General features: G+C 72.4%; 48 protein-coding genes and 1 pseudogene (1 of these 49 only partly in view). 22 read left to right on the plus strand and 27 right to left on the minus strand.

Going from position 1 to position 43602, the window contains the following annotated elements:
• Positions 1-768, plus strand: partial view of a 2-succinyl-5-enolpyruvyl-6-hydroxy-3-cyclohexene-1-carboxylic-acid synthase gene (menD, locus tag AB0M95_RS12735; protein WP_363762825.1) — the final stretch only. 888 nt of this gene lie to the left of the window's left edge; the window shows 768 of its 1656 coding nt (coding positions 889-1656); its start codon lies off the left edge, out of view; it ends in the stop codon at positions 766-768.
• Positions 769-789: 21 nt separating this feature from the next.
• Here menD and AB0M95_RS12740 read toward each other — a convergent pair whose 3' ends face one another.
• Positions 790-1434 (minus strand): class I SAM-dependent methyltransferase, encoded by a 645-nt coding sequence (locus tag AB0M95_RS12740; RefSeq protein ID WP_363762828.1) that lies wholly within the window; start codon positions 1432-1434, stop codon positions 790-792.
• Positions 1435-1555: 121 nt separating this feature from the next.
• Here AB0M95_RS12740 and AB0M95_RS12745 point away from each other — a divergent pair, with 121 nt between their 5' ends.
• On the plus strand, positions 1556-2212 hold the full coding sequence (locus AB0M95_RS12745; RefSeq protein WP_363762830.1) for a DedA family protein: 657 nt from the start codon (positions 1556-1558) through the stop codon (positions 2210-2212).
• On the opposite strand, the gene AB0M95_RS12750 is transcribed toward AB0M95_RS12745, so the two are convergent.
• Positions 2179-2916 carry a GntR family transcriptional regulator gene (locus AB0M95_RS12750; RefSeq protein ID WP_363762833.1) on the minus strand — a complete coding sequence of 246 codons (738 nt, stop codon included), beginning with the start codon at positions 2914-2916 and terminating at the stop codon, positions 2179-2181. The genes AB0M95_RS12745 and AB0M95_RS12750 overlap by 34 nt on opposite strands.
• A gap of 268 nt (positions 2917-3184) precedes the next feature.
• Here AB0M95_RS12750 and AB0M95_RS12755 point away from each other — a divergent pair, with 268 nt between their 5' ends.
• From AB0M95_RS12755 to AB0M95_RS12770, 4 genes are all read left to right on the plus strand, one after another.
• Positions 3185-3571: a hypothetical protein gene (locus AB0M95_RS12755; RefSeq protein ID WP_363762836.1), complete on the plus strand. Its 387-nt coding sequence runs from the start codon at positions 3185-3187 to the stop codon at positions 3569-3571.
• Between the two features lie 233 nt (positions 3572-3804).
• Positions 3805-4794 (plus strand): sugar ABC transporter substrate-binding protein, encoded by a 990-nt coding sequence (locus tag AB0M95_RS12760; RefSeq protein ID WP_363762839.1) that lies wholly within the window; start codon positions 3805-3807, stop codon positions 4792-4794.
• Positions 4791-5825, plus strand: a complete 1035-nt coding sequence (locus AB0M95_RS12765) for an ABC transporter permease (protein ID WP_363762842.1) — start codon at positions 4791-4793, stop codon at positions 5823-5825. Before AB0M95_RS12760 ends, AB0M95_RS12765 begins: the two co-directional genes overlap by 4 nt.
• Entirely contained in the window at positions 5822-6661 is an 840-nt protein-coding gene (locus AB0M95_RS12770) for an ATP-binding cassette domain-containing protein (RefSeq protein WP_363762845.1), read from the plus strand. The genes AB0M95_RS12765 and AB0M95_RS12770 overlap by 4 nt, the downstream gene beginning before the upstream one ends.
• A gap of 37 nt (positions 6662-6698) precedes the next feature.
• Here AB0M95_RS12770 and AB0M95_RS12775 read toward each other — a convergent pair whose 3' ends face one another.
• The gene (locus AB0M95_RS12775; protein ID WP_363762848.1) at positions 6699-7928 is read right to left on the minus strand and encodes an isochorismate synthase; all 1230 of its coding nucleotides are present in this window, start codon (positions 7926-7928) and stop codon (positions 6699-6701) included.
• Positions 7929-8172: 244 nt separating this feature from the next.
• On the opposite strand from AB0M95_RS12775, the gene AB0M95_RS12780 reads away from it, so the two are divergent.
• Entirely contained in the window at positions 8173-9075 is a 903-nt protein-coding gene (locus AB0M95_RS12780) for a GDSL-type esterase/lipase family protein (protein ID WP_363762851.1), read from the plus strand.
• A gap of 110 nt (positions 9076-9185) precedes the next feature.
• Positions 9186-9344 carry a hypothetical protein gene (locus tag AB0M95_RS12785; protein ID WP_363762854.1) on the plus strand — a complete coding sequence of 53 codons (159 nt, stop codon included), beginning with the start codon at positions 9186-9188 and terminating at the stop codon, positions 9342-9344.
• Positions 9345-9467: 123 nt separating this feature from the next.
• Here the strand turns inward: AB0M95_RS12785 and AB0M95_RS12790 are convergent, their stop codons facing one another.
• The 3 genes from AB0M95_RS12790 to AB0M95_RS12800 form a co-directional block, all read right to left on the minus strand.
• Positions 9468-12767 (minus strand): PDZ domain-containing protein, encoded by a 3300-nt coding sequence (locus AB0M95_RS12790; protein ID WP_363762857.1) that lies wholly within the window; start codon positions 12765-12767, stop codon positions 9468-9470.
• 253 nt (positions 12768-13020) lie between these two features.
• Complete coding sequence (locus tag AB0M95_RS12795; RefSeq protein WP_358523402.1) at positions 13021-13158, minus strand: hypothetical protein; 138 nt, start codon at positions 13156-13158, stop codon at positions 13021-13023.
• Between the two features lie 106 nt (positions 13159-13264).
• A complete protein-coding gene (locus AB0M95_RS12800; protein WP_363762860.1) occupies positions 13265-13534 on the minus strand; it encodes a hypothetical protein in 270 nt (89 codons plus the stop codon).
• 116 nt (positions 13535-13650) lie between these two features.
• On the opposite strand from AB0M95_RS12800, the gene AB0M95_RS12805 reads away from it, so the two are divergent.
• Complete coding sequence (locus tag AB0M95_RS12805; protein WP_363762863.1) at positions 13651-13929, plus strand: DUF3040 domain-containing protein; 279 nt, start codon at positions 13651-13653, stop codon at positions 13927-13929.
• A gap of 45 nt (positions 13930-13974) precedes the next feature.
• Here the strand turns inward: AB0M95_RS12805 and AB0M95_RS12810 are convergent, their stop codons facing one another.
• The 5 genes and pseudogenes from AB0M95_RS12810 to AB0M95_RS12830 form a co-directional block, all read right to left on the minus strand.
• The gene (locus tag AB0M95_RS12810; protein WP_363762866.1) at positions 13975-15609 is read right to left on the minus strand and encodes a penicillin-binding transpeptidase domain-containing protein; all 1635 of its coding nucleotides are present in this window, start codon (positions 15607-15609) and stop codon (positions 13975-13977) included.
• A gap of 183 nt (positions 15610-15792) precedes the next feature.
• Positions 15793-16455, minus strand: a complete 663-nt coding sequence (locus AB0M95_RS12815) for a lysophospholipid acyltransferase family protein (RefSeq protein WP_358523393.1) — start codon at positions 16453-16455, stop codon at positions 15793-15795.
• Positions 16456-17002: 547 nt separating this feature from the next.
• The gene (locus tag AB0M95_RS12820) at positions 17003-17347 is read right to left on the minus strand and encodes a sulfurtransferase TusA family protein (RefSeq protein ID WP_358523391.1); all 345 of its coding nucleotides are present in this window, start codon (positions 17345-17347) and stop codon (positions 17003-17005) included.
• Between the two features lie 101 nt (positions 17348-17448).
• On the minus strand, positions 17449-18021 hold the full coding sequence (locus tag AB0M95_RS12825; RefSeq protein ID WP_363762948.1) for a zinc-binding dehydrogenase: 573 nt from the start codon (positions 18019-18021) through the stop codon (positions 17449-17451).
• A gap of 51 nt (positions 18022-18072) precedes the next feature.
• Positions 18073-18288: pseudogene (locus AB0M95_RS12830) on the minus strand (alcohol dehydrogenase catalytic domain-containing protein); the annotation flags it as partial.
• Positions 18289-18583: 295 nt separating this feature from the next.
• On the opposite strand from AB0M95_RS12830, the gene AB0M95_RS12835 reads away from it, so the two are divergent.
• The 5 genes from AB0M95_RS12835 (at position 18584) to AB0M95_RS12855 (ending at position 21002) form a co-directional block, all read left to right on the plus strand.
• Entirely contained in the window at positions 18584-19093 is a 510-nt protein-coding gene (locus tag AB0M95_RS12835) for a LysR family transcriptional regulator (protein WP_363762870.1), read from the plus strand.
• Positions 19059-19199 (plus strand): hypothetical protein, encoded by a 141-nt coding sequence (locus AB0M95_RS12840; RefSeq protein ID WP_363762873.1) that lies wholly within the window; start codon positions 19059-19061, stop codon positions 19197-19199. The genes AB0M95_RS12835 and AB0M95_RS12840 overlap by 35 nt, the downstream gene beginning before the upstream one ends.
• Positions 19200-19285: 86 nt before the next feature.
• Positions 19286-19981 (plus strand): FAD-dependent oxidoreductase, encoded by a 696-nt coding sequence (locus tag AB0M95_RS12845; protein WP_363762876.1) that lies wholly within the window; start codon positions 19286-19288, stop codon positions 19979-19981.
• A gap of 126 nt (positions 19982-20107) precedes the next feature.
• Positions 20108-20644, plus strand: coding sequence for a DinB family protein (locus tag AB0M95_RS12850; RefSeq protein ID WP_363762951.1), 537 nt, complete (start codon positions 20108-20110; stop codon positions 20642-20644).
• Positions 20645-20819: 175 nt separating this feature from the next.
• A complete protein-coding gene (locus AB0M95_RS12855; protein ID WP_358523379.1) occupies positions 20820-21002 on the plus strand; it encodes a hypothetical protein in 183 nt (60 codons plus the stop codon).
• Here the strand turns inward: AB0M95_RS12855 and AB0M95_RS12860 are convergent.
• Entirely contained in the window at positions 20995-21201 is a 207-nt protein-coding gene (locus tag AB0M95_RS12860; RefSeq protein ID WP_363762954.1) for a hypothetical protein, read from the minus strand. The genes AB0M95_RS12855 and AB0M95_RS12860 overlap by 8 nt on opposite strands.
• Here AB0M95_RS12860 and AB0M95_RS12865 point away from each other — a divergent pair.
• Positions 21108-22079, plus strand: coding sequence for a GNAT family N-acetyltransferase (locus tag AB0M95_RS12865; protein ID WP_363762879.1), 972 nt, complete (start codon positions 21108-21110; stop codon positions 22077-22079). The genes AB0M95_RS12860 and AB0M95_RS12865 overlap by 94 nt on opposite strands.
• A 16-nt stretch (positions 22080-22095) precedes the next feature.
• On the opposite strand, the gene AB0M95_RS12870 is transcribed toward AB0M95_RS12865, so the two are convergent.
• From AB0M95_RS12870 to AB0M95_RS12920, 11 genes are all read right to left on the minus strand, one after another.
• On the minus strand, positions 22096-23082 hold the full coding sequence (locus tag AB0M95_RS12870) for a tyrosine-type recombinase/integrase (RefSeq protein ID WP_363762882.1): 987 nt from the start codon (positions 23080-23082) through the stop codon (positions 22096-22098).
• A 56-nt stretch (positions 23083-23138) separates the two neighbouring features.
• On the minus strand, positions 23139-23777 hold the full coding sequence (locus AB0M95_RS12875) for a MarR family winged helix-turn-helix transcriptional regulator (protein WP_363762885.1): 639 nt from the start codon (positions 23775-23777) through the stop codon (positions 23139-23141).
• Between the two features lie 147 nt (positions 23778-23924).
• Complete coding sequence (locus AB0M95_RS12880; RefSeq protein ID WP_363762888.1) at positions 23925-24305, minus strand: SchA/CurD-like domain-containing protein; 381 nt, start codon at positions 24303-24305, stop codon at positions 23925-23927.
• 215 nt (positions 24306-24520) lie between these two features.
• Complete coding sequence (locus tag AB0M95_RS12885) at positions 24521-25327, minus strand: antibiotic biosynthesis monooxygenase (protein WP_363762891.1); 807 nt, start codon at positions 25325-25327, stop codon at positions 24521-24523.
• Between the two features lie 124 nt (positions 25328-25451).
• The gene (locus tag AB0M95_RS12890) at positions 25452-25919 is read right to left on the minus strand and encodes an SRPBCC family protein (RefSeq protein WP_358523359.1); all 468 of its coding nucleotides are present in this window, start codon (positions 25917-25919) and stop codon (positions 25452-25454) included.
• Between the two features lie 13 nt (positions 25920-25932).
• Positions 25933-26184, minus strand: coding sequence for an acyl carrier protein (locus tag AB0M95_RS12895; protein WP_358523358.1), 252 nt, complete (start codon positions 26182-26184; stop codon positions 25933-25935).
• Positions 26185-26293: 109 nt separating this feature from the next.
• On the minus strand, positions 26294-27568 hold the full coding sequence (locus AB0M95_RS12900) for a ketosynthase chain-length factor (RefSeq protein ID WP_363762894.1): 1275 nt from the start codon (positions 27566-27568) through the stop codon (positions 26294-26296).
• Positions 27565-28836 (minus strand): beta-ketoacyl-[acyl-carrier-protein] synthase family protein, encoded by a 1272-nt coding sequence (locus tag AB0M95_RS12905; RefSeq protein WP_358523690.1) that lies wholly within the window; start codon positions 28834-28836, stop codon positions 27565-27567. The genes AB0M95_RS12900 and AB0M95_RS12905 overlap by 4 nt, the downstream gene beginning before the upstream one ends.
• 197 nt (positions 28837-29033) lie before the next feature.
• Positions 29034-29504, minus strand: coding sequence for a cupin domain-containing protein (locus AB0M95_RS12910; protein WP_358523353.1), 471 nt, complete (start codon positions 29502-29504; stop codon positions 29034-29036).
• On the minus strand, positions 29497-29826 hold the full coding sequence (locus AB0M95_RS12915; protein ID WP_358523351.1) for a TcmI family type II polyketide cyclase: 330 nt from the start codon (positions 29824-29826) through the stop codon (positions 29497-29499). The genes AB0M95_RS12910 and AB0M95_RS12915 overlap by 8 nt, the downstream gene beginning before the upstream one ends.
• A 319-nt stretch (positions 29827-30145) precedes the next feature.
• Positions 30146-32221, minus strand: coding sequence for a BTAD domain-containing putative transcriptional regulator (locus tag AB0M95_RS12920; protein ID WP_363762897.1), 2076 nt, complete (start codon positions 32219-32221; stop codon positions 30146-30148).
• A 592-nt stretch (positions 32222-32813) separates the two neighbouring features.
• Here AB0M95_RS12920 and accA point away from each other — a divergent pair.
• The 3 genes from accA to AB0M95_RS12935 all read left to right on the plus strand — a co-directional run bounded on the left by accA (position 32814) and on the right by AB0M95_RS12935 (position 36660).
• Positions 32814-34541, plus strand: a complete 1728-nt coding sequence (accA, locus tag AB0M95_RS12925; protein ID WP_363762900.1) for an acetyl-CoA carboxylase carboxyl transferase subunit alpha — start codon at positions 32814-32816, stop codon at positions 34539-34541.
• Positions 34542-34643: 102 nt separating this feature from the next.
• The gene (locus AB0M95_RS12930) at positions 34644-35177 is read left to right on the plus strand and encodes a biotin/lipoyl-containing protein (RefSeq protein WP_363762902.1); all 534 of its coding nucleotides are present in this window, start codon (positions 34644-34646) and stop codon (positions 35175-35177) included.
• Between the two features lie 124 nt (positions 35178-35301).
• On the plus strand, positions 35302-36660 hold the full coding sequence (locus AB0M95_RS12935; protein WP_363762905.1) for a biotin carboxylase N-terminal domain-containing protein: 1359 nt from the start codon (positions 35302-35304) through the stop codon (positions 36658-36660).
• A 159-nt stretch (positions 36661-36819) separates the two neighbouring features.
• Here the strand turns inward: AB0M95_RS12935 and AB0M95_RS12940 are convergent, their stop codons facing one another.
• Complete coding sequence (locus AB0M95_RS12940) at positions 36820-37071, minus strand: hypothetical protein (RefSeq protein WP_363762909.1); 252 nt, start codon at positions 37069-37071, stop codon at positions 36820-36822.
• Between the two features lie 315 nt (positions 37072-37386).
• Here AB0M95_RS12940 and AB0M95_RS12945 point away from each other — a divergent pair, with 315 nt between their 5' ends.
• Positions 37387-37611: a hypothetical protein gene (locus AB0M95_RS12945; RefSeq protein WP_363762912.1), complete on the plus strand. Its 225-nt coding sequence runs from the start codon at positions 37387-37389 to the stop codon at positions 37609-37611.
• A 385-nt stretch (positions 37612-37996) separates the two neighbouring features.
• On the opposite strand, the gene AB0M95_RS12950 is transcribed toward AB0M95_RS12945, so the two are convergent.
• Complete coding sequence (locus tag AB0M95_RS12950) at positions 37997-38854, minus strand: helix-turn-helix transcriptional regulator (protein WP_363762915.1); 858 nt, start codon at positions 38852-38854, stop codon at positions 37997-37999.
• A gap of 86 nt (positions 38855-38940) precedes the next feature.
• On the opposite strand from AB0M95_RS12950, the gene AB0M95_RS12955 reads away from it, so the two are divergent.
• Positions 38941-39723: an SDR family oxidoreductase gene (locus tag AB0M95_RS12955; protein WP_363762918.1), complete on the plus strand. Its 783-nt coding sequence runs from the start codon at positions 38941-38943 to the stop codon at positions 39721-39723.
• Positions 39724-40047: 324 nt separating this feature from the next.
• Here AB0M95_RS12955 and AB0M95_RS12960 read toward each other — a convergent pair whose 3' ends face one another.
• The gene (locus tag AB0M95_RS12960; RefSeq protein WP_363762921.1) at positions 40048-40392 is read right to left on the minus strand and encodes a hypothetical protein; all 345 of its coding nucleotides are present in this window, start codon (positions 40390-40392) and stop codon (positions 40048-40050) included.
• On the opposite strand from AB0M95_RS12960, the gene AB0M95_RS12965 reads away from it, so the two are divergent.
• A complete protein-coding gene (locus tag AB0M95_RS12965; protein ID WP_363762924.1) occupies positions 40382-41734 on the plus strand; it encodes a ricin-type beta-trefoil lectin domain protein in 1353 nt (450 codons plus the stop codon). The two genes, AB0M95_RS12960 and AB0M95_RS12965, sit on opposite strands and share 11 nt — an antisense overlap.
• Positions 41735-42059: 325 nt before the next feature.
• On the plus strand, positions 42060-42638 hold the full coding sequence (locus AB0M95_RS12970) for an NUDIX domain-containing protein (RefSeq protein WP_363762927.1): 579 nt from the start codon (positions 42060-42062) through the stop codon (positions 42636-42638).
• A 91-nt stretch (positions 42639-42729) separates the two neighbouring features.
• Here AB0M95_RS12970 and AB0M95_RS12975 read toward each other — a convergent pair.
• A partial coding sequence (locus tag AB0M95_RS12975) for a chitinase (protein ID WP_363762930.1) occupies positions 42730-43602 on the minus strand: 873 nt, incomplete at its 5' end.

Genomic DNA, 43602 nt, shown 5'->3' on the forward strand with positions numbered 1-43602 from the left:
CCCGAGCACGTCGTGGTCGCCCGCGACATGTCGCGCTGGCCCGACCCGACCCGCTCGGCCACCCAGGTCGCCGAGGCCGTCGAGATCGCCGCGGCCGCCGGCGACGACGGCTGGCTGCAGTCCTGGCGCGCCGCCGACGCGGCCGCGCGGCGCGCGGTGGACGGAGTGCTGGACGACACCGGCATCAGCGAGCCCCGCCTGGCCCGGGACCTCGTCGAGCTGCTGCCCAACAACTCCCTGCTGTTCTGCGGCTCCTCCATGCCGATCCGCGACCTGGACCAGGCCATGCGGCCCCGGCGCGGCCTGCGCCTGCTCGCCAACCGCGGCGCCTCCGGCATCGACGGGCTGGTGTCCACCGCGGTCGGCGCGGCGCTCGCCCACAACGGCCCGTCCTACGCCCTGCTGGGCGACCTGACGCTGCTGCACGACCAGAACGGCCTCATCCTCGGCCCCCGCGAGCCCCGCCCCGACCTGTGCCTGGTCGTCGTCAACAACGACGGCGGCGGCATCTTCTCCCTGCTGCCCCAGGCCGGCCTGCCGGAGTCCTTCGAACGCGTCTTCGGCACCCCCCACGGCGTCGACCTGGCCTACGTCGCCGCCGCCACGGGTACGCCGCACACCCTGGTGTCCTCGATCGGCGACCTGCCCAAGGCGATCCGGGGCGAGGGCCTGCGCCTGGTGGAGGCCCGCACCGACCGCGAGGAGAACGCCCGGATCCACGCGCTGCTGCGCGACGCCGCCCACGAGGCCGTCCGCGCCGGGGGCTAGAGCGGGCGCCCGGGCGGTGGGTCACGGGGCCCGGCGGGCGGAGAAGTAGGCGACCGCGCCGTCGCGGTCGACCTCGACGCGGTCGAAGCCCGCCGCCTCCAGCCAGCGGGGCAGGTCCCGGGCCGTGCCCACGGCGGCGAAGGTCCCGATCCGCTGGAAAAGCCGGATCAGCGCGTCCTGCCGCGGCCCGCCCCCGCGCACGACGGCCGTCCCGCGCAACCGGCCCCCCGGGCGCAGGACGCGGGCCATCTCGGCGAGGGCCGCCGCCGGGTCGGGGAAGCAGTGCAGGCCGAAATAGCTCAGGCACCGGTCGAACTCGCCGTCGCGCAACGGCAGGCCGGCCACGTCGCCCTGGAGGAACCGGATGCCGTGCAGGCCGCCACGGCGTGCCCGGTCGCGGGCCCGGCGCAGCATGAGCGGCGACAGGTCCAGGGCCACGTACCCGCTCACCCCGGGTTCGAGCTTCCTGAAGGCGGTGCCCCCGCCGCACGGGACGTCCAGCACGCGGTCCCCGTCCGCCGGTTTGCGGGGGCGGTCCAGGTCACGGTAGAAACGCCGCATGTCCGCGCCCCACAGCAGCCTGCCGCCGAGCCTGCCGAGCCGTTCGTGCGCGATGCCGAAGTCGTAGATCACCGCGGTGAGCCGGGCCCGACGCCAGCCGTCCATGAGCAACCTCCACGCCACGCCCTGCCTATGCCCCGGAGACCGGCGATTCTTACGTCACGCGTAGGTCAGATCTCCTTGAGTATGTAAAACCCGTTTCATCCCACGACATAGGGTGTGAGTCATGCATGTCGAGGAGTGGCTCCAGGCGATCCCCGCGATCTGGGTCTACGTGATCGTAGGCGGCGTCATCGGCCTGGAGAGCCTGGGCATCCCGCTGCCCGGGGAGGTCGTCCTGGTCAGCGCCGCCCTGATGGCAGCCCACCACGCCGTCAGCCCGGTGTGGGTGGCGGTGTGCGCGAGCGCGGGCGCGATCATCGGCGACTCCATCGGCTACGCCATCGGCCGCAAGGGCGGGCAGCCGCTGTTCGACCGCCTGTCCCGGCGCTTCCCCAAGCACTTCGGCCCCGCCCACGTCGCCAAGGCCCGGCAGGCGTTCGACCGGTGGGGCATGTGGGCCGTCTTCATCGGCCGCTTCATCGCCCTGCTGCGCATCCTGGCCGGTCCGCTGGCGGGCGCGCTGCACATGCCGTACTGGCGCTTCCTGGTCGCCAACGTGCTGGGCGGCATCACCTGGGCCGCCGGCACGACGGGCGTCATCTACTACCTCGGCATGGCGGCCGACCGCTGGCTGAAGGGCTTCTCCTGGGTGGCGCTCGTCGTCGCCCTCCTGTTCGGCATCGGCACCACGCTGTTCCTCAGGCGCCGCGCGGCCCGGCTGGCGGAACCCGCGGCGGGGGACGCCGATCAGCGCTCGATGAGCGTGACCTCCAGCGAGTAGTGCGAGGCCCGGTAGACGTGCGAGCCGTGCTCCACGGCCCTGCCCTGGTCGTCGTAGGTCGTGCGCACCATCGTGAGCAGTGGCGCGCCCCGGCGCTCGTCCAGCAGCCGGGCCTCGGCCGGGGTGGCGGCCCGCGCGCCGATGCGCTGGTTGGCCACCCGCATCCGCACCCCCGCCGCCCGCAGCAGCTCGTACAGCCCCCGCTCGGCCAGGGCCTCGGACGTCAGGCCCGCCACGGCCGGCAGCCAGTTGTGCAGCAGGGCCAGGGGCTCGCCGGCCGCGTAGCGCACCCGCTCCAGGCGCAGCACCTCGGTGCCCGCCGGGACGCCGAGGACGCCCGCGATCTCCTCGTCCGCGCCCACCGGCCGCAGCGACAGCACGCGGGTGGTCGGCTCCTGGCCGGCGCGGCGCAGGTCGTCGTACAGGCTGGTGAGCTCGACCGAGCGCTTGACCTGGCCGTGCACCACCTGGGTGCCGACGCCGCGCTTGCGGACGAGCAGCCCCTTGTCCACCAGGTACTGGATCGCCTGGCGGATCGTCGGACGCGAGAGCCCGAGCCGGTCGGCCAGCAGGATCTCGTTGTCGAGCCGGGCGCCGGGCGCGAGGTCGCCGCGCCGGATCGCCTCGGCGATCTGCTCGGCCACCTGGAAGTACAGCGGAACGGGACTTGAGCGATCGAGATCGATGTCGAGTCGAGTGCCCATGCCTTCTCCCGGCTCCGTTCCAGATCGCTGAGGGACCAGGGTAGCGGACATCAAGATGTCCGGACAAAAACGCCGCCGTGCGGGCGGACCGACCGTGATGCCGGCGAGTCATGCCACACCCCGCACAGTGAGATGTTTTCACGTACAGTCGCCAATCGCGTGCGCTCCGTCACGTGGTGGCGCTAGTCTTCGGGTGTGGAGGGAATGAAGATGTCATCGACTGAGCTTGAACTGCGCATTGCCGAGGTCGACGTCCATGCTCGGCTCCGTGCGTGATCAGGCCGTGGCCGCGTCCTACGTGGCCGGTCAGGCGTCGGGCAGGGCCGAGGCCGCGAGCGGCCTCTACATGGCCGTGGTCGACGATCTGAAGGGAATCCGTGTGCAGCAGAACCTGCACACGGTGACCCTCGCCCAGCACTCGAAGATCCTGGACGGCCTCGCCACGACCGTCCACGAGCACACGAGAACTCTGGAGGAGCACACGAAGAAGCTGGACGGGCTCACGACCAGGGTGGACGGGCTTACGGCAACGGTGGGCGGGCTCACGACCACGGTAGACGGGCTCGCGACCACCGTGGGCGGGCACACGAAGAAACTGGATGAGCAGGGCACGAAGCTCGACGAGATCCTCGACATCGTGCGCACGTTGAAGTAGACCCGGCAATGCTCCCGGCCCGGCGAGATGGTTCGCCGGGCTTTCTTCGTGCCCGGGGTGGTCCGCCGGGGTACCGGGGGATCGATTTGTCAGTATGTCCTGACAAATCTTAAGGCGGCATACCCAATACATCCGAATGTCACGACAAATAATTGACAGCGAGGTTACACGAGGTTACAAACGCTGACATGCGGCCGATCACCGTCCCCCCAGGACGGAGCGGGAGGTAACCAATGACGCGTGTCACACGACTGATCACGGCGGCGGTGCTGGGAGCGCTGGTGCTGGGCGGATGCTCCGGCGAGAACGGCGGCGGGCAGGCGAGCGCCTCCGCGTCGTCCACCGGCGGGCAGGCGGGGACGGGCGGCGGAACTTACGCCGTCATCACGCACGGCGCGCCCGGCGACCCCTTCTGGGACGTCGTCAAGAACGGCGCCGAGGCGGCGGGCAAGCGGTACGGCGCCGCGGTCACCTACCAGGGCGACGGCGACCCCGCCAAGCAGGCCCAGCTCATCGACCAGGCGGTCAGCCAGAAGGCCGACGGCCTGGTCGTCTCGATGGCCAACCCCGACGCGCTGCGCGAGTCCGTCACCAAGGCCGTCGCCGCCAAGATCCCCGTCATCACCATCAACTCCGGCGGCGACAGCTCCAAGGAGTTCGGCGCGATCACCCACGTCGGCCAGTCCGAGGAGGTCGCGGGGCGCGGCGCGGGCGAGAAGCTCAAGGCCGAGGGCGTGACCAAGCTGCTGTGCGTCATCCACGAGGCCGGCAACGTCGGCCTTGACCAGCGGTGCAACGGCGCCACGGCCACGCTGGGCGGCACCGTCGAGCGCCTGCAGGTGGACGTGAGCAACCTCGCCGACGCCACCTCCAAGATCAAGGCCAGGTTGCAGGCCGACACCTCCGTCAACGGCGTGCTGACGCTGAACCCCGCGATCGCCGTCGCCGCCCGCGAGGCCATCGCCGACGGCAGGTCGAAAGCGAAGCTCGCCACCTTCGACCTGTCGGCGGATGTCGTCGACTCCATCCAGACCGGGCAGATCCTCTTCGCGGTCGACCAGCAGCAGTACCTGCAGGGCTGGCTGCCGATCACCTTCCTCTACCTGTACAAGAACAACCTCAACACCGTCGGCGGCGGCCTGCCGGTGAACACCGGGCCGGGCTTCGTCACCAAGGACAACGCCGCCCAGGTCGCCGAGCTGGCCCTGGAGGGCACCCGGTGACCAGCGTCCCCGCCGACGAGCGGCTCGCGGGCGCCGGCGTGCTCCGGCGCCTGCTGGTCCGCCCCGAGCTCGGCTCGGTGGTCGGGGCCCTGGCCGTGTTCGCGTTCTTCTCCTCCCGGTCGGCGGTCTTCCGTTCGGCCGACGGCGTCGCCAACTGGCTCGACCCGGCCTCCACCCTCGGCATCATGGCGGTCGCCATCGCCCTGCTGATGATCGGCGGCGAGTTCGACCTGTCGGCGGGCGTGCTGACCGGCACGACCGGACTGGTCATGGTGACGCTGGCCACCCGGTTCGGCTGGAACGTGTGGCTCGCCATGCTCGCCGGCCTGGTCCCGGCGCTGGCGATCGGCTTTCTCAACGGGCTGCTGGTCGTGCGCACCAGGCTGCCGAGCTTCATCGTCACGCTCGGCACGTTCCTGATGCTGCAAGGGCTCAACCTCGGCCTCACCAAGGCGATCACCGGCACCGTGCAGGTGAGCGGGCTGCGCCGGGCCGAGGGGTACGAGGGGGCCCGCGCGGTGCTGGCCGGGTCGGTCACGGCCGGTGGGGTCGACTTCCGCGTCGCGATCTTCTGGTGGCTGGCGGTCACGGCCCTGGCCACCTGGGTGCTGATGCGCACCAGGGCCGGGAACTGGATCTTCGCGATCGGCGGCGACGAGCGGGCGGCGCGGGCCGTCGGCGTCCCGGCCGCCCGCGTGAAGATCGGCCTGTTCATGACCACGGCCACCGCCGCCTGGCTGGTCGGCTCGATCACGGCCCTGCGCTTCGGCTCGGTGCAGGCCGGCACGGGCATCGGCCAGGAGTTCATCTACATCATCGCCGCGGTGATCGGCGGATGCCTGCTGACCGGCGGGTACGGCTCGGCGGTCGGCGCATCGATCGGCGCGCTGATCTTCGGGATGGCCGACAAGGGCATCGTGTTCGCCGGTTGGGACGCCGACTGGTTCAAGTTCTTCCTGGGCGCCATGCTCCTGCTGGCCACGCTCGCCAACAGCCTGGTGCGCCGCTACGCCGAGGAGGCGCGACGATGACCGTTCCCTCCCCGGCGCCCCCCGCCCCGCCCCTGCTGGAGGCGCGCGAGGTCGGCAAGGTGTTCGGCAACGTGATCGCCCTGCGCGGCGTGTCGATGGTGCTGCGCGCGGGCGAGGTGACCTGCGTGCTCGGCGACAACGGCGCCGGCAAGTCGACCCTCATCAAGATCCTCGCCGGGGTGCACGCCCACGACAGCGGGGAGTACCTGGTGGACGGCTCGCCGGTGCGCCTGGGCGGGCCGCGCGAGGCGCTGGACCGCGGCATCGCCACCGTGTATCAGGACCTGGCGATGATCCCGCTGATGTCGGTGTGGCGGAACTTCTTCCTCGGTTCGGAGCCGGTCACCGGCCCGCTGCGCCGCTTCGACGTGGCGCGGGCCAAGCGGGTCGCCCGCGAGGAACTGCGCGGCATGGGCATCGACATCCGCGACGTGGACCAGCCGGTGGGCACGCTGTCCGGCGGCGAGCGCCAGTCGGTCGCCATCGCCCGGGCGGTCCATTTCGGGGCGAGGGCGCTGATCCTGGACGAGCCGACCTCGGCGCTCGGCGTCAAGCAGGCCGGCGTGGTGCTGCGCCACATCGCCCGCGCGCGGGACCGCGGCCTCGGCGTGGTGTTCATCACCCACAACCCCCACCACGCCTACCCCGTCGGTGACCGCTTCCTGGTCCTCAACCGCGGGACGAGCCTCGGCCGGTTCGCCAAGGCGGACATCACCAGAGAGGAGCTGACGTCCCTGATGGCCGGCGGCGCCGAACTCGACCACCTCACCCACGAACTCGCCCACGAACCAGGCCGCGACGGCCCGGCGACGGCCCCCGCCCCCGGGACGTCCTGACACCTCGGCCGGCGGGCCGCGGACGGCCGCCCGCCGGTCAGCCCTCCAGGGCGAAGCGCATCACGCGGAACTTGGCCTGGGCCTCGGCGAGTTCGGCCTCGGGGTCGGAGCCGCCCATGATGCCGCAGCCGGCGAACAGCCGCGCCCGGCGGCCCTCGACGTAGGCGCAGCGCAGCGCGATGCCCCACTCGCCGTCGCCGCGGGCGTCGATCCAGCCGACCGGCCCGGCGTACCCGGCGCGGTCCATGCCCTCCAGTTCGCGGATCACCTCCAGCGCCACCGGCGTCGGCGTGCCGCCGACGGCCGCCGTGGGGTGCATGGCCGCGACCACGTCCAGCACCGACGCCCCGGCCGCGAGCCGCCCCCGCACGCGGGTGGCCAGGTGCTGCACGTTGGGCAGCACCAGCAGCTCCGGCTCCTCGGGCACCGACAGCGACGCGCACAGCGGCGTCAGCGCGTCGCGCACCGAGGCGACGGCGCAGGCGTGCTCGTGGCGGTCCTTGGCGGAGGCGAACAGCGCCTCGGCCTGGGCGCGGTCCCCGGCCGGGGTGGCGCCCCGGTAGGTCGTGCCGGCCAGCACCAGCGACTCGATCGACTCGCCGGTGTGCCGGACCAGCAGCTCAGGCGTGGCGCCGACCAGCCCGGCGCACGAGAAGGTGTAGCAGTCGGGGTAGGCGCGGGCCAGGCGCTCCAGCAGGACGCGCGGGTCGATCTCGCGCTCGGCCGTGGCGAGAAGGTCGCGGGCCAGCACGACCTTCTCCAGCCTGCCCGCCCGGATGTCCTTCACCGCCCGCGCCACGGCGTGCTGCCAGCCGGGCGCCGACAGCGACCCGTCTCCGTACACCACCCGGCCGGGCGGCACGGCGGGCGTCATGAGGTCGATGGGCGGCTCGCCGACCGTGGTCAGCCAGGCGCGGCCGTCCCTGCGGCCGAGCACCACGCGCGGCACCACCAGCACCGACCCGGCGGCGTCGGGGTCGAAGGTGAAGGACCCGAAGGCGACCGGCCCCGACCCGGGCACGTGCACGTCGTCGTCGATGTGGGCCTCGCCGAACACCTCGGCCAGCCAGCGCCGCGCCCACTCGAAGCGGCCCGCGCCGGGCGGGACGGAGACCCGGGCGGCCTCGCCCCAGGCCACCAGCCCTTCGCCCTGGTGCACCCAGGCGTAGGGCGGGGCCTGCGGCAGTCGCGCGATCAGATCTTCCGCGTGATGGACGGGGACGCTGCGAACCAGCGGGGGGCGGGTTATCCCGAGCGCGACACTCACTCTGCCCACCTTATTCGGAATCTGAACGTGTTCGACATCGGGTGCCGGTCTCACCGCCCCCGCGGGGACGGCGTGATCGGACGTCATCCGCGTCTACACACGTGGCGGGCCCTGTCAAGCCACGATAGGAACTCGGTCAACGGTAGCAACGCCTCGCCCACAGGTCATAGAGCGGGCCGCCCGTGATCTCTACCTTGGTAGCCGATCTTTTGCTCAGGATCGATCGTCCCAGATAGAGGTGACCATGGTCGGAAAGATCGCGTTGGTCCTGGCCGCCGCGGTGGTGTGCGCCCCCCTGACGGCCGTCGCGGCGGCGGCCGATCCGGTGCCCCCGGTGATGGCGGCGCTCGGCGATTCGATCAGCGCGGGCTTCAACGCCTGCGGCTGGTACGTCCCCTGCGCCTCGCGGTCGTGGTCGTCCGGGGACGACGCCGGCGTCAACAGCCACTACCTGCGCATGCTCGCGATCGACCAGGCCGTCAAGGGGCACAACCTGAACTTCGCCGTGCCCGGGTCCACCAGCGCCGAGCTGGCCGCCCAGGCCGAGAAGGCCGTGGCGGCCAAGGCGGCCTACGTCACGATCCTGATCGGCGCGCAGGACGCCTGCGCGGGCGAGGAGTCCAGGATGACGCCCGTCCCGACGTACCGGGCCCGCGTCGAGCGGGCCCTGGCCGTGCTGGCCCCCACGGGCGCGAAGGTCTTCGCCGCGAGCATCCCCGACATCAAGCGGCTGTGGCGCCTGGGCAAGGACAACGTCGTGGCCCGCTCGTTCTGGGCGATCGGCCACATCTGCCCGGCGATGCTGGCCCGCGCGTCCTCCGCCGCCAAGAAGGACCGGGCCCGCCGCGACCGCGTCCGCGAGCGGGTGCGCGACTACAACGAGGCGCTGGCCGAGGCGTGCGCCGCGTACGGGCCCGGGTGCAGGACCGACGGCGGCGCCGTGTTCGCCTACCCCTTCACGCTGGACGAGGTCAGCAAGTGGGACTTCTTCCACCCCAACGCCGACGGCCAGCAGGCGCTCGCCCGGGCGACGTTCAAGGCCGGTTTCCCGTGGGACCCCGGAACGCTCACCCGCGAGCCGCTCGCCTCCGGCGCCAGGGCCGGTAGCCGGCATCCGGCGGGGGCAAGGAACCGGTCGCGATCGTGAGCGGATACGAGCGAACGCATGTTTTGATGACGGCGTGAGGCCAGGCTGAGTGGGGGCGGTCGCAGGGAATTCACCCGCAGACCGCCTACCGGTGGTTCCGGGAGGGCAAGATGCCCGTCCCGGCTCGCCGCCTGCCCACCGGCACGATCGTCGTGGACGCCCCCGCCATCCCGATCGCCACGGGGCCGCACTCGTCCAGCACGATCGGGATGTCGGGTGAAGCCCCCGTCCAGGTCGGAAGTGGGAAGGCGGGGGAGGCGCGTATGTGATCTACATTGTAAAGGGCGTGGCCCGGGTTCACCCCTCCCTGGAGAATCCGCGCCACGCCAACTCTCACAACGAACCGAGCGCCCGCGCGGTGTCCGAAAGGCGCGGGAACATCGGCGGGACGGTCAGGTGCGTGGGGGCAGTGGTGGGACGGCCAGGTGGGGGCGGCTCGCCGGGCGGGGGGCGTGGGCGGGTTGTTCGGCCAGCCGCTCCAGCGCGACGTCGATCGCGCGCTCCAGCTGGGTGTCCACCCCGCGCGCGTAGTCCTGCGGGGTGATATCGACCTCGATGTCGGGGTCGGTGCCATAGTTCTCCACGCGCCAGCCGACGTCGTCGAAGGCGAAGGAGAACTCCGGCTGGGTGGTGACCGTGCCGTCCGCGAGCCGGTGGCGCGGCCAGATGCCGATCACGCCGCCCCAGGTGCGCTTGCCGATGAGCGGGCCGAGGCCGAGCAGTTTGAAGGTGTGGCTGAAGATGTCGCCGTCGGAGCCGGCGAACTCGTTGGTGATCGCCACCATCGGGCCGCGCGGGGACTCTGAGGGGTAGGCCTCGGGCACGCCCCAGCGCGGGAAGTCGTACCCCAGCCGCCGCCGGGCGAGCTTCTGCATCAGCAGGCTGGAGACGTTGCCGCCGCCGTTGAACCGGACGTCCACCACCAGGCCCTCGTGGTCGTACTCGGCCAGGAAGCCCCGGTGGAACTCGGCGTAGCCGTCGACGCCCATGTCGGGGATGTGGATGTAGCCGACCCGGCCGCCGGTGCGCTCGTGGGTGCGCCGCCGGTTGGCCTCCACCCAGTCGCGGTAGCGGGCGGGCTGCTCGTCGGCGATCGCCTTGACGGTGACGCGCCGCGGCGGGGCGTCACCGCGGCGGATGGTCAGCTCGACCTCCTGGCCGGCCTGGTTGACCAGTAGCCGCGCCGGGCCGTCGGGGCCCTCGACGGGCCGCCCGTTGATCGCCACGACGGTGTCGCCGGGCCGCACGTCCAGGCCGGGGCGGTTGAGCGGGGAGGTGGCGTCCGGGTCCCACGGGTCGCCGCGGACGATGGCGGCGATGGTGTGCGCGCCGTCGGCGTAGGACCAGTCGACGCCGAGCTTGCCCTGGGAGTAGTGCGGCCGGGGGCGGTACTCGCCGCCGCTCTCGTAGGCGTGGGAGGTGCCGAGCTCGCCCTGCACCTCCCACAGCAGGTCGGAGAACTCGCCGCGGGTGCCCACCCGGTCGACCAGGGGCAGGTAGCGGTCGTAGACGGCGTCCCAGTCGATGCCGGACATGTCGTCGGCCCAGAAGTGCTCGCGCTGGAGCCGCCAGGCCTCGCGGAACATCTGCCGCCATTCGGCGTCGGGGCTGACCGACACCTTGACGCGGTCCAGGTCGATCCAGCCGCCGGCCCTGCTCGGGGAGTCGTCGTCGGAGGGGGACTCGCCGGCCTTGATCACCCGCAGGCGGTGTCGCGCGCGGTACAGCAGGGTGGTGCCGTCCCGGCCGAGCTGGAACTCGGTGACGCCCGAGACCAGGGTCTCCAGCTTCTGCCGGGTCAGGTCGTAGGCCTGCAGGGTGCCGGTGACCGGGTCGGCGTAGTCGTCGCCGCGGCTGCCCTCGACGGGGGAGGAGGTGAACAGCACCTTGTCCTTCATGGCGGCCACGCTGTCGTAGCGGCCCTCGGCGACCGGGAAGGCGACGACGCGGCGGTCGATGCCGTCGAAGTCGATGCGCAGGCGCGGGCCGTCCGGATCGTCCTGCGCGGCGGATCCGGCGGCGTCCTGCGCCCCGTCCGGGCCTGCGGGGGCCTGCTTGTCGGAGTCGTCGCCCTTGCCCCCGACCGTCCCCTTGTCCGTGCCTTTGCCGTCGCCGTCCTTGCCGCCGTCGCCGGACAGGGGTTTCGGCTCGGGGACGAAGGGCGAGCCGACGTCGGCGCGCAGCGCCACCGCGTACGGGCGGGTGCCGAGCGGGAAGCCGAGGTCGAACTGCAGCTCGTCGCGGACCGGGTTGAAGACGCGTTCCCCGATGAAGTACAGGTAGCGGCCCTCGGGGTCGAAGGCGGGCGCGCGGTCGCGCAGCACCGGCCGGGTGGCGAGGCGGGACTCGCCGGTGGCGAGCTCGTACACGCGGATCGCGGTGGTCTGCGCGGACTCGGGGCGGGTGTAGGCGAGCCAGTCGCCGGCCGGGGACCACGCGGGGTCCTCGATGCGGCCGAAGCCGCTGCGGTCGGCGACGGTCAGCGTGGCCTCCCCGCCGGCGGGCAGGTCGACGACCAGCAGCTCGTTGCGGTGGTTGGTCAGCGCGACGCGGTCGGCCGCGGGTGAGACGGTCAGGGAGATCGCGCGCCCGGTGTCCAGGTGGTCCAGGCGCAGGGGGGTGGCGCTGCCGTCGGCGGTGAGCACGATCAGCACCTCGCGGTCGCCCTCGTCGCTGGCGGCGGCCACCAGGCGTTCGGCGTCCTTCAGCCAGGTCAGCAGGCGGTAGCGGACGCCGTCGGGCTCGCCGTGCTGGCGGACCGGGCCCTCCCAGCCGGCGAAGGAGTAGGCCTTGCCGCGGGTGGTGATGGCCAGGCCGCTGCCGTCGGGGGACAGGGTGGCGCTGTCGAGGTAGTGGGCGGCGGGGACGAACCTGCGGTTGCGCTGGGTGCGCGGGCTGCCCAGCCGCATGTGCACGCGGCGGGCCTCGCCGTCGTCGGGGTCCAGGACGTACAGCTCGGCGCCTGCGTGGTAGACCAGGCGCCGGCCGTCGCCGGAGAGGTTGCGGGCGTAGTAGTCGGCGTGGTCGGTGTGGCGGCGCAGGTCCTGGCCCTCGGGGGTGCAGGAATAGACGTTGCCGACGCCCTCGTGGTCGGACAGGAAGTAGACGCGCTCGCCGGCCCAGCAGGGGGAGGCGAGGTTGCCGGCCAGGGTGATCAGGCGGGTGAACTCGCCGCCGCCGTCGCTGTCCACCCACAGGTCGCCGACGGTGCCGCCGCGGTAGCGCTTCCAGCGGGCGGGGTCGGCGGTGTTGCGGCCGAGGACGACCGCCCCGCCCGGGCCGTAGGAGACGGTGTTGGCGGGGCCGTAGGGCAGGCGCTCGCGGACGCCGGTCGCCGGGTCGACGCGGTGCAGCCAGCGGCGGCGGCCGATGGGCTGGGCCTCGTCGCTGGCGTAGACGATCGCGCCGCCGGGGTCCCAGCCGGTGACGGTGCACATGGCGTCGTCGTAGGTCATCCGGCGCCCGGCGCCGCCCTCGGCGGGCATGACGTAGACCTCTTCGGGGCCTTCCTCCCGCCCGACGTAGGCGATCTGGGTGCCGCCGGGGGAGAAGCGGGGATATCCGGCCTCGGCGACCCCGGCGGTCAGGCGAAAGGCGCGGCCGCCGGCGGCGGGCACCATCCAGAGATCGTCTTCGGAGGCGAAGACGATCTCGTCACCGAAGATCGTGGGGAAGCGGGCGTATGCGGACATCGATCCTCGCGTTCGGGGGGACGGGGGTTTCCATGATCAGGCACCCGGGCCGTTCACGTCGAGACGTGAACGGCTCTCTTCGCCGCGAAGGGAAACCACGTACCCGGCGAATACGGTCATATAGCACGAAAAGCTAACACGGCCGTACGCCGGTCCGGCGGCGGGTGCCTGAACAGGGACCTGCCCGTGAACCGGGGATCACCGGGTCCGCCCTGAGGGGCGGGCGGACGGCCAGGGGCGATGCCCGGTCAGGTCATCGGGCCTCGTCGGGCCGCGCCTCGCGCTTGTCCTCGTCCTCGCGTTTATTCTGCTTGGTCTCGCGTGTGGCCTTGATGGCCGCTTTCTTGGCCTTTCCGGTGGCCTTGGCGGACTTCTTTCGTGTTCCGGCCATGTTTCCCCCCGAACGCATGGGTCTGCTATTGCATGACAATGCACCATAAAGCGTGCATCACGGGCATTAAATACCCATCACCGCAGCCAATCACCCATATGTCTATTTAAGGGGGGTTGATCGTCCACTCGAACGGGACGCGGCCGGCCGCCGGCACCCGGTTGATGATCGAGCGGGCCTGGATCTCGTAGAAGGTCATGCCCCGGAACTCCGGGGTGTCGAATCGTTTGGCGACCACGCCGCGGGCGATCGGCGGCACGGCCGGGGCGCCCGGGGCCGGGCCCGCAGGCCCGCAGGCCGGTGAGGGCTCTGAGGACTCCGGCGGGCCGGTCAGGCGCAGGTTGTCCCAGCGCATGAGCTTGATTAGAACAGGCATTCGACTGAGATCGCAACTCCCGGAACCGCCGGGCAAAAGGGGTTCAACAAATGGCTAAAGATCTTCATGATGGGGAGAAACGTCGTCACACCGCTTGCGTTGCCGGGAGGTTAGGCATGGCCTGGTCGCAGGACGAGGAGCGAATGCTTGCCCAGATCGAGAGTTATCTCACCGATGACGACCCCAGGCTCGCCGCCCGGCTGGAGTCGTTCAACGAGCGCGTGGTGCGCAAAGAGGCCGGCGACCGCAAGCGCGCCGCCCGCGCCCGCCGCCGCCGCAGACGTCCGAGCAGGTCGACCATCATCATCCTGGTGAGCTGGCTGCTGATCGCCACGCTCATCGCGACGCTGCTGATCATGGTGTTCCGCGGCGACGCGGCGGCCCTGCCCATGTGACACCCGGGCCCGTGCGAGCCGGTCCGCGCCCGTGGGCCGCGGGGGTCAGCCGGGAAGGCCCCGTAGGAAGCGGGCGGCGACCGGGGCGGCCACCGCGCCGCCCATGCCTCCGGCCTCGACCACCACGGCGAAGGCGACCTCGCCGCGGAAGCCGATGAACCAGGCGTGGGAGTCGAGCTTGGGCCCCGTGCCGAACTCCGCGGTGCCCGTCTTGCCCGCGGTGCCGGCCGGGAGCCCGGCGCCCTTGGCCGTCCCCTCGTTCACCACCGCCGCCATCATGGCGCGCAGCTTCTCGGCGACCCCGGCCGGCAGTTCCTGCGGCTGGGCCTTCTGCGCCAGCGAGGGCACCAGCGTCGGCGGGCGCCAGGTGCCGTCGGCCACGGCCGCGGCGACGCCCGCCATCACCAGCGGGCTGGCGGTGATGCGGCCCTGCCCGAACGACTCGGCCGCCAGGTCGGCGAGCCCGGTGGGCCTGGGCATGCTGCCCTTGGTGGCCGGGACGCCGATGGCGAGCGGCTGGTTGAAGCCCATCATGGTGGCGAACCGCTGGAGCCCGCCGCCGTTCAGGTGCTCGGCGGCCAGGGGGGCGAAGGTGGTGTTGCAGGAGTGGGCGTAGGAGTCCTGGAAGGTCAGCGAGCCGAAGGACTCGTGGTCGGAGTTGCGGATGGGCAGCCCGCCGACGTTGACCTGCTTGGGGCAGGTGACCTTCTGCGCGGGGGTGAGCCCCTCGGCGAGCAGGCCGGCCGCGGTGACGGTCTTGAACGTCGACCCGGGCGGGTAGCGGCCGTCCAGCGCCCGGTTGAAGCCGCCCTGGTTGTTGACCACGGCGAGGATCTCGCCGGTGACCGGGCGGATCGCCACCAGGGAGGTGGGCTTGTCCAGGTCACGGACGGCGGCGGCCGCGGCGCGCTGCACCCCCGGATCCAGGCTCGTGCGCACCGGCTTACCGGGGGAGCCCTCGATCGTCTTCAGCGTGTGCAGGGTCTTCTTGGAGCCGTCGGTCACCACGATGCGGGTGGTCGGCACCCCGGCCAAATCCTTCTGGAAGGTCTCCTGGAGCCCTCCCCTGCCGACCGGGTCGCCCGCCTTGTAGGCGGAGCCGAGCTTGGCGACGTCCTTGGCGGTGGCCTTGTCCAGGTAGCCGGCGAGCTGCTGCACCGAGCCGCCGGCGCCGGTGCCGTCGATGCGGGCCCCGGAGGCGTCCTCGATCGCGGCGCGCTGCGGCCAGGTGGTCTTCAGGGCCAGGTGGGTGGAGCCGGTCAGCGCCGGGTGCACGGCGGCGGGCGTCCAGGCGACCTTCCAGTGGCGGTCGGTCACCACCAGGTCCAGGGAGCCGGTGTAGGTCCACCGGCCGATGTTCTTCAGCGTGAGCGTGGCGGTGTAGGCGGCCTTGGCGCGGTCGTCCCCGGTCTCGGTGACCGGGCCCAGCCGCACGGCGGTGCGGGTGGCGCCGAGGTTCTTGACCGGCTCGGCGTAGGCGGCCTCGAACCCGCTCGCCGGGGCTGCCAGTTCGGCGCGCATGGCCGTCAGGTCGCCGCGGGACCAGGCGGCGCTGAAGCGGGCCGCCGTCTCGGCCGCGCTGCCCCGCGTGTGCAGCACGTAGTAGGCGCCACCGGCCGAGGCGCCGGCGACCAGCACGGTCGCGACGGACGTGATCGCGATGATACGGCCGCGCCGCACGAAGCCCCCCGGTGTCTCGACGTCGGCACGAGCTTAGCGCGGCCGGTGCGCCGGCCGCGGGGGACGCCGGAAACGGTGCTGGTCACCGCCTCGCCGGGCGGCGATCCAGACCGCGGGTCCAGAGCGCGGGGTCCAGAGCCCGGTCCGCGGGGCACGCGGCGGTACAGGCCGCCGGGCGCGGCCTCAGGCCGCGCGCCGCGGCGCCTCCTTGAGGCTCTGGGCGTAGGCCGGGACGTACTGCTGGCCCGACAGGCGCTGGATGGCCTTCATGACCTCGTCGGTCACCGCCCGCCGGTCCTGGGCGCGGCCCGGGTCGCCGGTGAAGGTGAGGGGCTCGCCGATGCGGACGCCGATCTTGCCGATGCGCGGCACCGTCGCCCCCGGCGGCAGCACGCGGTCGGTGTTGACCATCGCCACCGGGACCACCGGGACCCCGGCCGTCAGCGCCAGCCACGCCACGCCGATCTTGCCGCGGTACAGCCGCCCGTCGGGGGAGCGGGTGCCCTCGGGGTAGATGCCGAACAGCTCGCCGCCCTTGAGCACCCGCAGGGCGGTGTCGAGCATGACCTGGGCCGCGGCGGCGCTCTCGCGGTCGATGGCCACCTGGCCGGTGCCGCGCATGAACATGGCCATCAGCCGGTTGCCGGTGAAGTACTCCGACTTGGCGACGAAGGTGACCTGCCGGGGCAGCATCAGCGGCAGGAACACCGAGTCGAGGATCGACAGGTGGTTGGAGGCCAGGAGCGCCGCGCCCGAGGTGGGGACGTTGTGGGCCCCGGTCACCTCGGGCCGCCACAGCAGCCGCAGGAACGGACTGCTGACCATCTTGGTGATGCGATACAGCACGGACTCTCCCGGTGTGCGAACGGCCAATGACCACCATACGGCCCCGGGGGGAAACGATGTGTTACGGGAGCGCACAAACTGTTACATCCGCCGACAACGAAAGCGCCCCGCGAGACGGGCTCGCGGGGCGCTTTCGTTGTGGCCGATGTGGCGGTCGCCTCCTCGGCGAGAGGCACAACACGGCTCCAGCCGAACGGTATTCCGTGAAGGCGGTAATTGCGGCCCGGGGGACACAAACCACATCGGCTACCACCGACTTTAGCCCACTTCCGGGGGTCGTCCCTCCAGACCTGCCGCCGACAGGGGTATCCCGTGATGTCGATGTGGTGGACACCGGGGGCGGCACCGGGGGCGGCACCGGGAAACGCGGACGTCAGGGCGCCCGGCCGGGAAAATCGCGGGCGCGCGGGCGGGGCGCGGCGCGAAGAGGCTTCCGGGGAGGATCGGACCGGATTTTGGCGCTAGAGAGTCGATCTTGACGGCGATTCGGTGACGAGGGCCGTTTGCCCTGGTTGAGCGCTAGCGGGCGCCGGTTGAGGGAAGTGGGTCAGGCTGTGGTTGACCGCCACGGGGCATGGGGCTCGGTACGGCGGGCGTCGGCGCGGACGGTGAGGGCGTAGATGGGACGACCGTTGCTGCTGAGAGGGCCGAGGTAGTGGTGGCCGGTCAGGTGGCACCAGGCGGGCAGATCGATCGGTGCGGCCGGATCGGTGGCGATGAGGTGTACGACACGGCCCGAGGGCAGGCCGGCCACCAGGCGGCTCAGCTCGATCAGCAGCTGGACGCAGCGGCGGTCACCGCCGTCCAGTACCACCGGCACGGCCCGGCCGCTGGCACCGCCATCGGCAGGGCGGCCATCCGCGGGGGCGGCGTGCGCCCGCTCGTCATTCATGGCGTTGCCTGTCCTGTAGTGCCGGGAAGGCCGGTCAGCGGGTGGGAGACGGGAGGGCTGCGTTGATGAGGGCAGCACAGCTGCCGTCTCGATGTCGGAGGTCAGGGCACCAGCACGAACCGGTAGCGGGCTTGTCCGTCGCGCAGCCGGCGCATCGCGAGGTCGGCTTGTTCGAGCGGCAGGCGTTCGAGGCGTGGCCGGACGTCGTTGGCGGCGGCGAAGTGCATGGCGTCCTCGATATCGGCGGGGGTGCCGGTGAGGTGGCCGGTGACGATCTGCGCGCTCGTCACCAGTTGCGCGACGGGTACCTGGACGGCTCCGCCGTCGACACCGATCAGGGTGAGCCGTCCGCGCAGGCGCAGACCGTTGAGCAACGCGCTGATCGGCCCGGAGGTGGGCGCTGTGCACAGGATCAGGTCGGCGCCGCCGAGTTCCGCCAGCGTCTGGCCCGCGTTTTGTGTTGTGGCGTCGATGTAGTGGTGGGCCCCCAATTCGGCGGCGTCGTGCTTGCGGCCGGTGCCGCGGGCGATCGCGACGAGCTCGTGTCCCATGCGGGCGGCGAACTGCACGGCGAGATGACCGAGACCGCCGAGGCCGTACACGGCGATCCGGGAGCCGGGCGGCAGGTCGGCCTCGCGGATCGCGGTGAACGTGGTCACGCCGGCACAGCCCATCGGCGCCGCGTCCGCCTCGCTCAATCCGTCGGGGATGCGGGCGAGCGCTTCGATGGGAACCGTCACCGTGTCGGCCCAGCCTCCCGGGTAGGACAGGCCCGGGATGCGGCGTTGCCAGCAGTGCACCTGGTCGCCGGTGCGGCACGCGTGGCAGTGCCCGCAGCTGCCGCCGGACCAGCCGATCGCGACACGGTCGCCCGTTTTCCAGCCGGCGGCGGGTGCGCCGGTCGCGTCGATCAAGCCGGCGATCTCGTGTCCCGGTTGATCGGGAAGCCGCCGGCGGGTTCAGGGGCGTTCACGGTGCCGAGGTCGGCGCCGCACACTCCGCTGGCGCTCACCCGCACCCGGAACGCAGCCGGGTTCCGGATCGGTGATCGCTACCTCGACGGGGCGAAGGGGCGCGCCGGGTTCGGTGACCGCCATGCGGCGGAACGTGTTTGACAACGCGCTCTCCCTCTTCATCGAAACGCATGCGCACGCGCTCCGGGCATTCATGAACGATATGGGCGGCCTGGTGGGTGCAGGTAGGTGTCCAGTGTGAATCGGGCGGTAGCCTCCGGTTATGGCTGAGCGGTTGAACCTGGAGGCGTTGCGGTATGCGCGGTCGGTGGCGCACGCCCGGTCGTTCTCGGCGGCCGCGCGCGCTCACGGGATCACGCAGCCTGCGTTGTCGAACGCGGTCGCCCGGCTGGAGGAGCGCCTCGGGGTGCGGTTGTTCGAGCGGTCCACCCGGGGCGTGACCTTGACCGCCGAGGCGGTGCGGCTGATCCCGCTGGTCGACACCGCTCTGTCGGCGCTGGATGCGATCACTGCCGAGGCGCGGCGGATCGCCGACCCGGAGGCGCCCCGCATTCACCTGGGCGTGTCCCCGCTGATCAGCCCCGATTTGGTCGCCCGGGCCTTCAGCGCCGTCCGCCAGCTACCGGTTCCGGGGGATCTGGTGCTGCGGGAGGCGAACATGGCCGACCTGCACGACGCGCTCACCGAGGGGGATCTCGACATCATCGAGCAAGGAGCTGCTGGTTCGCGACGAGGACGTGCAGGTCCTGCACGGGTTCGCCACCGCCGCTGACGCAAAGGCGTACCTGTCCAGCGAGCTGTTCACCCAGGACGTCGTCGCCGCTCTGCAGCCTTACCTGAACGGGGCTCCGGACGTGCGCATCTACGAGACCGCCTGAGGCGGCCGCCGTAAGACGGTGGCGTCCCATCACGAGGTCGGCGCCACCATTGGGGCACGCACCCTGACCTGGAACCGTGCACGGCGGTGACCCCGGTCACGGGTATCCGCCGCAACGGCGGCACGGTCGAGGTGCGAACGGTTGCCGGGTGCCTGAACGCCGGCCAGGTCGTGCTGGCGATCCCGCCGGCGCTCGCTACGGCGAGCATCGACTTCCACGGCGCACTGGAGCCGGAGCTGGCACGTCTCGCCGAGGCCACCCCGGTCTGGATGGGCGGCTTGGTCAAGGTCGTGGCCACCCACCGCACCACGTTCTGGCGGGCAGCGGGCCTGGCGGGAACGGCGATCAGCTGGACCGGCCCGTTGCGGGAGATCCACGACATGTCCGGCCCGGACGGCTCGCCGGCCGCCCTGTTCGGGTTCGCTCCCGCCGCCGGTCCCGGATTCGCGACGGCCGTGACCGCCCAGCTGGCGCAGCTGTTCGGCCAGGAGGCGGCCCAGCCCGAAGCACTGCACGTGCATGACTGGAGCAGCGAACGGTGGACCTCGCCGCCCGGGGCGCAGCACCTGACGGACTACGGCCTGTTCGGGCATCCGCTCTACCAGCGGCCCGCGCTGGCCGGCCGATTGCACTGGGCATCGACCGAAACCGCCACCAGCCACGCCGGCCACGTCGAAGGCGCCCTCGTCGCCGGCGAGCAGGCCGCCCGCGCCGTCCTCGCAGCCCATATCGCGCAGCGAGCCGGTGCGAGACCGGCGGCCGGGCTCGGGAGATCATGGTGACGGCTCGGCGCGGGGCGTCCCACCCGCCAGCCGTACCGGCCGACCCGGCCCCACCGCACGCGCCACACCCCTGCCCCAAGGCCGGCGTCCTTGTGACCACCCGCACGACGATCGGATGTGACCGCAATGTATGAGATCCCGCATCTGCTGGCGGAGTACGACCGCGCCCGTGCCTACACCGACGAGCTCTGGCGCGACCTGACGACCGAGGAACTGCACTGGCGCCCGGAGCAGAACTTCAGCCCCATTGGCTGGCACCTCGGGCACCAGGCGCACGTGGCCCATTTCATGATCCGTAACCTCACCGCGGCCGAACCGAGCCCCGCACCCGACCTGGACGACCTCATGGACTCCGCCAACCCGGAAGCCACCCGGCTGCCCCTGCCGGACCCCCGGCGACTGGCCGATTTCCGGGCCACCGTCGGCGAACGCGTCCATGCCCGCATGAACGCCATCGGAGCCGGAGACGTCGGTGCCCCCGCCCAGCTCAAGATCATCGCGCAGACCCTGCTCATGGCGATCATCAACCACGAGTACCAGCACGACCGCTGGATCGGCGAGGTCCGCAACCGCGACCTCGGCCACGCCCTGCCCGACGCCCCGATCTCCGATCGGCTCACCACCATCGACGGATACCTGGTCGTCTGCGGATGGAACGCATGATCACACCCACGCGCCGGTCATGAGCGTCTGGCCCCGAGCAGCTTCGTGAGCATCGCCGATCCAGCCAAGCCGCAGCCGCGCTCTGTCCCTGCCGCTCACGCCCAACCGCCACCGGCCGAGCCGTCGGCTCGCCCGGTAATTTTCCGCCCCACTATGGACCTTTGAAAGCACATCTATGCCTCACATGCGAGACGTGATCGACCAGACCATCCAGCAGGAGGTGCTGGTCGCCGGCAGCCCTATGCCAGCGGACACCGAGGTGGCATGGCCAGCCCCATACCGAGCCATGGCCCGGATCCTGCAACAGACAGCCGCCGGGCACACCCTGGAGGCCGACCTCGTGGAGTTCCTCACGTGAGCGAGCGCACCACGTCGACCCCCAGTACGACGAAGACCCGGACCGGCACCGAGCAGAGCCGCTCACGCACCGTGCGGCTGATCACCGTGTCGCTCGGGATACTCGTTGTCGCCGTGGCCGGGATCCTGGCACAAACGTCGCAGCAAACCGTGTCCCAGCCGCACACCAGCGCCGCGACACCGGCCGCCACTCCCACCACGACAACAAGCCAGAGCCCACAGGCGCAACTGGTACGGCGCGACCCCAACGACCCCGCCGCGGTCGGCCCGGTGGACAGACGCTCCCGTCGTGCTCATCGAGTACGCCGACTTCACCTGCAAGTACTGCGCCGCCTTCGCCGAGCAGACCCTGCCCGCGCCCTCCTGGCGCAGTACGTCGAGCAGGGCAAACTGTTCCGCCAACTCATCGACGCCCAGCTGGCCGACTGCTGCCCATCGGCACCCAATACGCCCTCGAAACCGGCATCGCCCGGCTCGGCGCCGACACCTCCAACGTCGCCGTCGTCATCGCCGCCGCCGTGCTCATCGTGCTCGCCGGCGCTTTCCGGCTGCTACGCCGCCACCGCTCCCGCACCGGTCCCACCGTCGCGACCGACGCCCCCGCCGTCACTTCCCGGCGCCGCTGACCCGGGCCGAGAGCGACGCGCTGGCCGAACGCGCCCGCACCCGCCTGCAGGAGCACGGGTTCGGCCTGTGGGTGGTGGAGGTACGCGAGACCGGGGAGTTCGCGGGGTTCACCGGCTTGGCCTGGCAGCGGTTCCAGGCGCCGTTCACCCCGGCGGTGGAGGTCGGCTGGCGGCTGCGCCGCGCTGCGTGGGGCCGGGGGTACGCCACCGAGGCGGCGGGCGCGGCCCTGGACCACGGGTTCGGGCCCGCGGGCCTGACGGAGGTGATCTCCATGACCGCGGTGTCCAACCTGCGCTCCCAGGCCGTCATGCGGCGCCTGGGCATGACGCGCGACCCGGCCGAGGACTTCGAGCACCCGAGCGTCCCGCCGGGCCATCCTGTGCGCCCGCACGTGCTCTACCGGCTCGGCGCCGCCGACTGGCTGCGCCGCCGCGCCGCCTCCGCGGGCTGAGCGCCGCCAGGGGGCCTCACCCGCCCGGCCTGAGGGGGCGGGCGGCGGGCATCTCCAGCCGGTCCACCGCCTCGCGGCGCCGGGACTCGGGGCGGCGGTCGTAGCGGGCGGTGGTGACGGGGGAGGCGTGGCCGACCAGCGCCTGCGCCGTGGCCAGATCGACCCCGGCGTCCAGCAGTTCGCCGATGAACGTACGCCGGAAGTCGTGCGGGGTGCGCTTGGCCGCCCCGGCCGCGGCCAGCCGGCGGGTCAGGATGTCGGCGATGGCCTGCCCGGTCATCGCGGCCGGCCGCCCGCCGGGTGCGCGCAGCCGCCCGGCCTTGTTGATCGACGGGAACAGCGCCCCCGGCGCCGCCCCGCGCACCGCCAGCCAGGCCTCGATGCGCGCCACGGCCTCGCGGGTGAGGTAGACCAGGCGTTCCTTGTCGCGCTTGCCGCGCACGCGCAGGGAACGCGCCGCGGGGTCGTAGTCGTCCAGCGCCAGCCCGGCGATCTCGGCGCGGCGACAGCCGGTGGAGTACAGCACCGCCAGCAGCGCGCCGTCGCGCGCCCCGGCGGGGGAGTCGTCGCGGTCGCAGGCGGCCAGGGCGGCCCCGGCGACCTCGGCGGGGACGTGCTGCCCGGCGGGCAGGCGGCTGTGGCGGACGGTGGGCAGGTCGGCGGCGCGGTGGTACTCCTCGGCGGTCATCTGGCCAAGGCGCCAGGCCTCGCGCATGACCCGGCGCAGCGCGACCAGATGCTTGTTGACGTAAGCCGGGGACCAGCCCTGCTCGGTGAGGATCGTGCGGATGCGCACGGTGTGCTCGTAGCGCAGCAGGTGCCAGGGCTGGCCGGCGCCGGTGGCCGCCTGGTCGCCGGTGATGACCCGGGCGACCCGGTCCAGGCAGCCGCGCATCGTGCGCCGGGACTCGGCGCCGGTCAGGGAGTCGAGGTAGACCCGGTAGGGGTCGCCGTCGCGCGCGATCGCGCCGGGCCCGGGGTCGCGTACGGCGGGTGCGTCCACGTGACGATCTTAGACCGGCCCGCATCCGCCGGGCCTCCCGATCCCCTCTTATTGATCTACATCGTAAAGGCGTCCGGCCGGGTGCCGATCGACGCGACCAGGTCGGTGAGCCTGCGGCCCTCCGCCAGCAACCCCGCGACGAGGGTCAGATCATCGCAGGCCAGGCGGGCGCGGGACTGCCAGGTCTCGCGCAGCTCCCGCAGGGCGGGCTCGGCACGCGCCCGGTACGCCGGCAGGTCGGGGTGGACCAGCACGCGGCCCGGCGTGCCGCGGCGGGCGGCGCAGCCCCGGCGTTCCAGCCGGTCCACGGCCCGGGCGGCGGCGTCGCCGGACAGGCCGGCCGCGGCGGCCAGCTCGCGCGTCCGCAGCGGCCCCTGGCGTGACAGCGCGCACAGGCAGCGGAACTCCTCCGGCTCCAGCCCGGCGCGGGCGGCCAGGGCCTCGACCAGCCGCCGGGCCTGGGCGAACAGGGCGGCGGCCTCGCGCTCGACGGCTTCGAGGACCCCAACGCCCGCGTCGCCGTGCTCACCGGGCCGACCGGGCCCGCCGTGCTCTGCGGGGCGGGCCGGTTCGCCGGTGTCCTCACTCTCCACGGTCGTAGGACCGGCCTGGTGTGGTGCGCGGGTCTGGTCGCGGGCCGTCCGGTGGGGCGCCCGTCCGGATCGTCGCGGGGGCGGGGCGGAGTCGTTGGCCATGGTCGCGGTCACTCCCTTCGCGGCGGGGCCCGGCCGCCGGTGTGGCGTCCGGGCCCGGGTACGGCGGAGCGTGATGCTCACCGGCTCGCCGTCCCGCCGATCGGGCCGCCGGTGCGGGGCGGCGTCGCGGCGGGCCGGCGGGCGGTGTCACATCCGGGCCGGCTGGGTCTCGCCGGACGACTGGGTGAGGCAGCGCATCGTGGCGTTGCGGAAGAACGCGGCGAAGCCGTCGGCGGTGCCGGTGTCGCGGGCGTCGGCGAGGTAGGGCACGATGCGGTCCTCGACGGCGTGCACGTGCCGCTGGGAGGCCAGGTGCCGGGCGATGCCGGCGAAGTCGCCCTCGTAGTGGATGACCCGGACCAGCACGTCGTCCTTGACGAACACGCCGGTGCCGAGCAGGCGGGCGGTCTCGCGGCCGTGCTCGTCGGTGACGATGGGCGATTCCAGGGCCGGGGCGTCGCCGAAGACATCGGCGAGCTCGTCCTCGTGGCCGGGTTGGACGCGGAAAGTGATCATCGCGTAGGGCATCGGATACCTCCATGGGACACGTCGTTGCGGGTCGTGGCAGATCTCGGCGGGGCGTGCGGGCCGCGGGGATCGCCCGGTGCCGGAGCGATCCCCGCGGCCGGCGCCCGCCCGGACGGCACACCCGTCGGCCCGGACGGGCGGCCGGGGTTCGGCAGGCGGCCCGGTAGCCGGCCTGGTAGCCGGCTGGGTAGGGCTCGGTAAGCCGGCCGGGCGGCTCAGTAGGCGGCCACGACCTCGTAGGAACCGAAGATCCCGAGGCCCTTGTCGTGGTAGCGGGCGAGCGGGGAGGTGGTGGGCAGGTGCTCGGGGCTGCGCTCCCACTCGCGGTAGGTGGGCACGTCGTCCCACTCGCTCAGCACCGCGTACCGGCGCGGGTCGCGCAGCGAGCGCAGCAACTCGTTGCCGCGCAGGCCGGTCCTGCCCGCCAGGGTGGTGCTGATCTGGTGGTAGGCACTCTCGATCGAGCCCTTGTCGGACTCGGGCTCGTTGAGGTACAGCGCGACGCGCACCCGGCCCGGGATGAGGGCGGGGCGGCCGCCCAGGCGCTCGGCGACCACCATCGGGATCATGGAGGTGCAGGCCGAGTCCCGGAAGGGGTCCAGCCGCATGCGGTTGGCGGCGTGCTCGGGGCTGTGCTCGAAGCGGCGGAACTTCTCCTCGTTCTCCCAGTCGCTGACGATGTAGTAGACGCCGTCCTCGTCCGGGCTCTTGGCCAGCGACTGGCCGACGTTGGCGGGCTGCCGGGCGATGGTGGCGGCGATCTCGCGCCAGGTCCGTTCGAAGTCGCGCTCCATGCCCGGGTGGACGCGCATCTTCACCATGACGCGGTACACCGCGCCGTCGTCGCCCCCGCGGCCGCCGCCGGCGCCCTGGCCGGCGGAGCCGTGCTGCGCGGACCGGCCCTGCTGGCCCTGCTGTGCGTTGCGCCCGTTGCGCCCGTTGGACGTCTCGCGCGCGCCGGTGTCGCGGGTGGTGGACCGGGCGTGGTCCTTGCGCTGGTCCTTGGAGTCCTTGGCGTTCATGCCTGCTCTCTTCTTTCCGTCGTACTGGCTGGTGAGCCTGATGAGTGTGGAAGGGACGGTGTGCCGGGGAGAGCGGACCGGACGGCGAGGTGTGGTGTCCGGCGGATGGCGGGCCCGGAAGGGGTCACATCCGGGCGGGTGAGGCGGAGGCGGCCTCCTCGACGAGCTGCCGGATCCGGTTCATCTGGATCACGGTGTTGTCGTTGAGGCGCTTGGTCATCTGCTTGTCGCTGAGCGGCGCGTCCGGCTTCATCTCGAAGTCCTGGACCCAGCGCATGCGCACGGCGTCGGGGACCTCGGTGTACTCCCAGAACAGGTTCATGTACTTGAACCAGCCGGGTTCGACGCGGTGGGCGCGCACGGTGCGGGTGGCCGGGTCGGGGGTGCGCTCGGAGACCCAGCTCCACTGGTTGCCCTCGGCGTCGGGGTGCATGGTGAGCCGGAAGCGGACGGTGGGCCCGCGCTGCTCCAGGATCTCGGTGGCGGCGTACTCGCTGAACAGCGTGGGCCAGGCCTCGACGTCGTTGGTCATGTTCCAGACCAGGTCCATCGGCCCCGCGATGATGATCTCGTTGTCGGTGTGTCCTGCCATGGTTCCTCCGATGTCAGGCCGCGAGGCGGCGGTTGACGTAGTCGACGGCCGCCTGCGGGGTCTTCATCTCGTCGACGGCGTCGTCGGGGATGCGGACGCCGAGCTGCTGCTGGATGCGGGCGGCCATCTCCAGCACGGCCAGGGAGTCGTAGCCGAGCTCGGCGAACGACACCTCGCCGATGTCCCCGGCCAGGTCGAGGGTCTCGGGCACGCCGGCGCAGCCGCCCATGATGCGTCTCATGTCGTCGAGGGTGAACGTGGTCATGTCGTCCTCCGTTGTCGCGGATAGGAGCGGATCGGATCGGGGCTGGGCGCCGCCGAAGGTGCCACCAGGGGTGGCGCCGCGGGAGGCGCGGTGAGAGGCCGTGCCGGGTTCAGGTGGCGGTGAGCAGCAGCGCCGCGTTGAACCCGCCGTGGCCCCGGGCCAGGACCAGCGCGTTGCGCACCGGCCCTTCCCTGGCCGTGCTGCGCACCAGGTCCAGCTCGTAGGCGGGGGAGGCGGCGCGCACCCCCACGGTGGGCGGGATCACCCCGTCGCGGATGGCCAGCAGCGCCGTGGCGACGTCCAGGGACGCGCCGCCCGCGTACAGGCGGCCGGTCATGGTCTTGGGCGCGGTCACCGGCACCCCGTGCGGGCCGAAGACCGCCGAGATGGCCTGCGCCTCCAGCCGGTCGTGGGCGGGCACGCCGAGGGCGTCGGCGAAGACGACGTCCACCTCGCCCGGCTCGATGCGGGCCTCCCGCAGGGCCAGGGTGATCGCGCGGCGCAGGTTGGAGCGGGGCTCCTGCCCGGGGAGCGGGCGAGGGTCGAAGGTGGCGGCGTAGCCGGCGACGGCGCCGTAGGGGCGGGCGCCGCGGGCGCGGGCGGCGTCGGCGTCCTCCATGATGAGCATCGCCCCGCCCTCGCCGGGGACGTACCCGCAGGCGTCGTCGTCGAAGGGCAGGTAGGCGCGCTCGGGGTCGTCGCGGGTGCTGAGCAGCCCGGTGGAGATCTGGGCGACCAGGCCGTAGGGGCACAGGGAGGCGTCGGTACCGCCGGTGACCACCACGCGGGCGTCCTGGCGCAGCAGCCTGCGGCCCTGGGCGAGCACGTCCAGGCCGCCGGCCTGCTCGGCGCAGATGACGCCGCAGGGGCCGCGCATGCCGTAGCGGATGGAGATCTGCCCGGTGGTGGCGGCGTAGAACCAGGCGATGGACTGGTAGACGCCGACGTATCCGGGGCCCTGGGACCACAGCTTCTCGATCTCGCGCTGGCCGAACTCGGTGCCGCCGGAGGAGCCGGCGGTGACGACGGCCATCTCGTACTCGGGCAGGGCGGCGGGGTCGACCCCGGCGTCGCGCAGCGCCATGTCGGCGGCGGTGAGGCCGAGGTGGCTCCAGTGGTCGGTCTGGACGGCCAGGCGGCTGGGCACGTGATCGGTGGCGTCGAACTCCGACACCTCCCCGGCGACGCGCACCGGGTAGCGGTCGGAGTCGAAGCGGGTGATGCGGCCGAGGCCGCTTTTGCCGTCGAGCGTGGCGGCCCAGTAGGCCGGGGTGCCCAGGCCGTTGGGCGCGGCGACGCCGATGCCGGTCACCACCGGGCGGTCGTCGTGACGTGCGGGTGTGCGGGAGCGTGCGCGGGAGTGTGCGCGTGCGGGTTCGGTCATTCACGGCCGCCTTCCTGGCCGGGTCTGTCGCCGCGGGCGAGCAGCATCGCCGTCTGGAAGCCGCCGAACCCGCTGCCGACGCTGAGCACGACGTCGACCCGCGTGTCGCGGGCCGTGAGCGGGACGTAGTCCAGGTCGCATTCGGGGTCGGCGGTGTGCAGGTTGGCGGTGGGCGGGACGACGTTGTGGGTGATGGCGAGCGCGCAGGCGGCGACCTCGATGGATCCGATGGCGCCGAGCGAGTGCCCGATCATGGACTTGATGGAGCTGACGGGGACCCGGTAGGCGTGCTCGCCGAGGGCCGCCTTGAAGGCGGCGGTCTCGTGGCGGTCGTTCTGGCGGGTTCCCGAGCCGTGGGCGTTGACGTAGTCGACCTGGCCGGGGCGCAGCCGGGCCTGGTGCAGGGCGGTGCGGATCGCCTCGGCCATCTCACGGCCGTCGGGCTTGAGGCCGGTCATGTGGTAGGCGTTGCTGCGGCTGGCGAAGCCGACGATCTCGGCGTACACCCGTGCCCCGCGGGCCAGGGCGGCGTCGCGCTCCTCAAGGACCATCATGGCCGAGCCCTCGCCGAGGACGAAGCCGTTGCGGTCCAGGTCGAAGGGGCGTGAGGCGGTGCCGGGGATGTCGTTGCTGGGCGAGGTGGCCTTGATGGCGTCGAAGCAGGCGACGGTTATCGGCGAGATCGGCGCGTCGGAGGCCCCGGCCAGGACGGCGTCGGCGCCGCCCTCGCGGACGAGCTGGTAGCCGTGGCCGACCGAGTCCAGGCCTGCGGTGCAGCCGGTGGAGATGAGCGCGACCGGGCCCTCGGCGGCGCCGGCCCAGGCGACCTCGGTGGCGATGGTGCTCGGGATCATGTACCCGTAGAGCTGGGGCACCCCGTAGGCGGGGTCGACGAGCCACTGGCGGCCGCCGTCGCTGAGCACGACGTACTCCTGTTCCAGGCCCATGGTGCAGCCGACGGCGCTGCCGACGGTGACGCCGAGCCGTTCGGGCGGCACGTCGCGGGGTGTCAGGCCGCTGTCGGCCAGGGCCTGGCGGGCGCTGACCACGCCGAGTTGCGCGGCGCGGTCCATGCGGCGGACCTCCTGCGGGGACAGCCCGTGCGCGGCCGGGTCGAAGTCGCACTCGGCGGCGATGCGGGAGCGGAACCCGGTGGCGTCGAACAGGGTGATCGCCCGCGTGGCGGTGCGCCCGGCGGTGAGCAGGTCCCAGAACGGCCCGGTGCCGATGCCGCCGGGCGCGGCGACGCCGATCCCGGTGATGACCACGCGGCGGCCGGCGCGGGCGTGGCGTGAGCGCCGCGCGCCGGGGCGGGCACGGGTGCGGCGCCGGGCGCCCGGACGGGGCTCCGCGGCGCCGGCCGTGCCCGCCCGGCCCCCTGCGGTAACCGTGCTCACTGCGCCCGCCGTGCGGCCGGTGGCCCCCGCGAGCGCGGTGCCCGGCGCGCCGGCGGCGTCCGCGGCGTTCACCGCGGGCTCCCTGCCACGGCCTCTCCGGCGCCGCCGGGCCGGCCCGCGTGCCCGACCTCGGGCTCCTTGCCGGTGTGCGGGTTGGGCTCGGTGTCCACGTGCCCGAGCTCGGGCCGCGGCGCGAGAGGGCTGAGGTGGAAGACCATGCACACCTCGTCGTGGCCGTGGTTCTCCACCCGGTGCCGGACGTTGCGCGGCACCATCAGCGCCTCGCCGGGGGACAGGTCGATCTCCTGGCTGCCGTCGACGCGCACCCGCACCGTCCCGCGCACCACGTACATGAACTCCTCGGAGTACGGGTGGTAGTGCTCGATGAAGTGCTCGCCGGGCTTGAGGTAGGCGGCGCCCATGAAGCCGGAGGCGGCGCCGACGGTCTTGGGGCTGAGCATGACCCGGATGTCGCCGCCGCGGCGGCGGTTGGGCTCGACGTCCCCGGCGGTGATCTTGTTGAGGCGGATCTCAGTCACGGCCGTCGGCCTCCCAGGTGTAGAACGGCTCGGCCATGGCGTCCTTGGGCTCGCGCCAGTTCGGGTCGTAGGGGCGGATGTGCTCGCCGAGCCGCTGGTTGATCTCGCCGTACAGGGGGTGGCTGCGCGCCTTGTACAGGTTCGGCGTGATGTCCTGGTCGGCCTCGACGAGGTGGAAGTAGAGGTCGTGGAAGCGGAAGAGCGTGCGCCGCGACACCCCGATGATGTGGGGCAGGTCGCTCGCGTCAGAGTCCGCGAAGATCTTGGCGACGGCCTCCGTCTCGGAGGGCTCCATCCGTGCCACGATTAGCGTCCGATGCACCAGACGTCTCCTTTCGTCCTTAGACGGCAATGCTGTCCGGGACATCTGGAGTGCCGCTGATGCAGGGCTAGTGCCGGCCTGGCACCACCGCGCCGAGCGGTTGGTAAAGCCGTTTCGCCGCCGGGGCGCTTCGGTGTCCCGGCGGGTGATCCGTGTCAGGTACCGCCGGACGGGCGGGAACGGGGCCCTTGCGGACTCGAAGCCTGTGGAGACCGGGTAAGACCACTTCAGTGGCGCGGGTCGGTGAAGCAGGAAGCCGCAGAGGTGCCGCGCGGGTGCGGTACGGGCTGAATCTTCGGCATTCATGCCGAAGAGCACGTCAAGGGCCGAGGACGCGCGCCGGGCCGCCGTTGACGCACCCGGCGGGCCGCGCGAGCACCGGCAGGGAGACCTCCCCGCCGCCGTCCCCCTCCCGCCCGCCGCGCGCCTCCGCCGGGCCCTGGCCTGGAGCCTGCCCCGGTACCACCGGCGCACCGGCCGCCACCTGCCCCGCCTCGCCCTGCCGGGTGTCCCCGGCGTGCTCGCCGAAGGTGTCCAGCTCCCGCTCCAGGCACTCGCGCGCGTACAGCCGGACCAGCTCGTGGATGCCGTAGCGCACCTCGCCCGGCGGGCCGGGCCTGGCCGACAGCAGGTGACAGCCGGCCAGGCGCGCCAGCAGCCGTTCGGCGTGGTCGTCCTCGCAGCCCAGCAGCGCGCTGGTCTGCCGGGTGGTGATGTGGGGGGTCTGCAGCAGGCCGAGCAGCCGGAACAGGCTGCGCTCGGGGTCGCCGAGCCGTTCGTAGGTGCCGCGGAAGGCGGTGCGCACGTCCAGGTCGGCCACGCACAGGTCGGCCAGGCGGCTGCGCGGGTCCTCCAGCCGGTCGGCGAAGGTGCCCAGCGTGAGCCCCTGCCCGGCGGCCAGCCGCGACCCGGCGCAGCGCAGCGCCAGCGGCAGCCGCCCGCACAGGCGGACGATCCGCTCGGCCGCGTGACGCTCGGCGCTGGTGCGGGCCGGGCCGGCGATGCGGCCCAGCAGCTCCAGCCCCTCCTCCTGGGTGAGCGGGTCCACCTCCACCATGCAGGCGCCGGCGAAGCCGTGCAGCGAGAAGCGGCTGGTGACGATCACCGCGCATCCGGCCGACCCGGGCAGCAGCGGCTGGATCTGCGCGGCGCCGCTCGCGTCGTCCAGCACGATGAGCACCTGCCGGTCGCTGCACCAGGTGCGGAACAGCTTGCTGCGCTCGTCGCGGTCGGCCGGGACGTCGCCGGGCGCCACGCCCGCGGCGCGCAGGAACCCGGCCAGCACCTCGCCGGGGTCGGCCGGGGCCGAGCCGCCGCCCAGGCCCGCGAACAGCTGGCCCGAGGGGAACGCGGCCCGGGCGCGGTGCGCGGCGTGCACGGCAAGGGCCGTCTGGCCGACGCCGGGCATGCCGCTGAGGCACAGCACCCGGACGGCCGTGCCGGGCTCGCCGCTCGCCCCGCCGCCGGCCAGCACCGCGGCGATCCGGTCGGTCACCTGGGCTCGCCCGACGAAGTCGGCGATGTCGGGCGGGAGCTGGGCGGGCCTGACCTCCACCGCCCTGGCCGCCGGAGCGGCGAACAGCACGGGGGAGGGGGACGGCGCCGGGGAGGCGGTCTCGGGCAGCGGGTCGGCCAGCTCGGGATGGTCCAGGCCCGGCTGCTCCAGCCCCGGGTCGGCCGACAGCAGCCGCTGCTGCAGGCGGCACAGCGCGGGGGAGGGCTCCAGGCCGAGCTGGCCGATGAGCACCTGGCGCAGGGTCTGGAACACCTCCAGCGCCTCACCGCGCCGCCCCACCTGGTACAGGGCGGTCATCAGCTTGGCGTAGAAGTCCTCGTTCAGCGGGTAGGTCGCGATCAGCTCCTTCAGCTCGCTGATCAGCTCACGGTGGCGGCCCAGGCGCAGGTCGGCGGCCAGGCGCAGCTGCAGGGCGCGCAGCCTGCCCTCCTCCAGCCGGGTGATCTGCGCCGACAGCAGTTCCCCTGCCGCCAGGTTGGCCAGCGCCGGTCCGCGCCACAGCGCCAGGGCCTGCGTCAGTTTGTCGGTGGCGTGCTGCGGGTCGCCGCGCTCCAGGCCGTTCCACCCCTCGGCGACCAGACGGTCGAAGCGGAACACGTCGATGGTCTCGGGCGTGGTGGCCAGCAGGTAGCCGTAGGGCTGGGTGACCACCGAGGCGGGACCGCCGGTGCCGAGCATCTTGCGCAGCTTGTAGACGTAGGTGTGCAGCGTGGGCAGCGCGGTGGCCGGCGGCCGCTCGCCCCACAGCTCGTCGATCAGCTCGCGGGTGGACACGATCTGGTTGTGCCGCAGGACGAGCATCGCCAGCACCGCGCGCACCTTGGCGGCGCTCGGAGTCAGATCCGCGCCCTCGTCGACGACCTGAAGCGAACCCAGCACCCGGAATTCCATGTGATCTCCGCCTGATGATCGTCGAAGTCGTGCGAGCCCCGACCGGTGCGCGGCGCCGGTGCACGCCCGGCGCTGGTGGACCTCTCGAATTTAGATGAACTCGCTTATCGGAACTTCCGGAGAGATGGCTCATGAGGACAAAATCTGCGAAAAAGTCCTGGTCTGGTACTATATTCTTTACCCCGCGCTTATTTCCCGAATAGTGAAGTAGCGGATCTTCGTACGGATTCGCCGTCGCATCACTGCCCGTTTTGATGTGAAATAGCGCATAATTTCGGCATAAAGGCCGTCGGGTTGGGGGAGACCCCGCCGCGCCCCTGCCGTCCCGACCCACCGCCAGGCCCCGTTCCCGCACGGTCCCCGCCCCGTCTTCGCACGGTCTTCCCGCGGTTCCCGGCCCGGTGCGGGGTCCGGTCCAGGGCGCCTCCATCGCCCCGCGAGCACCCGACCAGCGCCCAGAGGGAGGGTGTGCGGACAAGGAGATACGCCACCACGCCGCCGGCCCGCGTACCTCCGGCAGTGACGGGAGGAATGCCATGCGACCACACGCCCGACCCGCGGCCCGCGCGGAGCGCCCCGCATGACCGCCACCTCCGCCGCCCCGGCGTCCCGCACTCCCACGCCCTTCGCGCCTCCCGCGCCCGCCGAGCCCGCCCCGCTGTGGGTGCACTGCCCCGGATGCGCCGCGCCCGTCTACGGCGAGCACTTCCGCCGCGGCCTGCGCGTCTGCCCGGCCTGCGCCCACCACGACCGGCTCGGCGCCGCCGAGCGGGTCGGCCAGCTCGCCGACCCCGGCTCCTACCGGCCCCTGGCCGCCGCGCCCACCGTCTGTGACCCGCTCGGCTTCACCGACACCCGCCCCTACCCCGACCGCCTGGAGCAGGCCCGCCGCGACACCGGCCTGCGCGAGGCCGTCCTCTGCGGCACCGCCACCCGGGACGGCCACCCGCTGGTGCTGGCCGTCATGGACTTCGCGTTCATGGGCGGCAGCCTGGGCTGCGCCGTCGGCGAGCAGGTCACCGCCGCGGCCGAGCACGCCCTGGCCACCGGCACCCCGCTGGTGATCGTCTCGGCCTCGGGCGGCGCCCGCATGCAGGAGGGCGCGCTCGCCCTGATGCAGATGGCCAAGACCAGCCAGGCGCTGGCCGACCTGGACGACGCCGGGCTGCTCACCGTCTCGGTGGTGACCGACCCCACCTACGGGGGTGTCGCCGCCTCCTACGCCACCCTCGGCGACGTCATCCTCGCCGAGGCCGGCGCCCACATGGGCTTCGCCGGGCCCCGCGTCATCGCCGGAACCCTCCGCCAGACCCTCCCCGAGGGCTTCCAGACCGCCGAGACCCTGCTGGCCGGCGGCCTGGTGGACGGCGTCCTGCGCCGCCCCGAACTGGCCGCCGCCCTGACCCGCCTGCTGGCGGCGGCCTCCTGGGCCCGCCGCGGCCGCCCGATGCCCGCCGAATGGCGCGACAACGCCCCGCCGCTGGCACGCCGCGCCGAGGACCTGCCCGAGGACGACACCGCCGCCTGGGCCACCGTGACCCTGGCCCGCGACCCCGGCCGCCCCACCACCCTGGACTACGCCGGCCACCTGCTGGAGGGCTTCCAGGAACTGCGCGGCGACCGCGCCTCGGGCGACTGCCCGGCCATCGTCGGCGGTATCGGACGCCTCGGACCCGTCCCGGTCATGCTCATCGGCCACCAGAAGGGCCACGACACCCGCGAACTGGTCGCCCGTAACTTCGGCATGGGATCACCCGCCGGGTTCCGCAAGTCCGCCCGCCTGATGCGCCTGGCCGCCAAGCTCGGGCTGCCGATCCTCACCCTCATCGACACCCCCGGCGCCCACGCCGGCGTCGAGGCCGAGGCAGGCGGACAGGCCCACGCCATCGCCGAGAACCTGCGCCTGATGTCCCGCCTGCCCGTCCCCATCGTCGCCGTGGTCACCGGCGAGGGCGGCAGCGGCGGAGCCCTGGCCCTGGGCGTCGCCGACCGCGTGCTGGCCCTGGGCAACGCCGTCTACTCGGTGATCAGCCCCGAAGGATGCGCCGCCATCCTGTGGCGCGACGCCGCCGCCGCGCCCACGGCCGCCGCCGCGCTTCGCCTGGGCGCCCGCGAACTGCTGCGCCAGGGCATCGTCGACGCCGTCGTCCCCGAACCCGAGGGCGGAGCCCACCGCCACCCGGCCCTCACCGCCCGCCTGGTCGGCCAGGCGGTCGCCGCCACGCTGCACGAGCTGGTACCGGCCGACCCCGCCCGCCTGGTGGCCGACCGCCGGGCACGATTCCGCCGCTTCGGCCTGCGCGCCTGACCCGGCGCCCGGCCCCGTCCCCGCACCCGTGACATCGCGCCGGACATCACCCGGACACCGCGACCGATACGGCGTCCGGCACCGCGTCGAAGGAGGACGTGCATGACACCCGAAACCACCGGCCAGGACGAACGCGAGCAGGTGCTGGACTGGGTAGTCCGGCACGCCGCCCGGCTCGGCTCGGCCGGCCAGGCACCCCTGCGCCGGATCACCGTCTCCACCGCCACCCTGGCCATCGACGTCCAGTGGTCACCCCCACCCGGACCGGCCCCAGGCGGCCACGGCCCCGCCCAGGACGCCGCCCACGTCCCGGCCCACTCCGGCGCGACACCACCGGGCACCGCGGCCGATCCGGCGGGCACGGCCGACGGCACGGGCACGACGGGCACGACGCTGGTCACCGCGCCCATGGTCGGCACCTTCTACCGCGCCCGCGAACCCGGAGCACCGCCATTCGTCCAGGTCGGCGACCTGGTCGAGGCAGGCCAGCAGATCGGCGTCATCGAGGCGATGAAACTCATGAACGCCGTGCAGGCCGAGCACGCCGGCCGCGTCAGCGAGATCGTCGCCGAGGACGGCACGCCCGTGCAGTACGAGGAGCCGCTCCTGGCCCTGGTGCCCGGCGACGCCCCCTGACCTGTCAACGCCGCCTCAGGAGCGCCCCGAACTCCCGAACCGCTGAGTCGAAGCTCGGCCATAGGCACAGCCGCCGGCCATCCCATCTGATCGTTTTCCTCGAAAGACCGGAACCTGGAGCGCGATGTTCACCACAGTTCTGATCGCCAACCGGGGCGAGATCGCCCTGCGCGTGCTTCGGACGTGCCGCGAGATGGGCGTCCGCACGGTGGTCGCCCACTCCACGGTGGACCGCGACTCCCCGGCGGTCCACCAGGCCGACGAGTCCGTCCAGATCGGACCGCCCTCGCCGCGGCACAGCTACCTCAACCCGGCCGCGATCATCGCCGCCGCCCAGCAGACCGGCGCCGACGCGATCCACCCCGGCTACGGCTTCCTGTCGGAAAGCCCGGAGTTCGCCGAGATCTGCCACGCGCACGGCATCACCCTGATCGGCCCGCCGGCAGGCGTCATCGCGCGCCTGGGCGACAAGGTCGCGGCCCGCGCGTTCGCCGCCGAGGCACACCTGCCGCTGCTGCCCGGCAGCCCAGGACCGGCCGACAGCGTCTCCGAGGCCGCCCGCACCGCCGACGCCGTCGGCTACCCCGTCGTCCTCAAGGCCTCCGCGGGCGGCGGGGGACGGGCCATGACGGTGGTGCACGACCCCGGCGACCTCGCCCGCGCCTACGCCACCACCCGCCAGGAGGCCACGGCCCTGTTCGGCGATCCGCGCGTCTACGTCGAGAAGTACCTCGACGCCGCCCGCCACGTCGAGGTGCAGATCCTGGCCGACGCCCACGGCGAGGTCGTCCACCTGGGCGCGCGCGACTGCTCGGTGCAGCGCCGCCGCCAGAAGCTCATCGAGGAGACCCCGCCCCCCGGCCTGCCCGCCGCCACCATCGAGCACCTGGGCGAGCTGAGCGTACGGGCCGCCCGCGCCGCCGGATACGTCGGCGCCGGCACCTTCGAGTACGTACTGGACGAGCACGGCGCCTGCCACTTCATCGAGGTCAACTGCCGGCTGCAGGTCGAGCACCCCATCACCGAGATGGTCACCGGCGTCGACCTGGTCCGCGAGCAACTGCTGGCCGCCGCCGGGCAGCGCCTGTCCCTGCGGCAGGAGGACCTCACCGGCGCCGGGGTGGCCATCGAGTGCCGCGTCAACGCCGAGGACCCCGCACGCGGCTTCCTGCCCACGCCCGGGCTCATCGAGGGGTTCGTGCCACCCGGAGGGCCGTTCACCCGCGTCGACACCCACGCCGCCGCCGGAACGCGGATCACCGCCGACTACGACCCGCTGCTGGCGAAAGTCTCGGTCTGGGCGCCCACGCGGGCGCAGGCACTGGCACGGGCGGACCGGGCACTGGGGGAGTTCGCCGTCCGGGGGCCGGGGGTGCGCACCAACGTGGCGTTCCTGCGGGAGGTGCTCACCCACCCGCTGTTCCGGTACGCCAAGCACACCACCTCGCTGGTCGAGCAGATGATGGCCACCCCCCTGGATTGATCTACAATGTAAAGGCCCTCGGTGGTAGGCAGATCAAGATCATTTAAGGACTGAAGACTCCGCCAACGAACACACGTGCCGTTAACGAGCGGCACACCAGGTGACAAGTAGCCCGCCAGCAGCCTTCGGATCGAAGGGGGAACCTCAGGGGGCGCGTATCTACTTTGGACTGGAGATCTCCATGTAGATGCCGGCGACGGAAGGGCTCTGGCCCTTGCGCTTTCTGGCGGGGATGATCAGGTCGGGCTGGATCTGCTCGACGGACTCGCCGTTGGCCCGGCGCCGCGGCACGGTGTGCAGCATGTCGTCGGTGATGACCGGAGGCCGACCGTCGTGCTTGCCCTTGCGGGCCGCGGTGTCGAGCCCTTCCAGCGTCGACTCCCGGATGTTCTCCCGCTCCGTCTCCGCCATCGCCGGGAAGGCGGACCCGCAGGCGGGTGCTGATCTTCTCGCCGGAGCCCGCGCAACGTCCGGACATGCCGATGGCGGCGAGTTCGCGGGGCATGACGAGCATCGGAACGAAAAGTCCCGCTAACAGAGCAGAGTTGAGCGGCTTACCGTGACCTTCCGTTCGGTTGCGTCATCACGAGAGCGCTTTCGCAGGTCACGACTTGCGGGTGGGCCGGTGGGGGCTGTGATGCCGCGACTTGGGCGGGGTGGATTCACCCGGTGCGCGGCGACCTCGCCAGCCCTGGACTGTGGCCGGCGGCCGCTTACGGTGGGGCTATGAGCGATGACGAGCCGAAGTTCGGCTACGGCCTGGGGCAGCGGCCGCTGTGGAGCGAGCGCGATCGCGACGCCGAGCGTGTTCGTGACGCATTGCGCGGTGCTGGGCTGGTGGAGTTGAGCGACGGCCGGAACGGCTTCGTGGTGGAGGGCGGAGGGATGGGCCAGCCGTTCCTGGTGGCCTTCGCCGGACCTGCCAACGTTGTCTTGGGTGACTCCAAGTAGTCAGCTAAGTAAGGCAAGTAAGGTGAGCGCGTACTTGGCTTAACAGTATTCAGGGATCTTCAGGAATGTCAGTCATGTCAGGTGCACTGCCTCGGCACTACCGGCCTGAGCGGGCGATGGCTGCCGATGAGTCGGTATCGTGGGTGGTGGTCGAGGCCCACACTCGCCGGCTAGGACCACTGAGGACCCCTTGGAATTTGTCCTCTAGCGACGCGATCCGGGTCGTTTGTCCGTCAGCGGGTTGGTCCGTTCACTCTTGGGAACCTCAGAACACACCGCCGGCCCCGCACACGCACCGGCTCGAGGCAATCCGCTGAGACCGGTACCGCGTCCCTCAGGGCCCCTCACGAGCCTTGGGAGGAAGGCATCCGTCGTGTCGGCGCCGTCAGAACGACCTGCTCGCATTGACGCTCTCGGTTCCAAGTACGTTCAGAAGAGCCAAAGCCTCGGCGCCAGGGGACCCTGGCGGCGCGCTGTAGAGCACGAGGTGCTGGTCGCGGTCCGTGAGCGTAAGCGAGTCGCAGTCGACGGTGATCTCCCCGACAACCGGGTGACGGAAAGTCTTCGTGAGCATCGGCGCAGCCTGCACGTCGTGCCGCTCCCAGAGTCGGGCGAACTCGGGGCTGGCGTCGCGGAGTTCGTCGACGAGTTCGGTCACCGCGGGGTCGGACGGGTACCGGGCGAGGGTGGATCGGAGCCCCATGACGACGTGGTGCCGGAACTCCGCGGCGTCGGAGATTCCGTACAACGTCGCATCGGCGCGCGCCGACCCGAGGAATGCCCGGCGCGCGAGATTGCGGTCCTCCGGGGCGAGCTCAGCAAAGTCCTCCATGAGCGCGGCCGCGAGGTCGTTCCACGCGAGCACCTCGAACGCGGCGGACATCACGCAAGCGGCCGTCTGCGGCAGCCGCTCGAGGAGCGCGAGGATGCTCGGGCGGACGTCGCGCCGATGCAGTCCGGTACGGCTCGGCGCAGTGCCCGCGAGGACGTGGAGGTGATCGGACTCGGCGTCCGTGAGCCGCAGCGCGCCTGCAATCCCGGCGAGGACCTCGCCCGACGGTCGCGGCGCCCTGCCCTGCTCGAGCCGGACGTAGTACTCCGTGGAGATATGCGCGAGGACCGCCACCTCCTCGCGGCGAAGACCCGGTGTCCGGCGTCGCGAGCCCGAGGGGAGGCCGACGTCCTCCGGCCGGAGCCGCTCGCGACGGCTACGGAGGAACGCCCCAAGCTCCTGCTTGTCCATACCCCAAGTCTGCACGCTGCGCGGCGACGGATCCTGGTACCGCCTGTGCCTGCATCCGGTCTGGAGGCCGGCCTGACACTGTCGTCATGACGAACAACATTGACATCGCACCCATCGGCCTGCTCACCGGCAAGGTTGTGTTCATCACCGGCGCCAGCCGCGGCATCGGGGCGGCCGCGGCCCGGCTCTTCGCCTCCGAGGGTGCCGCCGTCGTGCTCGCTGCCCGCAGCACCGATGGCCTCCAGCGGATCGTCACCGAGGTCCGCGCCGACGGAGGCGTCGCCGACGCCGTCACCTTGGACCTCGCCGACCGTGCGAGCATCCGCGCGGCGGTCGACCGCGTCGAGGAGCTGCACGGACGGCTCGACGGCGCCTTCAACAACGGTGCGGCGATTCAGCAGCCCGGCCCGCTCGACACCACGAGCGAGGAGGACATCGACGAGCAGTTCGCCGTGAACTTCCGGGCGCACTGGACCGCGATGACGGTCGAGGCTGCGCTCATGCGCCGGAGCGGTGGCGGGGCGATCGTCAACACCTCGAGCATCGGCAGCCGCCGCGCGAACCCAGAGCTCCCCGCGTACGCCGCCATGAAGCGCGCGCTCAACAGCATCACCGAGACTGCCGCGGTGACCTGGGGGCGGCAGGGGATCCGCGTGAACGGCATCACCCCCGGCGGCACCGCCACGGAGATGATCGACGCGTGGGAGGCGGTATCCCCGGGCATCGTCGAGCGCAATAACGCGGCGACCCCACTCGGCCGCATGGCCGAGCCCCGTGAGGTGGCCGAGGCGGCCGCGTGGCTGCTCAGCGACCGGGCCTCGATGGTGACCGGCGCGATCATGCCGGTGGACGGCGGCGCCGGCGCCTGAAAGGGAGAGCCCGGGCAAGCCGTCGTCGTAACCCCGTCAATCGTCGAGAGGGCTGGCGAGATCAGTATGCGGCAGCAAAGAGGTGCCTGAGATCGGCGGCTGGCGTGGCTACCGGGCTGTCCCAGGCGCGAACCACGATGGACTTCGGCGGGCCCGCTCGAAGCTCTCCCGACAGGGCGGGGTCGGCTCCGGCGGCACTGAGCCGGGCCCGATTACGTGCCTCCAGCGCCTGCCAACGTGCCTTACGTGCCAGAAAAGATCATCACGCTCTGACCTACGAGAAGTGACCAACAACCCCAGATAACTCCAGCCGCGGCGGAGCGCTCAGCGCGGACTGCGCCGCTGGCCGGGGTCGGCTTCGGCGGTGATGCGGGCGGCGTAGGTTCGGTGCGCTTTGCGCTCGGCCGGTTCGGCGCCGTCAGCGAGGGCGGCGCCCTGCTCCAGCGCGGCGCGGTGGAGCGCAAGCGGGGCCGCGAGGCGAACCGAATAACCGTGGCCGCAGCGGATGATCTGCCCGGACGCGAGGGCCTGGCGGACGGCTTCGTCGCCGATGGTGCGCAGGTGGTCGGCCAGCAGGCCGGGCAGGTCGAGGATCACGTCCGGGTCGGATGCAGGCTCGCCGGTGTCGGCCGGGGCCATGGCGAGGTGGTTGGGCAGCGTGCTGCGCACGCTTTTGGACATGTACGGCCTGGAGCACATCAACCACACCGCCGACGCGGACATCTCGACGATCACCGACGTGTGGGACCTGTCCACCACCGAGCGCCTGCAGGGCGCCGGGCGATGCCTGGAGAACCACCAGACCGGTCAGGGGCATGCGGACACGCTCGGCCTGTGGCACTGCGAAGCCGCCGCCGACCAGCAGTGGATCAGGCACGCGGACGGCACGATCCGCCAGTCCGGCAAGTGCCTGGCCGCCACCCCGAACGGGAACGAGGCCGAACTCGCCGACTGCGACGGCACCCCCGCGCAGACCTGGCAGCCCGGCACCGACGGCTCCCTGCTCAACCCGGCATCCGGCCGATGCCTCACCGTCCCCGGCTCCAAGGTCGCCAACGGAACCCCGGCGGAACTCCGGAACTGCGACGGCACGATCAACCAGAAGTGGCTGGTGCCCGGCTACAACACGCCCCACTCGCTCACAGTCGACACACCCTCGACCGTCAAGCCCGGCGCCACCGCCACCGTGACCACCACCTACACCAACGACAGCAGCCCCCTGGCGCTGTCGAAGGCCTCCGTCGACCTCACCGTGCCGAGCGGCTGGACGGCCGAAGCCACCTCGCCCGCCACGTTCGGCTCGGTCAAGCCCGGCCAGTCGGTGAAGACCACCTGGACCGTCACCGCCCCGGCGGACGCGACGTCCGGCCTGTACGCACTGTCCGCTGAAGCCACCTTCAGGAACGCGAAGGTCAGCGACGAGGGCACCGGCTCGATCGACGTTCCGTACGCCTCTCTCGCCGCGGCGTTCGACAACCCCGGTATCACCGACGACAAGAACACCTCCGTGGGAGGCTTCGACACGACCCGCCACAGCTACTCCGCTCAGGCGCTCGCAGCGCAGGGCCTGATCCCGGGAACCACCGTCACGGCAGAGGGAGCCACCTTCACCTGGCCGAACCTGCCGGCCGGTGTCGAGGACAACGTCAACTCCACCGGGCAGAAGGTCGAGTTCTCCGGTAAGGGCTCGAAGCTCGCCTTCCTGGGTTCGTCCTCCAACGGACCCTCGACCGGCACGGGCACGATCACGTACACCGACGGCACGACCCAGACGTACACGCTCTCCTTCAGCGACTGGACGCTGAACGGCGGCCGCGCCAGCGCGCTGCCGGGCAACGGCGTCGTGGCGAAGATGACCTACCGCAACAGCGCGTCAGGCCTGGATCGTGTGAGCACTTACCTCTTCTCCACCTCGGTGCCCATCGACCCGAACAAGACCATCGACATCGTCCAGCTGCCCAAGCCGGCCTCGGGCTATCTCCACTTCTTCGGAATGGAAACGGCCTCCTGAGATCTCCCCGCGGGCGCCTCAGCACGGACACGCTGAGGCGCCCGCGGCGCAGGCACTCCCGAGCACGACCCCGTGGCACCGGTGCCGCCCTCGCCGAACACCTGCTCACCGGCCCTTGCCCTTTCGGACCTGCTTGGTCTGCCATCCTCAGCGCCTACCGCCAATCCCCGTTCCAATACGCCCCGGGGGGCCGGATCCCCCCGCGCCGCGCGTAATCCCGTTGCCCGGGCCGGGCACGGTGTGGAAGTCTCTCGGCCGAGACCGCCACGGGCGGATCGCCGATACGAGAAGAGCAGGGGCTGGGGGAGTGGTACGGAACGCCGAGATGACCGGGGCCGCCGGGACACCACTGAACGAGGCACTGGCGGGGTACCGGCCGTCCACGCCGCAGGAGGCCGCCGACCTGAAGCGCCTACGGGCACTGCTGGCCACCGGCGGTGACCCATGGAGCCGCGCCACACCCCTGCACGTGACGGTGTCAGCCGTCATCGCCGACCCGGCCACGCGCCGGGTGCTGCTGCGCTGGCACGCCCGCCAGCAGACCTGGCTGCAGGTCGGCGGGCACGCAGACCCGGGGGAGAGCGACCCGCTGGAGGTCGTGCTGCGCGAGGGGCAGGAGGAGACCGGGCTGGCCGACCTCACCCTGTGGCCGGGATCCTCCCTGATACACCTGGCCATCGTCCCCGTCGCCGCCGGAGGGCACGAACCGGCGCACGAGCACGCCGACCTGCGCTACCTCCTGCGCACCGGCACGCCCGAGGCGGCGCGGCCGGAGAACGCCTCGGCGCCGCTGCGCTGGCTGCCGGTGGAGCAGGCGATGGAGACGACATCCGAGGACAACGTCCGCGAGACCCTGTCACGGGTGGAGCGCCTGCTGCGGCACGCCCCGGCCGACGCCGGCTGAACCCCGCGCCGCGCATGGGCCGAGGCCGCACCCGGGGTCGCGGGTACGGCCTCGACGCTCGCGGGCGCACCACCACCCGGCCGGCCAGGGGCTACGGCAGGGTCGCCAGGTGCGGCTTGACCGTGCGGGAGAAGCTCCAGTTGTTGGACGCGTCCCAGTTGATCGACCAGGTCATCGCCCCGCGGATGCCCGGGTAGGTGCGCGGGGGGACGAACGTGCCGCAGTTGACGCGCTTGGCCAGGCAGTCCAGCGCGCTGTTGACCAGGGACGGCGCCACGACCCCGCCACCGGCCGCGCCCGGCCCGGCCGGCAGGCCCAGGGCCACCTGGTCGGGACGCAGCCCGTTCTCCAGCTGGATGCACGCCAGCGCGGTCATGAAGTTCACGGTGCCCTGGCTGTAAGCCTGCGCCTGGTCACAGCCCAGCATCGAGCCGGAGTTGTAGAACTGGGTGTGCACGACGGTGAGGATGTCCTTGATGGCCAGCGCGAGCTGGAAGTAGCTCCCCCCGGTCGACTGCATGTCGATCGTCTGCGGCGCCATCGTGATGATCAGGTCGGCCCCGGCCTTGGCACGCAGGTTGCGCAGCGCTTCGGCCATGTAGGTCGGATTGAGCCCGTTCTCCAGGTCGATGTCCACGCCGTCGAACCCGTAGGTCTGCATCAGGGCGTAGGCGCTGTCGGCGAACGCCGTCGCCGCCTGGGAACTGGCCACCTGTACGCGGCCGAGTTCGCCGCCCACCGAGAGGATCACCTTCTTGCCGCGCGCGTGCAGGGCCTGGATGTCGGCCTTGAACTGCGCCTCGGTGTACCCGCCTACCGCGCTGGCCAGCCCGGGGTCGAGGTGGAAGGAGAGCTGTCCGGCGGTCGCGGTGGCCTCGGCGAAGGCGCTGGAGCTCGGGGCGGCCTCGGCGGGCGGCGCGTACGACCCTCCGCCCGAGCCGCTGGACTCGGCCATCCTGTTCGC

Source organism: Sphaerisporangium sp. NPDC051017, from assembly GCF_040683095.1.
In the GTDB taxonomy this organism is placed as follows: domain Bacteria; phylum Actinomycetota; class Actinomycetes; order Streptosporangiales; family Streptosporangiaceae; genus Sphaerisporangium.

Bases quoted from the DNA above. Each gene is read 5' to 3' on its own strand.
- AB0M95_RS12740 (WP_363762828.1), bottom strand. From the start codon at position 1,434: ATGGACGGCTGGCGTCGGGCCCGGCTCACCGCGGTGATCTACGACTTC.
- AB0M95_RS12745 (WP_363762830.1), top strand. From the start codon at position 1,556: ATGCATGTCGAGGAGTGGCTCCAGGCGATCCCCGCGATCTGGGTCTAC.
- AB0M95_RS12750 (WP_363762833.1), bottom strand. From the start codon at position 2,916: ATGGGCACTCGACTCGACATCGATCTCGATCGCTCAAGTCCCGTTCCG.
- AB0M95_RS12760 (WP_363762839.1), top strand. From the start codon at position 3,805: ATGACGCGTGTCACACGACTGATCACGGCGGCGGTGCTGGGAGCGCTG.
- AB0M95_RS12770 (WP_363762845.1), top strand. From the start codon at position 5,822: ATGACCGTTCCCTCCCCGGCGCCCCCCGCCCCGCCCCTGCTGGAGGCG.
- AB0M95_RS12780 (WP_363762851.1), top strand. From the start codon at position 8,173: ATGGTCGGAAAGATCGCGTTGGTCCTGGCCGCCGCGGTGGTGTGCGCC.
- AB0M95_RS12785 (WP_363762854.1), top strand. From the start codon at position 9,186: ATGCCCGTCCCGGCTCGCCGCCTGCCCACCGGCACGATCGTCGTGGAC.
- AB0M95_RS12790 (WP_363762857.1), bottom strand. From the start codon at position 12,767: ATGTCCGCATACGCCCGCTTCCCCACGATCTTCGGTGACGAGATCGTC.
- AB0M95_RS12795 (WP_358523402.1), bottom strand. From the start codon at position 13,158: ATGGCCGGAACACGAAAGAAGTCCGCCAAGGCCACCGGAAAGGCCAAG.
- AB0M95_RS12800 (WP_363762860.1), bottom strand. From the start codon at position 13,534: ATGCCTGTTCTAATCAAGCTCATGCGCTGGGACAACCTGCGCCTGACC.
- AB0M95_RS12805 (WP_363762863.1), top strand. From the start codon at position 13,651: ATGGCCTGGTCGCAGGACGAGGAGCGAATGCTTGCCCAGATCGAGAGT.
- AB0M95_RS12820 (WP_358523391.1), bottom strand. From the start codon at position 17,347: ATGAATGACGAGCGGGCGCACGCCGCCCCCGCGGATGGCCGCCCTGCC.
- AB0M95_RS12825 (WP_363762948.1), bottom strand. From the start codon at position 18,021: ATGGGCTGTGCCGGCGTGACCACGTTCACCGCGATCCGCGAGGCCGAC.
- AB0M95_RS12835 (WP_363762870.1), top strand. From the start codon at position 18,584: ATGGCTGAGCGGTTGAACCTGGAGGCGTTGCGGTATGCGCGGTCGGTG.
- AB0M95_RS12850 (WP_363762951.1), top strand. From the start codon at position 20,108: ATGTATGAGATCCCGCATCTGCTGGCGGAGTACGACCGCGCCCGTGCC.
- AB0M95_RS12855 (WP_358523379.1), top strand. From the start codon at position 20,820: ATGCCTCACATGCGAGACGTGATCGACCAGACCATCCAGCAGGAGGTG.
- AB0M95_RS12875 (WP_363762885.1), bottom strand. From the start codon at position 23,777: ATGGCCAACGACTCCGCCCCGCCCCCGCGACGATCCGGACGGGCGCCC.
- AB0M95_RS12880 (WP_363762888.1), bottom strand. From the start codon at position 24,305: ATGCCCTACGCGATGATCACTTTCCGCGTCCAACCCGGCCACGAGGAC.
- AB0M95_RS12885 (WP_363762891.1), bottom strand. From the start codon at position 25,327: ATGAACGCCAAGGACTCCAAGGACCAGCGCAAGGACCACGCCCGGTCC.
- AB0M95_RS12890 (WP_358523359.1), bottom strand. From the start codon at position 25,919: ATGGCAGGACACACCGACAACGAGATCATCATCGCGGGGCCGATGGAC.
- AB0M95_RS12895 (WP_358523358.1), bottom strand. From the start codon at position 26,184: ATGACCACGTTCACCCTCGACGACATGAGACGCATCATGGGCGGCTGC.
- AB0M95_RS12900 (WP_363762894.1), bottom strand. From the start codon at position 27,568: ATGACCGAACCCGCACGCGCACACTCCCGCGCACGCTCCCGCACACCC.
- accA (WP_363762900.1), top strand. From the start codon at position 32,814: ATGACCGCCACCTCCGCCGCCCCGGCGTCCCGCACTCCCACGCCCTTC.
- AB0M95_RS12930 (WP_363762902.1), top strand. From the start codon at position 34,644: ATGACACCCGAAACCACCGGCCAGGACGAACGCGAGCAGGTGCTGGAC.
- AB0M95_RS12935 (WP_363762905.1), top strand. From the start codon at position 35,302: ATGTTCACCACAGTTCTGATCGCCAACCGGGGCGAGATCGCCCTGCGC.
- AB0M95_RS12940 (WP_363762909.1), bottom strand. From the start codon at position 37,071: ATGGCGGAGACGGAGCGGGAGAACATCCGGGAGTCGACGCTGGAAGGG.
- AB0M95_RS12945 (WP_363762912.1), top strand. From the start codon at position 37,387: ATGAGCGATGACGAGCCGAAGTTCGGCTACGGCCTGGGGCAGCGGCCG.
- AB0M95_RS12950 (WP_363762915.1), bottom strand. From the start codon at position 38,854: ATGGACAAGCAGGAGCTTGGGGCGTTCCTCCGTAGCCGTCGCGAGCGG.
- AB0M95_RS12955 (WP_363762918.1), top strand. From the start codon at position 38,941: ATGACGAACAACATTGACATCGCACCCATCGGCCTGCTCACCGGCAAG.
- AB0M95_RS12970 (WP_363762927.1), top strand. From the start codon at position 42,060: ATGACCGGGGCCGCCGGGACACCACTGAACGAGGCACTGGCGGGGTAC.